At 69.9% G+C, this 55,449-nt stretch carries 59 protein-coding genes (1 of these 59 only partly in view); 40 read left to right on the top strand and 19 right to left on the bottom strand.

Translation table 11 applies throughout. The annotated features are described in order from the left end of the window. From ACFU7D_RS03110 to holA, 4 genes are all read left to right on the top strand, one after another. Positions 1-415: the 3' end of a DegV family protein gene (locus ACFU7D_RS03110; RefSeq protein ID WP_378863166.1), read on the top strand. Its footprint begins 446 nt before the window's first position; only the last 415 of its 861 coding nucleotides appear in the window; its start codon lies beyond the left edge, outside the window; its stop codon occupies positions 413-415. Between the two features lie 115 nt (positions 416-530). Next, positions 531-1,418, top strand: coding sequence for a helix-hairpin-helix domain-containing protein (locus ACFU7D_RS03105; RefSeq protein WP_378863163.1), 888 nt, complete (start codon positions 531-533; stop codon positions 1,416-1,418). Beyond that, positions 1,415-3,703 carry a ComEC/Rec2 family competence protein gene (locus tag ACFU7D_RS03100; RefSeq protein ID WP_378863160.1) on the top strand — a complete coding sequence of 763 codons (2,289 nt, stop codon included), beginning with the start codon at positions 1,415-1,417 and terminating at the stop codon, positions 3,701-3,703. Before ACFU7D_RS03105 ends, ACFU7D_RS03100 begins: the two co-directional genes overlap by 4 nt. A 29-nt stretch (positions 3,704-3,732) precedes the next feature. Further along, positions 3,733-4,716 carry a DNA polymerase III subunit delta gene (gene holA, locus ACFU7D_RS03095; RefSeq protein ID WP_378727732.1) on the top strand — a complete coding sequence of 328 codons (984 nt, stop codon included), beginning with the start codon at positions 3,733-3,735 and terminating at the stop codon, positions 4,714-4,716. Between the two features lie 169 nt (positions 4,717-4,885). On the opposite strand, the gene rpsT is transcribed toward holA, so the two are convergent. Further along, entirely contained in the window at positions 4,886-5,146 is a 261-nt protein-coding gene (gene rpsT, locus ACFU7D_RS03090; RefSeq protein WP_378863157.1) for a 30S ribosomal protein S20, read from the bottom strand. Between the two features lie 309 nt (positions 5,147-5,455). Here rpsT and ACFU7D_RS03085 point away from each other — a divergent pair, with 309 nt between their 5' ends. Continuing rightward, on the top strand, positions 5,456-7,315 hold the full coding sequence (locus tag ACFU7D_RS03085) for an AMP-dependent synthetase/ligase (RefSeq protein ID WP_378863154.1): 1,860 nt from the start codon (positions 5,456-5,458) through the stop codon (positions 7,313-7,315). Here ACFU7D_RS03085 and ACFU7D_RS03080 read toward each other — a convergent pair. From ACFU7D_RS03080 to ACFU7D_RS03045, 8 genes are all read right to left on the bottom strand, one after another. Next, entirely contained in the window at positions 7,300-8,253 is a 954-nt protein-coding gene (locus ACFU7D_RS03080; protein ID WP_378863151.1) for a hypothetical protein, read from the bottom strand. The genes ACFU7D_RS03085 and ACFU7D_RS03080 overlap by 16 nt on opposite strands. Positions 8,254-8,278: 25 nt before the next feature. After that, entirely contained in the window at positions 8,279-9,331 is a 1,053-nt protein-coding gene (locus ACFU7D_RS03075) for a WD40 repeat domain-containing protein (protein ID WP_378863148.1), read from the bottom strand. 15 nt (positions 9,332-9,346) lie between these two features. Then, positions 9,347-9,844 (bottom strand): DUF4919 domain-containing protein, encoded by a 498-nt coding sequence (locus ACFU7D_RS03070; protein WP_378863145.1) that lies wholly within the window; start codon positions 9,842-9,844, stop codon positions 9,347-9,349. Beyond that, positions 9,841-10,911: a hypothetical protein gene (locus tag ACFU7D_RS03065; RefSeq protein WP_378863142.1), complete on the bottom strand. Its 1,071-nt coding sequence runs from the start codon at positions 10,909-10,911 to the stop codon at positions 9,841-9,843. Before ACFU7D_RS03065 ends, ACFU7D_RS03070 begins: the two co-directional genes overlap by 4 nt. Then, complete coding sequence (locus tag ACFU7D_RS03060; RefSeq protein WP_378863139.1) at positions 10,911-11,408, bottom strand: DUF4919 domain-containing protein; 498 nt, start codon at positions 11,406-11,408, stop codon at positions 10,911-10,913. Before ACFU7D_RS03060 ends, ACFU7D_RS03065 begins: the two co-directional genes overlap by 1 nt. Next, positions 11,405-12,454, bottom strand: coding sequence for a hypothetical protein (locus ACFU7D_RS03055; protein WP_378863136.1), 1,050 nt, complete (start codon positions 12,452-12,454; stop codon positions 11,405-11,407). The genes ACFU7D_RS03060 and ACFU7D_RS03055 overlap by 4 nt, the downstream gene beginning before the upstream one ends. Continuing rightward, positions 12,454-12,756, bottom strand: a complete 303-nt coding sequence (locus tag ACFU7D_RS03050; protein ID WP_378863133.1) for a hypothetical protein — start codon at positions 12,754-12,756, stop codon at positions 12,454-12,456. Before ACFU7D_RS03050 ends, ACFU7D_RS03055 begins: the two co-directional genes overlap by 1 nt. A gap of 78 nt (positions 12,757-12,834) precedes the next feature. Then, positions 12,835-14,409, bottom strand: coding sequence for an alkaline phosphatase D family protein (locus ACFU7D_RS03045; protein ID WP_378863130.1), 1,575 nt, complete (start codon positions 14,407-14,409; stop codon positions 12,835-12,837). A 188-nt stretch (positions 14,410-14,597) separates the two neighbouring features. Here ACFU7D_RS03045 and ACFU7D_RS03040 point away from each other — a divergent pair, with 188 nt between their 5' ends. Further along, positions 14,598-15,041, top strand: a complete 444-nt coding sequence (locus tag ACFU7D_RS03040) for a hypothetical protein (RefSeq protein ID WP_378863127.1) — start codon at positions 14,598-14,600, stop codon at positions 15,039-15,041. On the opposite strand, the gene ACFU7D_RS03035 is transcribed toward ACFU7D_RS03040, so the two are convergent. Further along, complete coding sequence (locus ACFU7D_RS03035) at positions 15,014-16,258, bottom strand: RNA polymerase sigma factor (RefSeq protein ID WP_378863124.1); 1,245 nt, start codon at positions 16,256-16,258, stop codon at positions 15,014-15,016. The genes ACFU7D_RS03040 and ACFU7D_RS03035 overlap by 28 nt on opposite strands. Positions 16,259-16,296: 38 nt before the next feature. On the opposite strand from ACFU7D_RS03035, the gene ACFU7D_RS03030 reads away from it, so the two are divergent. The 7 genes from ACFU7D_RS03030 (at position 16,297) to ACFU7D_RS03000 (ending at position 22,035) form a co-directional block, all read left to right on the top strand. Further along, positions 16,297-16,665: a YciI family protein gene (locus ACFU7D_RS03030; protein WP_378863121.1), complete on the top strand. Its 369-nt coding sequence runs from the start codon at positions 16,297-16,299 to the stop codon at positions 16,663-16,665. A gap of 51 nt (positions 16,666-16,716) precedes the next feature. Then, positions 16,717-17,625 carry a hypothetical protein gene (locus ACFU7D_RS03025; RefSeq protein WP_378863118.1) on the top strand — a complete coding sequence of 303 codons (909 nt, stop codon included), beginning with the start codon at positions 16,717-16,719 and terminating at the stop codon, positions 17,623-17,625. Between the two features lie 61 nt (positions 17,626-17,686). Continuing rightward, on the top strand, positions 17,687-19,540 hold the full coding sequence (lepA, locus tag ACFU7D_RS03020) for a translation elongation factor 4 (protein WP_378863115.1): 1,854 nt from the start codon (positions 17,687-17,689) through the stop codon (positions 19,538-19,540). Next, a complete protein-coding gene (locus ACFU7D_RS03015) occupies positions 19,537-20,055 on the top strand; it encodes a GNAT family N-acetyltransferase (RefSeq protein ID WP_378863112.1) in 519 nt (172 codons plus the stop codon). The genes lepA and ACFU7D_RS03015 overlap by 4 nt, the downstream gene beginning before the upstream one ends. 176 nt (positions 20,056-20,231) lie before the next feature. Further along, the gene (locus ACFU7D_RS03010; protein ID WP_378863109.1) at positions 20,232-20,762 is read left to right on the top strand and encodes a SigE family RNA polymerase sigma factor; all 531 of its coding nucleotides are present in this window, start codon (positions 20,232-20,234) and stop codon (positions 20,760-20,762) included. Beyond that, positions 20,759-21,694 (top strand): hypothetical protein, encoded by a 936-nt coding sequence (locus ACFU7D_RS03005; RefSeq protein WP_378863106.1) that lies wholly within the window; start codon positions 20,759-20,761, stop codon positions 21,692-21,694. Before ACFU7D_RS03010 ends, ACFU7D_RS03005 begins: the two co-directional genes overlap by 4 nt. Next, positions 21,691-22,035, top strand: a complete 345-nt coding sequence (locus ACFU7D_RS03000) for a hypothetical protein (protein ID WP_378863103.1) — start codon at positions 21,691-21,693, stop codon at positions 22,033-22,035. Before ACFU7D_RS03005 ends, ACFU7D_RS03000 begins: the two co-directional genes overlap by 4 nt. Here ACFU7D_RS03000 and ACFU7D_RS02995 read toward each other — a convergent pair. Continuing rightward, the gene (locus ACFU7D_RS02995) at positions 22,022-22,531 is read right to left on the bottom strand and encodes a hypothetical protein (RefSeq protein WP_378863100.1); all 510 of its coding nucleotides are present in this window, start codon (positions 22,529-22,531) and stop codon (positions 22,022-22,024) included. The genes ACFU7D_RS03000 and ACFU7D_RS02995 overlap by 14 nt on opposite strands. A gap of 144 nt (positions 22,532-22,675) precedes the next feature. Between ACFU7D_RS02995 and ACFU7D_RS02990 the strand changes: the two genes are divergently transcribed. After that, positions 22,676-23,152, top strand: a complete 477-nt coding sequence (locus ACFU7D_RS02990; protein ID WP_378727716.1) for a pyridoxamine 5'-phosphate oxidase family protein — start codon at positions 22,676-22,678, stop codon at positions 23,150-23,152. A 31-nt stretch (positions 23,153-23,183) separates the two neighbouring features. Next, positions 23,184-23,636: an NUDIX hydrolase gene (locus ACFU7D_RS02985; RefSeq protein WP_378863097.1), complete on the top strand. Its 453-nt coding sequence runs from the start codon at positions 23,184-23,186 to the stop codon at positions 23,634-23,636. Here the strand turns inward: ACFU7D_RS02985 and ACFU7D_RS02980 are convergent. Next, a complete protein-coding gene (locus tag ACFU7D_RS02980) occupies positions 23,621-24,145 on the bottom strand; it encodes a cupin domain-containing protein (RefSeq protein WP_378727714.1) in 525 nt (174 codons plus the stop codon). The genes ACFU7D_RS02985 and ACFU7D_RS02980 overlap by 16 nt on opposite strands. A 69-nt stretch (positions 24,146-24,214) precedes the next feature. Here ACFU7D_RS02980 and ACFU7D_RS02975 point away from each other — a divergent pair, with 69 nt between their 5' ends. Then, positions 24,215-25,102, top strand: coding sequence for an aminoglycoside phosphotransferase family protein (locus ACFU7D_RS02975; protein WP_378863094.1), 888 nt, complete (start codon positions 24,215-24,217; stop codon positions 25,100-25,102). 42 nt (positions 25,103-25,144) lie between these two features. Then, positions 25,145-25,792 (top strand): MOSC domain-containing protein, encoded by a 648-nt coding sequence (locus tag ACFU7D_RS02970; protein WP_378863091.1) that lies wholly within the window; start codon positions 25,145-25,147, stop codon positions 25,790-25,792. Here ACFU7D_RS02970 and ACFU7D_RS02965 read toward each other — a convergent pair. Beyond that, positions 25,789-26,880, bottom strand: coding sequence for a hypothetical protein (locus tag ACFU7D_RS02965; protein ID WP_378863088.1), 1,092 nt, complete (start codon positions 26,878-26,880; stop codon positions 25,789-25,791). The genes ACFU7D_RS02970 and ACFU7D_RS02965 overlap by 4 nt on opposite strands. Then, entirely contained in the window at positions 26,877-27,377 is a 501-nt protein-coding gene (locus tag ACFU7D_RS02960; protein WP_378863085.1) for a sigma-70 family RNA polymerase sigma factor, read from the bottom strand. Before ACFU7D_RS02960 ends, ACFU7D_RS02965 begins: the two co-directional genes overlap by 4 nt. 25 nt (positions 27,378-27,402) lie before the next feature. Here ACFU7D_RS02960 and ACFU7D_RS02955 point away from each other — a divergent pair, with 25 nt between their 5' ends. From ACFU7D_RS02955 to ACFU7D_RS02935, 5 genes are all read left to right on the top strand, one after another. Continuing rightward, positions 27,403-28,707: an MFS transporter gene (locus ACFU7D_RS02955; RefSeq protein ID WP_378863082.1), complete on the top strand. Its 1,305-nt coding sequence runs from the start codon at positions 27,403-27,405 to the stop codon at positions 28,705-28,707. Then, on the top strand, positions 28,704-30,461 hold the full coding sequence (locus tag ACFU7D_RS02950) for a serine hydrolase domain-containing protein (RefSeq protein WP_378863079.1): 1,758 nt from the start codon (positions 28,704-28,706) through the stop codon (positions 30,459-30,461). Before ACFU7D_RS02955 ends, ACFU7D_RS02950 begins: the two co-directional genes overlap by 4 nt. 160 nt (positions 30,462-30,621) lie before the next feature. Continuing rightward, positions 30,622-31,311: a hypothetical protein gene (locus ACFU7D_RS02945; RefSeq protein ID WP_378863075.1), complete on the top strand. Its 690-nt coding sequence runs from the start codon at positions 30,622-30,624 to the stop codon at positions 31,309-31,311. Further along, positions 31,308-32,894 carry a Y-family DNA polymerase gene (locus tag ACFU7D_RS02940; RefSeq protein ID WP_378863072.1) on the top strand — a complete coding sequence of 529 codons (1,587 nt, stop codon included), beginning with the start codon at positions 31,308-31,310 and terminating at the stop codon, positions 32,892-32,894. The genes ACFU7D_RS02945 and ACFU7D_RS02940 overlap by 4 nt, the downstream gene beginning before the upstream one ends. Positions 32,895-32,906: 12 nt before the next feature. Continuing rightward, positions 32,907-36,332, top strand: a complete 3,426-nt coding sequence (locus ACFU7D_RS02935; RefSeq protein WP_378863069.1) for an error-prone DNA polymerase — start codon at positions 32,907-32,909, stop codon at positions 36,330-36,332. A gap of 248 nt (positions 36,333-36,580) precedes the next feature. Here the strand turns inward: ACFU7D_RS02935 and ACFU7D_RS02930 are convergent, their stop codons facing one another. Next, positions 36,581-37,288, bottom strand: a complete 708-nt coding sequence (locus ACFU7D_RS02930) for a GNAT family N-acetyltransferase (RefSeq protein ID WP_378863066.1) — start codon at positions 37,286-37,288, stop codon at positions 36,581-36,583. Between the two features lie 70 nt (positions 37,289-37,358). Between ACFU7D_RS02930 and hemW the strand changes: the two genes are divergently transcribed. After that, positions 37,359-38,570, top strand: a complete 1,212-nt coding sequence (hemW, locus tag ACFU7D_RS02925) for a radical SAM family heme chaperone HemW (protein ID WP_378863063.1) — start codon at positions 37,359-37,361, stop codon at positions 38,568-38,570. A 99-nt stretch (positions 38,571-38,669) separates the two neighbouring features. After that, complete coding sequence (locus ACFU7D_RS02920) at positions 38,670-38,864, top strand: PspC domain-containing protein (RefSeq protein ID WP_378727702.1); 195 nt, start codon at positions 38,670-38,672, stop codon at positions 38,862-38,864. A gap of 8 nt (positions 38,865-38,872) precedes the next feature. Here the strand turns inward: ACFU7D_RS02920 and ACFU7D_RS02915 are convergent, their stop codons facing one another. After that, a complete protein-coding gene (locus ACFU7D_RS02915) occupies positions 38,873-39,748 on the bottom strand; it encodes a DUF3097 domain-containing protein (RefSeq protein WP_378863059.1) in 876 nt (291 codons plus the stop codon). Positions 39,749-39,767: 19 nt separating this feature from the next. After that, positions 39,768-40,040 carry a hypothetical protein gene (locus ACFU7D_RS02910; RefSeq protein ID WP_378863056.1) on the bottom strand — a complete coding sequence of 91 codons (273 nt, stop codon included), beginning with the start codon at positions 40,038-40,040 and terminating at the stop codon, positions 39,768-39,770. A 199-nt stretch (positions 40,041-40,239) separates the two neighbouring features. On the opposite strand from ACFU7D_RS02910, the gene hrcA reads away from it, so the two are divergent. The 9 genes from hrcA (at position 40,240) to ACFU7D_RS02865 (ending at position 48,225) form a co-directional block, all read left to right on the top strand. After that, on the top strand, positions 40,240-41,289 hold the full coding sequence (gene hrcA, locus ACFU7D_RS02905) for a heat-inducible transcriptional repressor HrcA (RefSeq protein ID WP_378863053.1): 1,050 nt from the start codon (positions 40,240-40,242) through the stop codon (positions 41,287-41,289). A 19-nt stretch (positions 41,290-41,308) separates the two neighbouring features. After that, complete coding sequence (gene dnaJ, locus ACFU7D_RS02900; RefSeq protein WP_378727698.1) at positions 41,309-42,502, top strand: molecular chaperone DnaJ; 1,194 nt, start codon at positions 41,309-41,311, stop codon at positions 42,500-42,502. Between the two features lie 18 nt (positions 42,503-42,520). Next, complete coding sequence (locus ACFU7D_RS02895; protein ID WP_378727697.1) at positions 42,521-43,264, top strand: 16S rRNA (uracil(1498)-N(3))-methyltransferase; 744 nt, start codon at positions 42,521-42,523, stop codon at positions 43,262-43,264. Positions 43,265-43,339: 75 nt separating this feature from the next. Then, on the top strand, positions 43,340-43,801 hold the full coding sequence (locus tag ACFU7D_RS02890) for a Gmad2 immunoglobulin-like domain-containing protein (RefSeq protein ID WP_378863049.1): 462 nt from the start codon (positions 43,340-43,342) through the stop codon (positions 43,799-43,801). 15 nt (positions 43,802-43,816) lie between these two features. Then, complete coding sequence (locus ACFU7D_RS02885) at positions 43,817-44,869, top strand: winged helix DNA-binding domain-containing protein (RefSeq protein ID WP_378727695.1); 1,053 nt, start codon at positions 43,817-43,819, stop codon at positions 44,867-44,869. Between the two features lie 97 nt (positions 44,870-44,966). Beyond that, complete coding sequence (locus tag ACFU7D_RS02880) at positions 44,967-46,004, top strand: PhoH family protein (RefSeq protein WP_378863046.1); 1,038 nt, start codon at positions 44,967-44,969, stop codon at positions 46,002-46,004. A 76-nt stretch (positions 46,005-46,080) separates the two neighbouring features. Further along, positions 46,081-46,545, top strand: a complete 465-nt coding sequence (ybeY, locus tag ACFU7D_RS02875; RefSeq protein ID WP_378863043.1) for an rRNA maturation RNase YbeY — start codon at positions 46,081-46,083, stop codon at positions 46,543-46,545. A gap of 17 nt (positions 46,546-46,562) precedes the next feature. Next, entirely contained in the window at positions 46,563-47,906 is a 1,344-nt protein-coding gene (locus ACFU7D_RS02870) for a hemolysin family protein (RefSeq protein ID WP_378863040.1), read from the top strand. Then, positions 47,890-48,225 (top strand): cytidine deaminase, encoded by a 336-nt coding sequence (locus tag ACFU7D_RS02865; protein WP_378863037.1) that lies wholly within the window; start codon positions 47,890-47,892, stop codon positions 48,223-48,225. Before ACFU7D_RS02870 ends, ACFU7D_RS02865 begins: the two co-directional genes overlap by 17 nt. Positions 48,226-48,240: 15 nt before the next feature. On the opposite strand, the gene ACFU7D_RS02860 is transcribed toward ACFU7D_RS02865, so the two are convergent. Beyond that, positions 48,241-48,540: a hypothetical protein gene (locus tag ACFU7D_RS02860; RefSeq protein WP_091048540.1), complete on the bottom strand. Its 300-nt coding sequence runs from the start codon at positions 48,538-48,540 to the stop codon at positions 48,241-48,243. A 122-nt stretch (positions 48,541-48,662) separates the two neighbouring features. Between ACFU7D_RS02860 and ACFU7D_RS02855 the strand changes: the two genes are divergently transcribed. The 4 genes from ACFU7D_RS02855 (at position 48,663) to ACFU7D_RS02840 (ending at position 52,316) form a co-directional block, all read left to right on the top strand. After that, entirely contained in the window at positions 48,663-50,054 is a 1,392-nt protein-coding gene (locus ACFU7D_RS02855; RefSeq protein ID WP_378863034.1) for an FAD-binding oxidoreductase, read from the top strand. Then, positions 50,051-51,355: a class I SAM-dependent methyltransferase gene (locus tag ACFU7D_RS02850; RefSeq protein WP_378863031.1), complete on the top strand. Its 1,305-nt coding sequence runs from the start codon at positions 50,051-50,053 to the stop codon at positions 51,353-51,355. Before ACFU7D_RS02855 ends, ACFU7D_RS02850 begins: the two co-directional genes overlap by 4 nt. A gap of 84 nt (positions 51,356-51,439) precedes the next feature. Further along, on the top strand, positions 51,440-51,976 hold the full coding sequence (locus ACFU7D_RS02845; RefSeq protein WP_378727690.1) for a pyridoxamine 5'-phosphate oxidase family protein: 537 nt from the start codon (positions 51,440-51,442) through the stop codon (positions 51,974-51,976). A gap of 1 nt (position 51,977) precedes the next feature. Further along, positions 51,978-52,316, top strand: coding sequence for a VOC family protein (locus tag ACFU7D_RS02840; RefSeq protein ID WP_378863028.1), 339 nt, complete (start codon positions 51,978-51,980; stop codon positions 52,314-52,316). Positions 52,317-52,326: 10 nt separating this feature from the next. On the opposite strand, the gene ACFU7D_RS02835 is transcribed toward ACFU7D_RS02840, so the two are convergent. Next, positions 52,327-52,734, bottom strand: a complete 408-nt coding sequence (locus ACFU7D_RS02835; protein ID WP_378863025.1) for an isomerase — start codon at positions 52,732-52,734, stop codon at positions 52,327-52,329. A gap of 86 nt (positions 52,735-52,820) precedes the next feature. On the opposite strand from ACFU7D_RS02835, the gene ACFU7D_RS02830 reads away from it, so the two are divergent. The 3 genes from ACFU7D_RS02830 to era are packed head-to-tail and all read left to right on the top strand — an operon-like array spanning position 52,821 to position 55,371. Next, positions 52,821-53,621 (top strand): helix-turn-helix domain-containing protein, encoded by an 801-nt coding sequence (locus ACFU7D_RS02830; RefSeq protein WP_378863022.1) that lies wholly within the window; start codon positions 52,821-52,823, stop codon positions 53,619-53,621. Positions 53,622-53,671: 50 nt separating this feature from the next. Further along, a complete protein-coding gene (locus ACFU7D_RS02825) occupies positions 53,672-54,451 on the top strand; it encodes a siderophore-interacting protein (protein WP_378863019.1) in 780 nt (259 codons plus the stop codon). Next, positions 54,448-55,371, top strand: coding sequence for a GTPase Era (gene era, locus ACFU7D_RS02820; protein ID WP_378863016.1), 924 nt, complete (start codon positions 54,448-54,450; stop codon positions 55,369-55,371). Before ACFU7D_RS02825 ends, era begins: the two co-directional genes overlap by 4 nt. Positions 55,372-55,449: the final 78 nt, after the last annotated feature.

Here is a 55,449-nt window from a genome sequence, read left to right as displayed (position 1 = left end):
GCTGTCACGGGTTGCCGCGACACGCTCCTACTTCTACGTCGACACGCTCGAGTATCTGCGCCGAGGTGGGCGGATCGGTGCTGCTGCCGCGCTGCTCGGGACGGCGCTGGCGGTCAAACCGCTGCTCACGATCGAGGAGGGGCGGGTCGTGCCGCACGAGCGCGTGCGTACCGCTGAGCGGGCGATCGCGCGGCTGCAGGCGCTCGGGGTCGAGGCCGGTGAGGACGCTGACGGGGTCGAGGTCGTCGTCGCTCATCTGGGCAGCCCGGACCGGGCCGGTGCGATGGCCTCGGGGCTGTGTGACGAGCTGAACGGCAAGGTCAACGGCGACGTACGTGTCGGGGAGCTGGGTGCGGTGCTCGGTGCGCACGTGGGGCCTGGTTGTGTGGCGGTCGTTGTGGGGCCCAAGCTCTGATTCTGGCCCCTTTCTTGGGCCGGTCACTGTCCACAGGGGCCGTTGAGGATCGGGTTGTCCACAGGCGCTGAGAACGCGCTCGGAAGTGTCGGCGCGGGCGCATAGCTTCGGCGTCATGCGGACCCGACCGACCTCTGATCACGCCGATGCCGTCGCCCGACGGCTGGAGCAGCTGCGCGCCGAGATCGACCCGCCGGGGGAGGAGGACGAGGGCGAGGAGGACTGGCAGCCGCCCTGGTGGGACGGGCCGAGAGCGACCGACACCGCGGAGCTGGATCCGTTGGTGCCGGTCCCGGGGCGCCACGCGTCTCGGCGTCAGGTCGTGATCTCGCCCGACGCGGTGCTGCCGGAGCCGCTGCGCGGGCGGGTGAGCCTCGGCCCCTGGCATCTCGTCGTCGTCGCGCTGGTGCTGGTCGTCGGTCTGGCGGTGGCGTGCTGGTGGATGATCCGCGCCGACCCGGAGGTGATGCCGGCCGCTCGCGCCTCACCCTCGGCCTCCCCGCTGGTCGTGCTGCCGACCGGCTCGGCCGCGCCCGGGAGCGTGGCCGCGGTGCCGTCGGGCGGAGCATCGGCGGGGACGGTGACGGTCGACGTGGAGGGCAAGGTGCCCAAGCCCGGCATCGTCGTGCTGCCGGTGGGCTCGCGGGTGGTGGATGCCGTCGAGGCTGCCGGCGGGGCTTCCCACAAGCAGCTCGCCGGGCTCAACCTCGCTGCCCTGCTCAGCGACGGTCAGCAGATCGTGGTGGGATCGCCGAACGGGCCAGTAGGCGGGCAGCCCGGCTCCGGTGCCCCGGCGGCCGGAGCGCCCGGGGCGGGGGTGAGCCTCAACACCGCCTCCATGGAGGAGCTGGAGACGTTGCCCGGGGTGGGGCCGGTGACGGCGCAGGCGATCATCGACTGGCGCACCACCAACGGCGCGTTCACCTCCGTCGACGAGCTGCTCGAGGTCGACGGGATCGGGCCGAAGACCTACGACTCGTTGGCGCCGCTGGTGACGTTGTGAAGGACCTGCGACTGCCGTTTCTCGGGGCCGGTGCGTGGGCGGGGGCATTGGCCGGGCCGGTGGTGGTGGCCGGCGGACGGTGGGGCGCGGCTCTGCTGGTGGTGCTCGCTGTCGTCGTCGGCATCGGCGGTGGATGGGCCGTTCGGAAGCGCCGTCCGACGGCGCTGGGCCTGGTGCTGATGATCGCCGGGACCGCGGTCGTCGCGGGCCTGTACGCCGCCCGGGTCAGCGACAACCCGGTGGCGGACCTGGCCGAGCGCAAGGCGCAGGTGCGGGTGATCGCCACGGTCACGACCGACCCGAAGGAGGTGCGCGGTCAGCACGCGACATACCAGCTCCGGCGCGCCAGCGTGCGGGAGATCAGGGGCCGTGGGGTGGTCTACCGGCTGCGTACGCCGGTGGTCGTGCTCGGCGACGACGCCTGGGCGGACATCCCGCTGGGAGCGACGGTGTCGACGAATGGACGCCTGGCGAGGAGTGACTCGCACGAGGAGTCAGCTCTTCTGATCGCCGGCGAGCCGCGGGTCGTCTCCGGTCCGGGGGTCTGGTGGCGAGCCTCCGAGACGCTGCGTGGCTCGATCCGGGACGCAGTGGCACACCGGCCACCCGACCAGGCAGCGCTGGTCCCGGCGCTGGTCGACGGCGACGACACCGGCCTCTCCGACGACCTGGCGGACGACTTCCGCACGACCGGACTCACCCACCTGCTCGCGGTCTCGGGCACCAACCTGACCCTGGTCGTGGGGTTTCTGCTCATTGTGGCCCGCTGGGCCGGGGTGCGGGGGAGAGGGCTGTACGCCGTCGGCGTGCTCGGCATCCTCGGGTTCATCGTGCTCGCCCGCACCGAGCCGAGCGTGGTGCGGGCCGCCGCGATGGGTGCGGTCGGGCTTCTCGCGATGACGCACAACGGACGCCAGCGAGCGTTGCGCGGGCTCGGTGCGGCGGTGATCGGGCTGCTGCTGATCGACCCGGGGCTGGCGATCTCGATCGGGTTCACCCTCTCGGTCCTGGCCACGGCCGGCATCCTGCTCTTCGGGCCACCGTGGCGCGACGCCCTGAGGCGTTGGATGCCGCAGTGGTGCGCGGAGGCGATCGCGGTCCCGGCAGCGGCGCAGCTGGCCTGCACCCCGGTGGTCGCCGCCATCTCTGGCCAGGTCAGCCTGGTCGCGGTGCTCGCCAACCTGCTCGTCGAGCCCGCCGTGGCGCCGGCGACGGTGCTCGGTCTCCTGGGAGGTCTGCTCGGTCTGGTGTGGGGCCCGCTCGGGATGGTCGCGGGCACGATCGCGACCTGGTGCGTGGCCTGGATCATCGCGGTGGCTCGCTTCGGCGCTGGGCTGCCCACGGCGGAGGTCGGCTGGGCGACCGGGCCGCTCGCCCTGGTCGGACTGGTGGTCGTCTGCGCGGCGATCGCCTTCCTGGCGCCGCGGATCCTGCGACATCCGGTGACCGGCGTGGCCGGATGCCTCGTGCTGCTCGCGGTCGCGCTGGTGCGACTGCCGAGCCCGGGCTGGCCGCCGCCGGGGTGGGTGCTCGTGATGTGCGACGTGGGGCAAGGAGACGCCCTGGTGGTGCGCACCGGGCCGGGCAGCGCCGCCGTCGTGGACGCCGGGCCCGATCCGGACCTCGTCGACGACTGTCTCGACCACCTCGAGATCGAGGAGGTTCCGCTCGCCGTGATCACCCACTTCCACGCCGACCACGTCAACGGCATCGAAGGCGTCTTCGCCGGGCGGCAGGTCGGTGAGCTGTGGACCTCGAGGCTCCAGGACCCGCCCGAGGGCGTGCGGGTTCTCGGGGAGGCCGCCGGTGCGGCCGGGGTGGTGCCGGTTCCGGCGCCCTACGCGGCCACGACCACTATCGGCGAGGTGCGGATCCAGGTGCTCTGGCCGACAGGCGAGTCCGACACCCGCGGCCCCGGGGACGGCTCCACCGCCAACGACGCGAGCGTGGTCCTCCTCGTCGAGTCCCGCGGCCTGCGTCTGCTGCTGACCGGCGACATCGAGCCGGAGGGACAGGACCAGCTCGCCGACGACCTGACCGAGCTCGACATCGACGTCCTCAAGGTGCCCCACCACGGCTCTCGCTACCAGGACCTCGACTGGCTGCGTACGCTGCGGGCTCAGGTCGCGCTCACATCGGTCGGTGCCGGCAACGACTACGGCCATCCCGCCACGGCCACCGTCCAGGGGCTCGAGGAGAGCGGCACCGAGGTCTACCGCACCGACCGTGACGGCTCGGTCGCGGTCCTCGAGTCGGGAGGTGAGGTGGCCGTGGTGACGCAGTAAGTGTCGGTGCTGTGTGGGAGGGTTTGAGCATGGCACGCACCGCCTCCGCACCGAGCCCTACGGGCAACCTGTCTGCCTCCGACGTCCTGGGTCGGGTGACGCTGGTGACCGGCAAGGAGGAGTTCCTGGGGGAACGTACGGTCGCGTCGGCGAAGGCCGCGGTCAAGGCCTATGACGCCGAGGCGGAGGTCTCCGAGGCGACCGCCGCCGACTTGACGCTGGCGACGCTCGGCGAGCTGAGCGCACCTTCGCTCTTCTCGAGCATCCGCTGCGTGGTGGTCCGCAACCTGGAGAACCTGCCCGACGAGTCGGTCGCGGGCCTGGTGGACTATGCCGGGATGCCCTCGGAGGACGTCGCGCTCGTCCTCGTCCACGGTGGTGGGCAGAAGGGCAGCGGCACCCTCGCCAAGCTCCGCAAGCTCCCGAAGGTGACCGAGCACAAGTCCGTCGAGCTGAAGGCGCGTGAGTTCGGCAGCTTCGTGAAGGCCGAGCTGCGGCTGCACGGCGCGACCCTCGACGAGGAGGGCGCCGAGTTCCTGATCCAGGCGGTCGGCCAGGATCTCCGTGCCCTGTCCGCCGCGGCGAGCCAGCTCGCCAACGACAACGAGGCGAAGCGACTCGGCCTGGAGCACGTGAAGCAGTACTTCGGCGGCCGGGCCGAGGTGAAGAACTACGTGATCGCCGACGCGATCATCTCCGGAGACCGGGTCAAGGCCCTCGAGGAGATCCGCTGGGCCCTCGACACCGGCTCCTCCCCGGTCTACGTCCTCTCGGCCGTGGCCGGTCAGCTGCGCACCGTCGCCAACCACGTCGCCGGCATCCGCGACAGCAGCACCCCTCCCTGGAAGCAGAAGTCCGTCGCCGGCCTCGCCCGCGGCTGGTCCCGTGAAGGCATCGGCGAGGCCCTCCGCTCGGTCGCCCGAGCCGACGCCGACCTCAAGGGCGCCGCCAGCGACCCGGCGTACACGCTCGAGCGTCTCGTCCTCACCATCGCCGCCCTCCGCCAGCGCTGACCCTGCCGAGGCGTCACCCCCGTCGACCGAGGCGTCACCCCCGTCGGCCGAGGCGGCAGCACGGTGCCCACTCGGCCGACGCACGTGCCCACTCGGCCGACGGGGGCGACTTCTCGGCAAATGAACAAAGCCCCCGTCGCGGAGGACGGGGGCTTCGGTGGGGCTTACCTCAGAGGGAGGAAGCCTTCTTGGCGATCGCCGACTTGCGGTTGGCGGCCTGGTTCTTGTGGATGACGCCCTTGGAGACGGCCTTGTCGAGCTTCTTGGTGGCGACCTTGGCGGTCTCGACCGCAGCGTCCTTCTCGCCGGACTCAGCGGCGGCGTGGAACTTGCGGATGACGGTCTTGAGCTCGCTCTTGACGGCCTTGTTGCGCTCGTGCGCCTTCTCGTTCTGCTTGTTGCGCTTGATCTGCGACTTGATGTTCGCCATGGGTGAATGATCTCCAGTGCTTCGACGTGTGGTGGTGCGAGCTCTCAATCCGGCCCCTCGGGGAAATGAGAGGGGAGAGGCCTACGCGAACACGCTTGCGGTCAAGATTACAGACTCGCGTGGTTTGGCCTCAAATCGCCGTACGTCACCTAGCTACTCCGGGGTAGGCTGTGGTGATCTCGGTCACGAGATTTCCGGCGGAACCCCCTGTTGCGGCTCGGCTCCAGCGTCTAGGGTCCCCCGCGCGGTCCCTCTCGTGCTAACCGCCCACCGTTCACCCCCACGCACACACTGCAGGCCAGGAGAATCATGCCGACCCAGTCCGCGATCGATCTCGCATTCCTCGACGAGATGCCGGCGAACTTCGCCCTTCACTTCCTCAACCGGGTCAAGGCGACCCCGAATGCGGAGGCGTTCCGCTATCCCGTTGTCGGCTCGACGACCGAGGCCGGCGGAGAGGAGTGGAAGTCGCTGACCTGGAAGGAGGCCAGCGACCTGGCCAGCCGCCTCGCCGCGGGCCTGATCTCGCTCGGCCTCGAGCACGAGCAGCGGGTCGGCATCGCCTCGACCACCCGTTACGAGTGGATCATCGCCGACCTCGCGGTGATGCTCGCCGGCGGCGCGACCACGACGGTCTACCCGACGACCAACGTCGAGGACACCGCCTACATCCTCGGCGACGCCGGGTGCCGCTTCGTCTTCGCGGAGGACGACGGCCAGCTCGCCAAGATCGCCGAGAAGGCCGCCGACCTGCCCGAGATCGTCAAGGTCATCACCTTCGACGGGGCCACCGACGGTGAGCGGGTCATCGGCCTGGAGGACCTGGCCGCGATCGGCGACAAGTACCTCGCCGACCACCCGGACGTGATCGAGGAGACCGCCGCCACGATCACCCCGGACCACCTGGCAACGCTGGTCTACACCTCGGGCACCACCGGCCGGCCGAAGGGCGTGCGCCTGCTCCACCGTGCGTGGGTCTACGAAGGCGAGGCCGTCCGGGTCCAGGGCGACGTGCTCGGCCCCGACGACCTGCAGTTCCTGTGGCTGCCGATGTCCCACGTGTTCGGCAAGGTGCTGCTCTCGATCCAGATCGCCTGCGGCTTCCCGACCGCGATCGACGGCCGGATGGACAAGATCGTCGACAACCTGGCGATCGTGAAGCCGACCTTCATGGGTGCGGCCCCGCGCATCTTCGAGAAGGTCCACGCCAAGATCACGATGATGGTCGAGAACGACGGTGGCGTGAAGAAGAAGCTCTTCGACGCCGCCTTCGCCAACGGCATCGCCCGCGACCGGCTGCAGCGCGAGGGCAAGTCCGTGCCGACCAGCATCGCCCTCAAGCACGCGGTGCTCGACAAGGTCGTGCTCAGCAAGGTCCGCGACCGGTTCGGTGGCCGCGTACGTTTCTTCATCTCCGGCTCTGCTCCGCTCAACCGCGACATCGCCGAGTGGTTCCGCGCCGCCGGGATCCTGATCATGGAGGGTTACGGCTCGACGGAGAACGCCGCGGGCGCGTCCGTCGGCACCCTGACGGAGAACAAGCTCGGCACCGTCGGCAAGGCGTTCCCGGGCAGCGAGGTGAAGATCGGCGAGAACGACGAGCTGCTCATCCGCGGCCCGCACGTGATGCCGGGCTACCACAACCTGCCCGAGGAGACGGCCAAGGCGCTCGACGCCGAGGGCTGGTACCACACCGGTGACAAGGCCTCGATCGACGACGAGGGTTACATCACCATCACCGGCCGGATCAAGGAGCTCTTCAAGACCTCGGGCGGCAAGTACGTCGCGCCGCCGGCGATCGAGTCGAAGTTCGCCGCGCTGTGCCCCTACACCAGCCAGTTCCTCGTCTTCGGTGCCAACCGCAATTTCGTCAGCGCGCTGATCGCGCTCGACCCCGAGGCGATCGGCGCCTGGGGCGCGGCCAACGGGCTGGAGGGGAAGTCCTACGAGGAGATCGTCACCTCGCCGCAGGTGCGCGAGCTGATCGGCGGCTACGTCGACGAGCTCAACGCGAGCCTCAACCGCTGGGAGACCATCAAGAAGTGGGAGATCCTCGAGCACGACCTGACCGTCGAGAGCGGTGAGCTGACCCCGTCGCTGAAGGTGAAGCGCAACGTCGTCGAGGCCAAGGAGCAGGCGCGGATCGACGCGTTCTACGCCGGTTCCTGACCCCACCCCTGGCGCTCCGCCAGCCAGTCCAGACACACCTCGCCCTGCCACCGCTGCATCCTGCGGAGGTGGGGCGAGGTCGTCTTGACCGGCTGGTCGGCGGCGGCCAGGAAGTAGCCGGCGAAGAGGGCCAGCACGGAGTCGATGGCCTCCGGTGCGGCCTGCGATAGCAGCGGGTGCGTGGCCAGGAACGACTCGGTGTCGAGGCCGTCGCCGCGCGGCCCGACCAGTAGGAGGAGCGAGTCGATCCAGTCGGCGCCGAGGACCGGCCAGGTCCACTCGACCAGCAGGACGCCACCGTCGGGGCGGATGAGGATGGTGTCGTCGCGTACGTCCAGGTGGACCAGCGTCTCGCCGGCGGTGTGCTCCGCGAAGCCCGCTGCCAGGGAGGCCGCCCGGTCGGCGTGCGGGTAGCCGGCGACCCGGTCCCACAGCCCCGGATGGGCGGCGTGCTCCTCGGCGAAGGTCGGCCAGCCCATGCCCGGGGCCGGGGTGAGCGCGGCGGCGGTCTCGACCAGCGCCTGCGAGACGAGCTCGAGATCCGGTGCGGTCCATGGCCGCGAGGGCAGCCGCGCCTCGACATGCTCGAAGGCCAGGACGACCCACTCGCCGTCGTCGAACCACTTCAGCTTCGGGGCGGGGACCCAGCCGGCGAGCTTCTTCAGCTTCGCCGCCTCCTCGCGATAAAGCGCCGCGGAGTCACGCTGCGCCTTGGCGGAGGCCGCCTTCACGAAGTGCTGGGAGCCGTCCTGGCAGGTCAGCACCGAGGCGAAACCCGGCGTGAACCCGGCCCCCCACGACTCCGCCGAGACCACCGGCCCGCCGCCGAGCCGCTTCTCGATCGCGGCCCGCAGGAACGGGGGCAGGTGGGGCCACTCCAGGCGGCGGGCGGTCTGCCCGTGCGGGATGTTCGTCGGGATCGCGGTCACGACGAACATCCTTGTGTACGCCGCCCCGGATGCGCTACTGCGGCATCGGCGGCTGGTCGAACTGCCCGACGGCCTTGCCGGTGGCGACGTCCCAGGCGGCCACGCCGTCCTCGGCCGAGGCGGTGTAGAGGGTCTTGCCGTCGGAGCTGAAGACCAGCTTCGATCCCGCCACCGCCGCCGGCGTGATCGCGCGAGAACCCGCCGAACCGCCCAGTGCCGTGGGCGTCCACAGGGTCAGCGGCGCCTGGCCGGAGGCGTCGGCGGTAGCCAGGGAGCGCCCGTCCGGCGAGAAGGTGAGCGCGCTGGCTTCGATGCCGGGGAGCGACTCGGCAGCATCGAACGTCTCGGCGTCCCACAGCGTCGGGTAGCCCTCGGTGGTGGCACCGGCGATCCAGCGCCCGTCGGGGCTCCAGACCGGGTCGGCCCCGTTCGCGGCGGCGACGGTGCCGACCTCGTCGCCCGAGTCGGCCTCGAGGATCGAGACGCTGTCGCCGGAGGCAACCGCCACCAGGTCACCGTCGGGGCTGAACGAGATCGCTCCGATCCCGTTGCCGAGATCGGTGCTCGCCACCTCGTCGCCGTCCTCGACCGACCAGATGATCAGGTCGCCCTCGAGCCCGGCGCCGGCCACGAGCCGACCGTCGGGGCTGAACGCGATCTCGCCGACCGGGCTCGCGTCGGTGACCTTCGGGTTCGGCAGACCCTCGAGCCGCTGGACCTCCTCGTCGCCGTCGACCTCGACCAGCGCGATGTCCGAGCAGCCGACCTTCCGCGCCACCAGGGTCAGGTCCGGGCTGATGGCGCGGTAGCCGGTCTCGGAGATCGTCTCGTACGCACCGCCGGCGGCGTTCCAGCGACAAGTGCCGTCGGTGCAGCTGGCGACGACGTACGTCCCGTCGGCGGCCAGAGAGCCGGCGTCGACCCGCGACGGCATGACCGCGGCGGCCAGGCTGATCGAGCCGCCGGACGTCCCCAGCGAGGAGATGTCACAGCCGTCCTGGTCGGGGTCGCTTGCACAGCCGGCCAGGAGCGCAGCGGCGAGCACGCCGACGATCGGGAGGCTGAGGACGTACGTTCGGGGTTTCATCGGTCCTTCTGGGGATCAGGCGAACGAGCTGACGTCGAAGTGGACGACGGTGCCGTCGGTGCAGGTGAGGCGGTCGAGGCGACGCCCTCCGGTCTCGACGAGATCCTGGCGGTCGCGGATCTTGTCGAGGGATCGGAGCATGTCGTACTCGTCGTTGATACGCAGCACCGACCACGGATGTTGCTCGCTGCCGTCGCCGGTGGAGCGGATGCTGCGCAGTGCGGCCCGGGCGACCTGGCGCTCGCGCGCCGCGGCCCGCTCATCCCCGGATCCCGCCAGCGCGGTGGCCATCCGCAGATGCGCCGAGGGGCTGAAGATCGCCCCCGGCATGACCCGCTTCAGCTCGGCGGCGGCCGCGGCGTACGACCCCTCGGCGAGCAGCCTGTCCACGGAGTCGAGGTCGAGGTCGGGGGTGAAACCGGCCGAGCCGCGGACCGCGCGGCGAAGCGGCCCGAGAGTCTCGGGACCGGGGTCGTCGAGGTAGGCGGCGACCAGATCGGCGTACGTCGTCATCGCGACTCCTCCAGGATCCGGTTGAACTCCTCCTCGGTGAGGTTGTTCAGGTAGTCGCGGCCGGCGTTGCGGGCGTCCTTCTCGACGGGCTGGTTGTAGTACTCGTCGAACGTGGCGCCGTTGTCGGTGCTCTTGTAGTCGTCGAAGTTCTCCTCCCACTCCTCGGCCTGCTCCTCGCTGATCCCGTCCGCCTTGTGCTCGTCGAACGGGTCGTCCTCCCACCAGAACTGCCAGTCGTTCTTGTCGTCGATGGCCTCGTGCTGGCGACCGTGCCGGACCTCGTGGGCCACGGTGTTGATCAGCTGGCCGGGGTCGTCGAGCACGTTGGGGTTGAGCGCCATCGTGGGCTCTTCGTCGCTCCAGTAGCCGTAGGTGATGCTGCCGTCGTCCCAGGTGTCGTTGCCCAGATCGCTCCAGTCGATGGTGGGCATGTCGACGCCGCTCTCCGCGGCGATCTTCTTGACCATCTCCTCGAGCACCGCCTTGCGCTCCTCGATGGTGAGGGTCTCCCACTTCTCCGCGATGGCCGGGTCGATGTTGCCGTACTCATCGCCCTGCTCGTCGATTCCGGTCGGCAGGCCGCGCGCGAGGATGGCGTCGACGCCGACCGCCTTGGCGAGGGCCTTCTCGATCTCGTCGGCGAGCTCCTGGGCGATGGTCTGGCGGCTGTTGCCCCACTCCTCGGCCTCGAAGCGGCTCTTGAACGTCGGAGGGGTGGCGGTGCTGGTGACCGAGCCGTCGTCGCCGACGGTGAACTCCTGGGTCTTGGCGCGGTCGAGGACGCCCTGGACGAGACGCTCGATGGCCTCGACCTCGGGCTCAGCGGTGTAGAGGGCTTTCTGCATGCCCTGTTTGGCGGTGATGTGGGTGCTGAGGTCAGTGACGAGCTTGTCGCGGTGGCCTCGGGCGGCGTCCGCGGCGGCGCCGGTCCAGGACTTGGCCACGCCGTTGGCCTCGAGCTCGTCACGGCTGGTCTCCAGGTTGCGGAGGTCGGCCTTGAGCCCGTCGCCGGCATCACCCAAGGGCGCTGCCTTCCAGGTCTTGACCTGGCCGAATGTGATCGCCATCAGACGAGGGCGGTCGCGTCGAAGTGAGCGAATGTCCCGTCGGTGCAGGTGTGGCGGTCGATACGCCGCCCGTCGGCCTCGAGGAGATCCTGTCGCCCGGGCACCTTGTTGAGGGCGCGGAGCAGGTCGTACTCGTCGTTGATCCGCAGCACCGTCCAGGGGTGCTCCTCGGTGCCGTCTCCGCTCGCCCGGATGCTCCGCAGCGCGGCGCTGGCGACCTGGCGCTCGCGGGCGGCGGAGCGCTCCTCACCGGAGCGCTCCAGCGCGGTCGCCAGACGCAGGTGGGCCGACGGGCTGAAGATCGCCCCGGGCATGAGGGCGCGCAGCGCGGTCGCGGCCTCGGCGTAGGCTCCCTCGGCGAGCAGCTTGTCGATCGCACCCAGGTCGAGGTCGATGGTGAAGTTGGCCGAGTTGCGGACCGCGCGGCGCAGCGGCGCCAGCGTCTCGGGGCCGGGGTCGTCGAGGTAGGCGGTGACCAGGTCGGCGTACGTCGTCATTTCGACTCCTTCAGGAGGCGGTCGAGCTCAGCGGGCGTCAGGTTGTCGAGATATTCGCGGCCGGACTTGCGGGCATCGGCCTCGACGGGCTGGTTGTAGTAGGCGTCGTAGTCCTTGTCGGGGCTCTTGTAGTCGTCGAAGTTGTCCTCCCACTCCTCGGCCTGCTCCTCGGTGATGCCGTCCTTCTCGTGCATCTCGAAGGGGTCGTCCTCCCACCAGAACTGGAAGTCGTTGTTGTCGTCGATCGCCTCGTACTGCCGGGCATGGCGCATCTCGTGAGCCACGGTGTGCAGGATGTCGGGATTGTCGACGTTGCCCGGATTGAGGTGCACGGTGTGGTCGTCCTCGCTCCAGTAGCCGTTGGTGCTGCCCTGTGCGTCCCAGACGATGTCCTCGACATCGACGCCGTACTCCTTGGCGAGCTCCTCGATCTTCTGGTCGATGATCGCCTTGCGCTCGGCGTCGGTGAGCTGGGCCCACCGCTCGGTGGTCTCGGGGGAGGCCATCCCGCGCTGGTCGCGGGTCTGGTCGAGACCCTGGTCGGTGCCGGTCGGGATGCCGTCGGTGAGGATCTGGTCGACGCCGGCCGCCTTGGCGAGGGCGTCGGTGATGTCGTCGGCGAGCTCTTGGGCCACGGTCTGGCGGCTGGTGCCCCATTCCTCGGCTTCGTAGCGGTTGTGGAAGGTGGGTGGGGTGGCGGTGCTGGTGACCGAGCCGTCGTCGCCGACGGTGAACTCCTGGGTCTTGGCGCGGTCGAGGATGCCTTGGACGATGCGTTCGATGGCTTCGACCTGGGTCTCGGCGGAGTAGAGGGCTTTCTGCATGCCCTGCTTGCCGGTGATGTGGTTGCTGAGGTCTGTGACGAGCTTGTCGCGGTGGCCGCGGGCGGCGTCGGCGGCGGCGCCGGTCCAGGACTTCGCGACGCCGTTGGCCTCGAGCTCGTCACGGCTGGTCTCCAGGTTGCGGAGGTCGGCCTTGAGCCCGTCGCCGGCGTCACCCAGGGGCGCTGCCTTCCAGGTCTTGACCTGCCCGAACGTGATCGCCATCAGTTCGGGCCCATGACCTTTCCGCCCTTTTCGCCGGCGGCCTTGTCAGCGGCCTCGAACTCGTTGAGCGCCTTCTGCATCTCCGCGGCGAGCTTCTGCGAGCTGTCGGCCGCGGCCTTGGTCTCATCGGTCCACCGGGTGCCGAGATCGGACATGTAGCCGACCGACTCCGCCCCCGGGACCGCAGCGCCTGCCTTGGTCAGATGGCCGGCGGAATCGGCTTTGCGTACGGCACTATCGGCGTCCGTGGCGATGCCGATGGATGCCTTCATGTCCTTGGGGACGACATGAATCTCACTCATGGTCTGCTGGTCCTCCTGGGCCCGAACGGGAGACGGCTAGGGCGTGTCTTCGTAGAGACACGCCCTAGCCCGCAGACCCTAACGGAAACTCGGGTCCAGCGTCTTCGTAAAAAGAGCACCGCCGTCGATGTCCCGGAGGGTAACCGTGAGCTGCTGCGTACGCCCGTCGATCTCGACCTCGCCGAAGAACTGGAAGCCGTCGGCGGGCGAGGTGTTGGCGGCCGGGGGAGCGGCCACGAACTCGGCGGCCGGACCGAAGGTCGCGTCCAGCTTGTTGGGGCCGAAGGCGCCGGCGTTGAGCGGACCGGAGACGAACTCCCAGAACGGGTCGAAGTCCTGGTAGGCGGCGCGGTCGGGGTGGTAGGAGTGCGCCGCCGTGTAGTGGACGTCGGCGGTGAGCCAGACGTGGTTGCGGATGCCGAGGCGCTTGAGCCCGTTCAGGACCTTGGCGATGTCGAGCTCGCGGCCGAGCGGGGCGCCGCCGTCGCCCTGGGAGATGCCCTCCTGCAGGGTGCCGTCAGGGACGACCAGGCCGATCGGCAGGTCGGCCGCGATGACCTTCCAGGTGGCGCGGGAGGCGGCCAGCTCGCGCAGCAGCCAGCGGGTCTGGCGCTCGCCGAGGACACCGCCGTCGGCGCTCGTCTCGGCGTTGGTCGTGTTGGCGTCCTTGTGGGTGCGCATGTCGAGGACGAAGAGGTCCATCAGCGGGCCGTAGGAGAGCTTGCGGTAGATCCGGCCGTCCGGGTCGGGGGAGGCGTCGCCGACGGGGATGTACTCGTGGAAGGCCTGCTTGGCGCGGGCCGCGAGGACGTCCACGCGGCGCTCGGTGTAGCGGCCGTCGTCGGGGAGGATCTCGCCCGGGTACCAGTTGTTGGTGACCTCGTGGTCGTCCCACTGCGCCACGATCGGCGTCTGGGCGAGGAAGGCGCGCCAGTTGTCGGCGAGCAGGTTGTAGGCGTACTGCCCGCGGAACTCGGTCAGCGTCTCGGCGACCTTGTCCTTCTCCTCGGTGACGATGTTGTTCCAGACCCGACCGTCGGGAAGCGTCACGGTCGAGGTGAGCGGGCCGTCGGCGTAGACGTTGTCACCCGAGCTCAGGAAGAAGTCGGCCTCGCGCGCCGCCATCGCCGGCGCGATCCGGAAGCCACCGAAGTCGGGGTTGGCGCCCCAGCCCTGGCCGGCGATGTCGCCGGACCACAGGAACCGGATGTCCTGACGCTTGTTCGGCGCCGTGCGGAGACGGCCCAGCTCCCAGGCGCTGCCGCGGCGCGGGTCGTCGGCGTCGACGGCACGGATCCGGTAGAAGTAGTCGCGCCCCGCCTCGAGGCCGTTGACCTTCAGCTCCCCGGTGAAGTCGCTCCTCGCGGTCACGACGGGACCGTTGACCGGACGGGCGCGGCGGAAGGACTCGTCGGCCGAGATCTCCGCGACCAGGCGCGAGGTCTTGTCCGCACGGCTCCACAGGACGCCGCCTCGGGCGCCGACGTCGCCGGACTGGACGCCATGGGTGAGGTTCGGGCGGTTGCCGCGGACGAACGCGGGGGCGGAGGTGGGGACGGCGGCGTGGGCGGTCGCTGCGGTCGTGGGGATGACGAGTCCGACACCGGCGGCGGCACCGAGGCCGAGGACGGAGCGGCGGTTGAGTGGGGTCATGACCCAAACCTGCCGATCCCGGCGGAACGACCGGTGAGTTCCGCGGGTCGTGTCGGTGAACACGTACGCGATGGATGCCGGCTCCGGGTGAAAGAAGAGTTTCTTTCACCCGGATGTCGAGATCGCCAGGCGGGCTCCGAGAGAGGGGTGAAGGCCGGAGACGCCGGCCGCACACGAGGAGCGAGATCATGAACGACGAGTACGCCATGCCCGCACTGCCCGCACCGAGCCCCGGCGTTCGAGCCCTGGACCGGCTCATCGGCACTTGGAAGGTGACCGGCGGCGCGGACGGCGAGGTGACCTACCGCTGGATGGAAGGCGGCTACTTCCTGCTGCAGGACGTACGCCTGGAGCAGTACGGCCAGGTCACGACCGGGATCGAGGTGATCGGCAACCTGCGCCCGTTCGGTGAGGAGCCCAGCGCCGACGTGCACTCGCGCTACTACGACAACACCGGCGCCACCCTCGACTACGTCTACGAGCTCGACGGCGACACCCTCATCATCTGGGGAGGGGAGAAGGGCTCGCCGGTCAAGTTCGTCGGCACCTTCGACGAGACCGGTGACGTCATGACCGGCGAGTGGGACTACGCCGGCCAGGGCGGCTACGAGTCGACGATGACGCGGGCCTGATCCGCGCGCCGGAGCAGGTAGTCGCGCTCGGCCTCGTTGGCGGTCAGCTCCGCAGCGGCCCGGAACTGGGCGGCTGCGGAGGGATCGCGCCGCTGGTCCAGCAGGTGCGCACGCACTGCCAGGACGCGCTGCGCGGTCAGTGGATCGCCGGCGAGGCCGTGCTCGGCGTCGAGCTCGTCCAGCAGTTGCAGGCCGACCACCGGACCGAACGCGTGAGCCGCCGCGACCACGCGGCCCAGGCGGACCGGTGCGGTCGGCTGCGTACGTTCCAGCAGCAGATAGAGGCCGAGGATCTCGCGCCAGTCGGTGTCCGCGGCGGACTCCGCGTGGGCATGGACGGCAGCGATCGCAGCCTGAAGGAGGAACGGCCCCGGATCCCTCCGGCCCCACACCTCCTCCAGCACGGCCAGCCCCTCCTCGATCAGCGCGCGATCCCAGCGGGAGCGGTCCTGCACGGCCAGCGGCACCAGGCCGAGATCCGGGTCGGTGCGCGCCGGCCGGCGTGCCTCGGTGAGCAGCATCAGCGCGAGCAGACCGGCGACCTCGGGCTCGCCGGGAGCGATCCGGGCGAGCATCCGGGTCAGCCGGATCGACTCGTGCGCCAGGTCGACCCGGCCCAGCTCGGAGCCGGCAGTGGCGATGTAGCCCTCGTTGAAAACGAGGTAGAGAACGTCGAGCGCGGCATCTATCCGATCGGCGCGCTCGGCCTCCCCAGGCGGCGTGAACCGGGCGCCTGTCTTCCGCAGCGTCTGCTTCGCCCGGCTGATCCGGGTGCCCATGGTGTTCTCCGGAACGCCGTGCGCATGGGCGATCTCGGCCGTCGTCAGCCCGCCCACGGCGCGCAGCGTGAGCGCCACCTGCCCAGTCCGCGACAGCGCCGGATGACAGCACAGCAGCAACAGCGTCAGGCTGTCGTCGGTCCCCGCCGCCGGGCCCGCCGGCGTGACCGCCTCGGCGATCCCCACCTGGAGCTCGCGGCGATGGGCCGCCTGCTCGGAGCGGAGCAGATCCACCATCCGCCGGTAGCCGATCCTGGTCAGCCACGAGCGCGGGTTCTCCGGAACGCCGTCGCGCGCCCACTGGGCGCTGGCGTCCAGCAGCGCCTCCTGGACCGCGTCCTCGGCGGCCTCGAACCGGCCGAAGCGGCGGACCAGGGCGCTCAGGACGTACGGCGCCTCGGTCCGCAGGAGGTCCTCGAGCGCCGCTGGTCCGGTCATCCCCACAGAGCCTAGTTTCGGGGACTAGTTTTCGAGGCATGAAATACCTGATGCTGGGCTACACGCCCGCCGACGCGTGGGATCCGTCCGAGACCGCCTCCGAGGAGGCGTTCGCGGCGTTCGCGGAGTACCAGAAGTTCGAGCAGGAGCTGGTGGCCAGCGGCGAGCTGGTCAGCACCGAGGGGCTGGGGCACCCGGCGGTCTCGGTCACGGTCCGGCCGGGCGAGAACGGTCCGGTAGCGACCGACGGCCCGTTCGCCGAGCTGAAGGAGGTGCTGGCGAGCTTCGCGGTCATCGACGTGACCAGCCAGGAGCGCGCCATCGACATCGTGTCGCGGATCGTCGCGGTCCTCGGCGAACCGATCGAGATCCGGCCGGTGATGGGCGACGATTTCGCGCAGGTGTGACCCGCTGGGATGCGGGTGGCAGTATCTGCGGTGATGTGGGCAAGAAGGAACGTGTACGCCGCTGTGCTGCTCCTGGTAGCGCCGGTGCTGTTCGGCTGCGCCACCGAGCCCCCGGCCGACGCGGGGTCCGCCTCGCCGTCGATGCTCGCGAGTCCGGAGACCGAGACGTCGCCGAGCCCGCCACCACGCGCGCCGGAGTCGCTCGAGATCCCATCCGTCCCACCCGCTGATGATCGCGGGATCGTCGAGGGTGGTGACATGAGCTGGCCGCAGTGTCCCGAGGGGATGGGCATCAAGGAGCGTCGGACGCTGGGGCTGCCGATGCCGCTCGACTCGGCGGAGTACGTGGTCATCGGCCTCACCAACGGGCCGGCGTTCACCCCCAACCCGTGCCTGGCCACGCAGGTCGAGTGGGCGAAGAAGAACAAGGTGATGACCTCGGCCTATGCGGTCACCTCCTATCCCCGTGCCGCCACGATCCGTCAGTACGGCGGCGAAGGGCCGGGCGACCCGGACACGAAGATCGGCCGACTGACCAACGTCGGCTATCAGCAGGCGGTGTGGAATCTCGAGGAGATGAAGCGCGCCGGTCTGGAGTCGCCCTCGGTCTGGGTCGACGTCGAGCCGGTCGCGGTCTGGGAGTGGTCCGACGACATCGAGGCCAACCAGGCGGTGGTCAAGGGCGCCCTGGCCGGCTATCAGGACGCCGGGAAGCGGGTCGGGGTCTACTCGATCGAGGGCCTGTGGACGCCGATCGTCGGCGACCTGCAGCTGCAGCTGCCCGAGTGGCGCCCGGCGGGCGAGGCATCGCGGGCCGCGGCCCTGGAGCGGTGCGGTGGCGAGTGGATGTTCCAGGGCGGTGCGGCGGTGATGGTGCAGTGGCTCGAGGACGGCCGCGATCGCAACGTGACCTGCCCGGGCGAGTCGGTTCAGCTGCCGCTTTGGTTCCATCAGTACTGAGCGTGGGACAATAGGCGGTGACGTACCCGCCCCCGTTCTTGAGCATCTACGAAAGCAGCCTGTGACTCACTCCGCGCCACAGCCCGGCTCCACTGATCCGGCGATCATCCGCAACTTCTGCATCATCGCCCACATCGACCACGGCAAGTCGACGTTGGCCGACCGGATGCTGCAGCTGACCGGCGTGGTCGACGAGCGTGCCGCGCGGGCGCAGTACCTCGACCGGATGGACATCGAGCGCGAGCGCGGGATCACGATCAAGTCCCAGGCCGTGCGGATGCCGTGGACGGTCACCGAGGGCGACGATGCCGACAAGACGTTCGTGCTGAACATGATCGACACCCCCGGTCACGTCGACTTCACCTACGAGGTGTCTCGGTCGCTGCAGGCGTGCGAGGCGGCGATCCTGCTCGTCGACGCGGCGCAGGGCATCGAGGCGCAGACCCTCGCCAACCTATACCTGGCGATGGGTGCCGACCTGCACATCATCCCGGTGCTCAACAAGATCGACCTGCCCTCGGCCAACGTCGAGAAGTACGCCCTGGAGCTGGCCAACCTGGTCGGCTGCGAGCCGGAGGACGTGCTCAAGGTCTCGGCCAAGACCGGGCTCGGCGTCGAGGACCTGCTCAACCACATCGTCTCCGAGACCCCGCCGCCGGTGGGCGACCCGGACGCCCCGGCGCGGGCGCTGATCTTCGACTCCGTCTACGACACCTACCGCGGCGTGGTGACCTACGTCCGGGTCTTCGACGGCAAGCTGACCCACCGCGACAAGATCAAGATGATGTCGACCGGCGCGGTCCACGAGATGCTCGAGCTCGGCGTGATCAGCCCGGAGCCGGTCAAGGCCGACCACATCGGCGTCGGCGAGACCGGTTACCTGATCACCGGCGTGAAGGACGTACGCCAGTCGCGGGTGGGTGACACCGTCACCGGCAACAACCGCCCGGCCAAGGAGATGCTCGGCGGCTACTCCCACCCCAACCCGATGGTCTTCGCGGGGCTCTACCCGATCGACGGCGACCAGTACCCGGTGCTGCGCGAGGCGCTCGACAAGCTTCAGCTCAACGACGCTGCCCTGACCTACGAGCCGGAGACGTCGGGCGCGCTCGGCTTCGGCTTCCGCGTCGGGTTCCTCGGCCTGCTGCACATGGAGATCACCCGCGACCGTCTCGAGCGCGAGTTCAACCTCGACCTCATCTCGACGGCTCCCAACGTGGTCTACGACGTGATCATGGAGGACGGCTCCGAGCACATCGTCACCAACCCCTCGGAGTTCCCCGAGGGCAAGATCCGCGAGGTGCGCGAGCCGGTCGTCAATGCCACGATCCTCTCGCCGTCCGACTACATCGGCACGATCATGGAGCTGTGCCAGAGGAAGCGCGGCACGCTCGGCGGCATGGACTACCTCTCCGAGGACCGCGTCGAGATGCGCTACGTCCTCCCCATGGGCGAGATCGCCTTCGACTTCTTCGACCAGCTCAAGTCCTCGACGAAGGGGTACGCCTCGCTGAACTACGAGTTCAGCGGCGATCAGGCGGCCGACCTGGTCAAGGTCGACATCCTGCTCCAGGGCGAGCCCGTCGACGCGTTCTCCGCGATCGTCCACCGCGACGCCGCGTACAACTACGGCGTGATGATGGCCGGCAAGCTCAAGGAGCTCATCCCGCGCCAGCAGTTCGAAGTGCCGATCCAGGCCGCGATCGGCGCCCGCGTGATCGCGCGCGAGACCATCCGCGCCATCCGCAAGGACGTCCTCGCCAAGTGCTACGGCGGCGACATCTCGCGTAAGCGCAAGCTGCTGGAGAAGCAGAAGGAGGGCAAGAAGCGGATGAAGATGGTCGGTCGCGTCGAGGTCCCCCAGGAAGCCTTCGTCGCCGCTCTCTCCACCACTCAGGCCTCCGACAAGAAGTGACGTACGAGGTTCTGCCCGTCGGCGACGACCAGTGGTCGATCGTCGCGTGGCTGTGGCAGGACTTCCGTCACGATCTCGGGACGGTCGTCAACGGGTTCCCGCTGCCCGACGGCCGCTACCGCCACGAATGGCTAGACGCCTACCCGGCGCCGGATCGCAGCGGCTATCTGGCGTGGGCGCCCCACCCGAACACCGGTGAACCCGCGCCGATCGGGTTCGCGCTGGTCCGGGGCCTGCTCCCCGACCCGGAGCTGAGCCGCGACGAGCGGTTGATGCAGGCGTTCTTCGTCGTGCCCGCTGCCCGCCGTGACGGTCTTGGCCGTTCATTCGCGCTCGACGTCATCAGCCGGCACCCTGGGCTGTGGGCCATCCCGTTCCAGCACGACAACACCGCCGCCAGGTCGTTCTGGCCGCGGGTCGCTACCGAGGCGTGGGGGGCGGAATGGACCGAGACCACCGAGGCGGTCCCCGGGCGGGTGGATGTGCCGCCTGATCATTGGATCAGGAGTCGTTGAAGGGTCGCCGCCGACCCTTGCTTCGACTGCCACCCCGATCGGCCGTACTCCCCGATCACACACTCGCGGCCTGACCCCGCCACGTTCTACGCTCGGTGGTGGACAACCTTTCCCGGGGGCGACCTGGTCGTCCTTGATAGAGGCACCTCGTCGGAGGCGCCGAGCGGGGAGGGGACGTGGATGCCATCCAGGTCTCGGGCAAGGAGAGCAAGGCCGGGGCTGCTCGGGAGTTCGACGACTTCGTGGCGTCCTGCTCCACGCGGCTGCTGCGGACCGCCTACCTGCTGACCCACGACCGCGGGCGCGCCGAGGACCTGCTGCAGACGGCGCTGGTCAAGGCGTGGCTGTCCTGGTCGCGGATCGAGAGCGACCCGGTCGCGTACGTGAACAAGATCCTCGTCAACACCTACGCCACCTGGTGGCGGCGCCGGTGGAACGGCGAGCGCCCGACGCCTGAGCTGCCGGAGGCCGGGTACGACGAGGACCGTGCGGAGACCCACGACCTGTGGGCGGCGCTGGGGAGGCTTCCGGCGAAGCAGCGGGCGGTGATCGTGCTGCGATACATGGAGGATCTCAGCGAGGCGGAGACGGCCCGCCTGCTCGGCTGCTCGGTCGGCACCGTGAAGAGCCAGCGGGTGAAGGGGTTGGCCAAGCTGCGCCTCGACGGCGCGCTGGCCGAGGAGACGCACGGGGAGGTGGCCCGATGAGCATCGAACAGCTTCAGGAGACGCTGCGGGAACATGCCGCGGCGATCGAGGACGACACGGTCCTCGGTCGTGGTCCGGCTGTCCGTCGCAGGGCCGCGACGATCCGGCTCCGTCGGGCGCTGGTCGTGGCTGCGGTCGCGGTGATCGTGGTTCCGGTGGCGGTGATGGCCTCGCTCGGCGCGAACCCGTTCGACCGGACGGCACCGGTCGTGAGGCCGGTGCCCTCGAACGGGCCGTTCGTGGGGACGTACGCGGGCCGGACCTTGATCGACTCCGAGATCGCCACCGGGAGGAGCGAGCTCTCGTTCACCGCCGAGGCCTCCCGCAACACCGAGTGGAGGGCGGTCTGCCGTGGAGTCGGCAGTGGCTACACGCTGCACCTGTCGCTGGACGACGGCGAGCCCGGCCAGCTGCCCTGCGACGTGGAGCTCCTCTCGGGCCGCTGGATCTCCTACCAGCTCGGGCCGGAGTATCCGCAGGAGGGCACGCACACGCTTCGGCTCTGGCTGACCAGCACGTCCGGGAGAGCGAAGGCGCCACCCGCGGACGGACAGATCGGCGCTGCCGTCTACCGGCTTCCCGAGCCCGCGGCCACGGTTGCCGGCCACCAGGTTCAGGCACTCGAGATGGATGGCGGAAGCGAGTTCCGCCTGGTCAGGCGGGAGGAGTCCATGCCGGGCACTCGGGTCCTCTCCTCGACCTACTCCTCCCGGGCTCTCCCTGTCGAGGTGGACTGGTACACATCGGGTTCGGGCAGCCAGGAGGTGCAGGTCTACGTCGACGGCCGGCCCGAGACGGGGCTGATCCTCGGTGACGGCGGGCCAGGACTCGTCCTGACGCCCGAGGAGGCGCACACGGTGAGCCTGCGGATCGTCGGGGACGTGCCGGCTGATGCTCTGCTCGGAATCGTGTGGCGCGAGGAGGCCCGATGATGAAGCGGCGCGGCTGGATCTGGTGGTACGGGTTGTTCCTCGGCTGTCTGCTCCTCGCGGCGGGAGCGGCGGAGACCGTTCGAGTCGTACGCAGCGGCGACGGCGGTCTCCTGTTCTGGTTCGGCACCCTCGTCGGAGGTGGGTCGCTGGTCCTGGCCGGGACGCTCCTGCTGCCTCGACGGCCGAGGCCAGGATTCGTGCTGACGACGATCGGGTGCGCAGCCGGGTTGCTCCCCACCTCGTGGACGGTGATCGTGCCCGTGATGCTCGTGGTGCTGATCATCGCGAGCGGCAGGCGAGCCGCTGCGGCGCCGGTCGAGAGCCGGGTCAGGAGTGGATGAGCTCGATGCTGTCGAGGACGACGTCGAGGTCGTCGAGCCGCTGGTCGATGTCGTCGGGGTTCTGCCAGAACACGCGGATGCCGTCGGCCTGGACGTGGACGCAGTCGGCCGGCATGCCGTCGGAGTAGGACCACCAGCTGAGCCGCTCGCCCGCCAGGTCGCCGAAGGCGTCGGCCGGTGAGTCGTAGGTGACGTCCTTGACCTCGTCGTCACCGCCGATGTCCTCGTACTCCTTCAGTTCGTCGTTCAGGTCCGCGAGCGACTCCTTCTCGCCGATCTCGACGCTGAAGAAGCGGTCCTCGGAGGTGTGCCAGGTGCACTGGCCGTCGGGGGTCTGGTCGCTGGGAGCGGTGGACTCCGACTCGAACTCCTCCGGCACGTCCAGCTTCAGGATCACCCGCCTGTCGCCGACCATCCCCGGACACTCGGCCGCGGTGAACCCGTCCGGTGTCGAGGTGGCCGACGCCGAGAACGGCGTCGGCGCGTCCGTGGTCACCGGCCCCGAACCAGCCCCGCAGGCCGACGTGGCAGCGATCAGGACGATCAAGGGTGCAGCCCGAAATTGCATGCCGGCCAGTTCATCACAGCTGCGCAAGAACGGTCGGGTCGGCCGGGGGCGGGCGGTGGTTGAGTGAGGCACATGCGTACAGAACAGATCCGGTTTCCGGAGGGATACGGCACGCCGAGCGAGCTGCTGGCGTGGGAGGACGTACGTCAGCGCCTGGTCGAGGCGAAGCAGTTCTGGTTCGCGTTCGAGAGGCCGGGGCGGAGTCCGCACGTGACGCCGCTGGACGGGATCTGGTTCGAGGACGAGCTGGTCTACGGCGGCAGCCCCGAGACGCTGCACCGGCGGCTCGCGGCCGAGCATCCGAAGGTGACGGTGAACCTGCCGGATCCGTGGAAGCTGGTCGTCGTCGAGGGCGAGGTGAGGGAGTCGAGGTTCGCGCCGGAGGTCGCCGAGGAGATCGCGAGGCTGCTGAACGCGAAGTATCCCGAGTACGGCGAGAACGTCTTCGAGGCCAAGCACTACATCGAGGGCGCGCCGGCGGTGCATCCACGGCGCATCCGGGCCTGGACCTCGTTCCCGAAGGACGCGACCGCCTTCGTCTTCGACTGACTTTCGGCTGGACCGCGCTAGTCTCGCGGTGATGCACTTCACCGACTACGACACTCGGGTGGCGGCGTACGCCGTCATCGTCGACGACGCGGGGCGGATCCTGCTGAGCTGGTTCAACGGAAACCACCGCAACGACCCGGGCTGGACGCTGCCGGGCGGCGGCGTCGACTACGGCGAGCAGATGCCCGCCGCGGTCGTGCGCGAGGTCAAGGAGGAGACCGGCTACGACGTCGAGGTCGGGGCTCCGCTGACGACCGACGTGTTCGTGGTGCCGTTCGACCCCGGTCGCCGGCCCTACCAGTCCACCCGGGTGGTCTTCGAGGCACGGATCGTCGGGGGCGAGCTGGGGACGCTGGAGGTCGACGGAACCACCGACTTCGCCGCCTGGGTCGCGCTGGACGACCCCGCGATCGGAGCCGACTCCACCAGCCCGATCGTCCGGATGGGGATCGAGGCCCTGAAGGTCGCTCAGTCGACCCAGTAGTTGTCGTGGAGCTTGTAGAACTCGGCCATCTCGTCCGGACCGAGCTCGGTGCCTTCGGCCAGCTCGCGCAGCCCCTCGAAGTAGCCCTCCCGCGGCGCGCCCGGGGTGAAGTGGAGCAGCATCGAGGCGGGCTCGTCGGTGGTGTTGCGGAAGCCGTGCAGCCCGCCGACCGGCACGTGCACGAAGTCGCCGGCACCGGCCGGGATCCACTCCTCGCCGTTGTAGATCCGCACGGTCCCGGTCAGCACGTAGAACGACTCGGCCACGGCACGGTGGAAGTGGGGCCCGGGGCCGGTCTCGTTGGGGCCGAAGTGCCAGCGGTAGAGCCCGTAGTCGCCCGCGGTCGTCGCGCCGGTGGCGAGATAGTCGACCTTCACCCCGTTGGGATACTCGAGGTCGGGAGCGGTCTTGTCGGGACGGTGGAACGCCGAGACCTCACCGGCCTCGCCGTCGTAGCGCTCGGGCGGGTAGGGAACACCTCGGGTCCCCATCGACTCTGGAAGTGACATGGCCTCAACCTGCCCGATCCGCTCGGCGTTGGGAAGCCCATTAGAAGTCGCGTCAGTAGGGTTGCGGCCGTGACCCTCGTCCCGGACTCCTTCCTGGCCCTGGCCGCCAACGGGCCGTCGTGGGCGGCGTGGCTCGACGACCTCCCGGGGCTGTTGCGCGACCTGGTCGAGGAGTGGGCGCTGACCGTCGACGGACCGTCGGTCCATGGCAGCTGCGCGGTCGTGCTTCCGGTCCGCACCGCCGAGGGCGAGATCGCGGTGCTGAAGGTCGGCTGGCCGCACTGGGAGGCCGAGCACGAGGCGCTGGCGCTGCAGGTGTGGGGCGGTCAGGGTGCCGTACGCCTGCTGCGGGCGGACCCGAAGCGGTTCGCGCTGCTGCTCGAACGGCTGCATCCTTCGGACCTCACGGAGATGTGGGACGTGCAGGCGTGCGAGATCGTGGGCGGGTTCTACCGGCAGCTGCACCTCCCGGCTCCGCCGCAGCTGCGTACGTTGTCGGCGCAGGCCGCGCGCTGGGCGAGCGAGCTCGGCGAGCGTCGGCTGCCGGTGCCCCCGCGGATGGTCGAGCAGGCCCGGTCGATCGCTCGCGACTTCGCTGCCGACGAGGCGACCGACGGGACGCTGATCCACACCGATCTCCACTACGAGAACGTCCTGCGTGGCGATCGTGAGGAGTGGCTGGTCATCGACCCGAAGCCTCTCTCCGGCGACCCGCACTACGAGCTCGCGCCGATGCTCTGGAATCGCTTCGAGGAGTATGCAGGGCGGATCCGGGACGGCGTACGCGACCGGTTCTTCGCCCTCGTCGACGCCGCCGAGCTCGACGAGGACCGGGCCCGCGCCTGGACGGTGCTGCGCTTGATGGTCAACGTCAAGGACGAGGTCGAGGACAACCAGGCGCCTGACAAGGAGTGGATCACCGCGATGGTCTCGGTGACCAAGGCGGTCCAGGACTGAAACCCGTTCGACCGCCGTCGCGTGCCGGGGGAGAATCGCTCCGTGCCCATCGTGCGAAGCGTGAACATCGGTCAGTCCAAGCCCGCGGAGTGGGCGGAGGTGGGCGCCACCTCGATGGAGAAGCTGGCGACGCCTGGGCCGGTGACGGTCGGCAGGGAGGGCATCGTCACCGACACCCAGACCGACCGCCGCCACCACGGCGGCGAGGAGCAGGCCGTCTACGCCTTCGCCCGCGAGGACCTCGATGCGTGGGGCACCCGCCTGGGCGTGACGCTGCGCGACGGCCAGTTCGCCGAGAACCTCACCACCGAGGGGATCGACATCAACGAGGCCCTGGTGGGGGAGCAATGGCGGATCGGGACGGTGCTGCTGCAGGTCTGCAGCGTGCGTACGCCGTGCAACGACTTCAAGAACTGGATGGGTGTCTCGGGGTACGACGACGGCCGTTGGGTCAAGCGGTTCACCGCTGAGGGGCGCCCCGGGCCCTACCTGCGGGTCCTCGAGGAGGGCGAGCTGCAGGCCGGTGACGAGATCGTCGTCGTCCACCGCCCCGACCACGACATCACCGTCTCGACCCTGTTCCGGGCCCTCACCACCGACCGCAGCCTGCTCCCGAGCCTCATCGGGATCGAGGGGCTCGGGGACAAGCCGCGGGGCAAGGCGGAGACGTACGTCGCCGCCAGGTCCTAAGGACCGCAGGGCTTTCCGCGGCAGCCCCTCAGATAGAGGCCGTCGGCGGAGCGGCCCTGGATCTGGAGCTTGTCCAGCTGATCCGTGGTGAGCCTCCCGGTCGGGATCAGCGCGACTGCGACGTTGTCCTCGGTGATGGTCGCGTCGAACCGCTGCTTGCCGACCCAGAACCAGGCGGACTCCACCGTCTCGTTGCCGAGCGATCGGGTCACCCGGACTCCCTCAGCGGTCTCGGTCCATTCGGTCACCGGCGGTTCCCGCACCGCGTCACCCCGCCCGGGGTAGACCAGATCGCCGTCGGCGTCATAGGCGCGGAAGCTCGCCGACGCGACGGCAACCTCGTGGTCGGTCCAGGCGACCGCCACGCCGTTGACGATGGTGGCCGGGATCTCCTCCCCGCTCGAGATGAAGACCACCTTGGCGACGTCCATCCCCGCAGGGAGGGGAAGACGGAACTCCGTGCCATCGCCGGCGCCACCACGGTAGAAGTCCTCCCACGGCCCGGTCTGCGCGAAGGCGCCCCAGATCTCGGGTATGCCGGAGGCCCCCGCGAGGTCTGGTCCGCTGTCAGCGCTCCGGTCGGGGTCGTACGTCGTCGAGCAGGTCACCTCGTAGTCGCGGCCGTCGAAGATCGCCATCGCCGTCGCGCCACGCTTCTCGGCGAGGAAGGGCCAGGTGCCTGCAGGGATCTCCTCGATCTCATCGGGGTCGATGGCATTGTTCGCGTCGGGCGCGTAGGCGTAGCGAAAGTCCATGTCGTCCCAGGCGGTCTTCAGGCATCGCTTGCTCAGCTCGTCGAGTTCCTCGGGCGTGAGGTTGGTCGGCTCGCCGGACCAGCCGATCGGAGTCTTCTGCTGAGGTGCAGCCGACCTCGACGGCTCGGGAGTGGCGATGTCGGAGTCGATCAGCCGATCGGGGATCGCGACATACGCCATGACGCCGGCGATCGAGAAGGCGGCGACCGCGGTGGCCGCCTTCGCCACGCGACGGCGGCGGCGCATCCGATCCCCCCGGCGCAGGATCTCGTCGGCAGGTACGTCCAGGGTCTGGCGACCGCTGTTGCGCAGCAAGGTCTCGATGTCGTTCATGACAGCATCCCTTCGGTGTCGGACAGCTGCAGCCGCAGGGCCTTGAGGGCGTGGTGGAGCGTGGCGGAGACGGTGCCGCGAGCGATCCCGAGCTCGTGGGCGGTCGTCTCGGCATCGAGGTCGAGGAAGTAGCGCAGCGCAATCACCTGGCGTTGACGCGGTGGCAGCCGGCGTATGGCATCCAACAGGTCGTGGCCGTTGTCGTCGGATCCGTGGCGGGGGAGCTCTTCGGGAGTTTCGGGAACGATCAGCTCGCGGCGGCGCTTGCGCCACCAGGAGATGTCGACGTTGATCGCGGTGCGCACCACCCATGCCGCCGGAGAACTGGCCAGTCTGACCGTCGGCCAGCGCGACCAGGCGCGCGCGAAGGCCTCGGCGATCGCTTCCTCGGCTCGCCCTGGGTCCATGCCGGTCGCGATCGCCGCACGCAGGCAGCGGTCCTTGGCACCGACGTAGAAGTCGGAGAACTCTTTTCGGCTCACGCCTGAGTGACGCACGGGCGCCATTATCGGTTTAGTCGCGATGCGAACCGCATCCGAAAACCCGTTGGACGTCGACGCGGTCGAGCGACAGACTGCGCCGGTGAGCATCCGGGAGAGCCTCTTCGTCCTCAAGGATCGCGACTTCGGATGGTTCTTCGCCTCGCGGTTCGTGAACCTCGCCGGGTCCTCGATGTCGCACGTGGCGCTCGCGTTCGCGGTGCTGGAGGTGACCGACTCGGCCTCGGCGCTGGGCTACGTGGTCGCCGCGCACACCATCCCGATGGTCGTGTTCCTGCTGGTCGGAGGGGTGATCGCCGACCGGTTCCCGCGGCGGCTGGTGCTGCAGCTGAGCAACGTGGCCTCGGCCTTGACCCAGGCGGCCGCGGCAGCGCTGGTCATCACCGGGCACGCGGAGATCTGGCATCTGGTCGTCCTGCAGGCGATGAACGGCACCACGATGGCGATGGCCTTCCCGGCGATGCAGGGGATGGTGCCGCAGCTCGTGGCGAAGAAGGACCTGCAACCGGCCAACCTGCTGCTCTCGATGTCGCGCGGCACGCTGACGGTCCTGGGCCCGTCGGTCGCGGCCGCTCTCGTGGTCGGCGTCGGTGCCGGCTGGGCGCTGGCGGTCGACGCTCTGACCTGGCTGCTCGCGGCGCTCTTCCTGCTCCCGGTGCGGATCCCGCCGCGCCCGGCAGACGAGGAGAAGACCTCGGCTCTCGAGGATCTGCGGGCGGGGTGGACGTACTTCCGCAGCACCACCTGGCTGTGGGTCGTGGTGGTCGCCTTCATGGTCCTCAACGCGATCCAGTCCGGCGGTCTGAACGTGCTGGGCCCCGCGTACGCCAAGTCCTCATCGCTCGGCGTCGAGGGCTGGGGCCTGGCCAACTCGGCGCTCGCGGCGGGGATGCTCATCATGACCATCGTGCTGATGCGCGCCACGATCCGGCGCCCGTTGCGAGCGGGGATGTTCGGGATCATGGCGTTCTCGCTGCCCTTCTTCGCGCTCGCGCTGTGGCCGGAGACGCTGCCGCTCATCGTGGCGATGGCCGTCGCCGGCGCCGGGATCGAGATCTTCAGTCTCGGCTGGAGCCTCGCGATGCAGGAGAACGTTCCCGGCGAGATGCTCTCGCGTGCCTACTCCTACGACGCGCTCGGCTCGTTCCTCGCGATGCCGGTCGGACAGCTGCTCTACGGGCCGTTGGCGGGCTGGTTCGGGGAGCGCCCGGTCTTCCTGGTCAGCGGCGTGCTCTACGCCGCGGTCTGCCTTGCCGCGCTCTCGGTGCCGTCGGTGGTTAGGCTGCAACGCGTCGAGCAACCTGCCACCGAAGGAACGCGCGTATGAACCTCTCTGTCGTCGACGAGCTCTTCCAGCAGCGCTTCGAGGAGAACCTGACTCCGGGGCTGGCCTATGGGGTCGTACGCGGCTCCGAGCTGCTCCACTCCGGAGCCTTCGGTGCGGTCCGGGACGGTGGCCCGGCGCCGACCGCGGAGAGCGTCTTCCGGATCGCGTCGATGTCGAAGTCGTTCACGGCGGCCGCGGTGCTGCTGCTGCGCGACCGCGGGCTGGTCGACCTGGACGAGGCGATCGCGCAGTACGTACCCGAGCTCGTCGACCAAGCGCCCTACTCCGCCGACTCGCCGGCGGTGACGCTGCGGCTGCTGCTCTCGATGTCGGCCGGGCTGCCGACCGACGACCCGTGGGGCGACCGGCAGGAGTCGTTGTCGTACGACGACTTCGGGACGTTCCTCGACGGAGGCTTCTCGACCGGACAGGAGCCGGGGGTCGGGTTCGAATACTCCAACCTCGGCTATGCGCTGCTCGGGCGCGCGATCGAGAACGTCGTCGGTGGTTCCTCTCCCGAGGGAGCCAACCGGGACTTCATCGAGCACGAGCTGCTGGCGCCGCTGGGGATGACCTCCTCGGCCTACTCGCCGTCCGCCGTTCCGAATCGGGTGCCTGGTCATGTGCCGCCGCTGCACCCGGCGTGGGCGGGGGACCGGTTGTCGGGCCCGCCGACCTGGACGGAGGTGCCGCCGGTGGCGTCGGGGTCGTTCGCGGCGATGGGCGGCATGCACTCCTCGGTCGCCGACCTGGCGCGCTGGGTCGGTGGGTTCGTGTCGGCCTTCTCCGCTGAGGTCGACGGGCACCCGCTGTCGAAGGCGTCGCGGCGGGAGATGCAGCAGCTGAACCGGTTCGGCGGGGTGTCCTCGTCGGTGGAGCTCTCCGGGCCTGAGGCCGGGATCAGGGCGGTCGCCGTGGGCTACGGCTACGGCCTCATGGTCGACCACGACAGCCGGCTCGGGCAGTTCGTCCACCACTCCGGCGGCTACCCCGGCTACGGCTCGCGGATGGTCTGGCACCCCGCGTCCGGTCTCGGTGTGATCACGCTGTCCAACAGCACCTACGCCGGTGCCGGGGTGACCGCGATGACCGCGCTGCGTTCGCTGGTGTCGGACGAGCTCGCCGACGGTGGTCCGCACCGGTTCTCGACGGTGGTCAAGGGCCTGCGTCCGCGGCTCGACTCGGCGCTGGAGGTCGCGGTCGAGCGGCTGCGTACGTTCGACCCGGCGGGTCCGGAGGTCTTCGCGCTGCCGTCGCTGTTCGCCGACAACGTCGAGCTCGACGCCCCCGACGCCGCCCGGCGCGTCCAGATCACCCAGGCGCGCGCGAAGGTCGGGCTGCCGCTCGGCGGCGCGCCCTACGGCTACTTCGGGCGCGCGATGGGCGTCGCGCTGGCCGTGGTGCCGGCGGAGAAGGGCCGTTACGACATCGAGGTCATGCTCTCCCCGGAGGCCGAGCCACGCATCCAGACCCTGCGGGTGGTGGCGATCCCGGATGCGCACGAGGGCCTCGTCGCCGCAGCCCGCGCGGCCCTCGAGGAGGACTCCCCGGTCATCGCCGCCCTCCGCGCCTTCGGCGTGCCCGAGCTGATCACTACGCCCTTGTCTGGCGATGGCTCGTCCAAGGCCGACTTCCTCGTCGTCGCCGGCGCGACGTACTGGAAGGTCGCGGTGGGCGCGAAGGCCGTCGTCTCGGCCTTCCCCACTTCCGACCACCCCCGCCTCACCTACCTCGCCTCCGCTCTCCGCGGCTGACCCTCCTGCCGAGGCGTCACTCGCGTCGGCCGAGGCGTCGCCCGCGTCGGCCCAGTAGGCAATCGACTGCCCACTCGGCCGACGCAGCTGACGGCTCGGCCTGCGGGAGTGACGCCTCGGCGGCCTTGCTCTGTTCGAACAAATGTTCGATACTCATTGAGTGGGAGTGGTAGCGGGGATTGAGCAACACCAGAAGCTGGCTCAGATCGAGCAGCTCCGGTCGAAGGTGCGCCGGCTGGAGCAGAAGCCGGGCATGGGCGCGGAGCTGGCGACGCACGAGGCGCTGGGTGGGGTGGTGCAGCTCCGGGCCGGAGGGACGTACGCGGCCGACTCGCTGGCGCTGGCGATGCTGCTGCTCGCGGGGCCGTCGGGAGCGGGGGAGTGGACCGCCGTCGTCGGGGTCGAGGACTTCGGCGCCGAGGCGGCGGCCGAGACCGGGGTCGACCTGGAGCGGACCATCCTGGTGCCACGGCCCAAGGACTCCTGGCTGGAGGCGACCGCGGCGCTGGTCGATGTGACCACGCTGGTGCTGGTCCGGCCGACAGGACGGGTGACCCCGAGCGTCGCCGAGAAGATCGGCGCCCGGCTGCGCACCCGCGGCGCCGCGCTGGTCGCGCTGGGGGAGTGGCCGAGAGTGGACGTACGCCTGCGGGCGACCGAGCCGCGCTGGGTCGGGCTGGGCAACGGCGACGGCCATCTCCGGGCGAGAAGGATGGTGGTCGAGGCGGTGCGCGGGACGGCTCCGCCGCGGCGTACGGCGCTCTGGTTCCCGGCCGAGGACGGCACCCTCGGGCGTGTCCTCGAGCCTGTCGCGGACCTCGCTGACCTGCGGAAACAGGAGTCGGCATGACCATCCAGAAGAGCCGCACGCTGGTGGTCTGGTGCGCCGACTGGCCGGTCGCCGCGGCGCTGGGCGATGCCGGCCTGCCGCGCCATCTGCCCGCGGCGGTCTTTGCGCAGAACCGGGTCCAGGCCTACAACCAGGCGGCGCGCGAGTTCGGGATCAAGCGCGGGATGCGGCGCCGGGACGCCCAGTCGCGCTGCCCGGAGGTGCAGGTGCTCGCCGCCGACGAGGCCCGTGATGCGCGGGTCTTCGAGGAGGTGCTGGTGCGCCTGGAGGAGCTGCGCCCGGGTGTCATGCCGCTGCGTCCGGGGCTGGTCGCGCTGCGCTCGCCCGCACGCTTCTACGGCGGCGAGGCCGAGGCCGGTGCGGCGATCGCCGAGTGTGTGGTCGGGCTCGGGATCTGGGACGTCCGGATCGGCATCGCCGATGAGCTCTTCACCGCCGAGCAGGCCGCGCGGAGCGCCGGGCTGCAGGAGACGTACGCCGTCCCGGCAGACGGTGGCTCCACCGCGTTCCTGCGCGCCCTGCCGGTCCATGTCCTCGAGGACGCGAACGCGGTCAGCCTGCTGCAGCGGCTCGGCCTGACCACGCTCGGCGGCCTCGCCGACCTGCCCGGCGCCGACGTCAAGGCGCGCTTCGGCGCGCAGGCCGCCTGGGTCCGCCAGGTGATCCACGGTGAGGGAGCGCGGCCGGTGACCGGGCGTACGCCACCGCCCGAGCTCGCCACCGAGGTCGCCTTCGAGCCGCCGCTCGACTCCGCCGAGGCGGTCTGCTTCTCGGCCCGGCAGAGCGCGGAAGGCCTTGTGAAAGGGCTGGCAGCGCGCCAAGAGGTGTGTGTCGAGGTGCGGATCGAGGTGGAGACAGAGGTTGTGAACCTGAGCGTGGCCCCTGGGTCACTCTCAGGTTCACAACCCACCAGAGTCTGGGCGCACCCGCGATGGTTCTCAGCGGCAGACCTGATCGACCGGCTTCACTGGCAGCTGGTCGGGACGCTGAGGGTCGGGGACATCAGGTCGGCGGTGACCGGGGTCAGGTTCGTGCCGGAGGTGGTGGTGCCCGAATCGGTGCACGCCGACGGCCTGTGGGGCGGCACCGATGAGCGCGTGGAACGGGGGGTCGCCCGGGTGCAGGGGCTGATCGGGCACGAAGGGGTGGTCCGGCCGGTGCTCCAGGGCGGCCGTTCGCCGCGCGATCGGCAGGCGCAGGTGCCGTGGGGAGATCGTCCGACCACGCTGCGTGACCGCGCGCTGCCCTGGCCGGGGTCGATCCCGTCCCCGGCCCCTGCCCGCGTACTGGCGGACCCCTGGCCGGCTGAGGTCTGTGACCAGGCCGGCCGGCCGGTAGTGGTTCTCCCGCGGGGAGGTCTCTCCGGCGACCCGGCCCGTTATCGGCCCTCGGCCGGCCAGGGATCTACAGAGCCCTGGCAGCGGGTGGCCTCCTGGGCCGGCCCCTGGCCGGTGACCGAGGGGTGGTGGGAGCCCGACGGCGGGCGCCGGATCGCCCGCTTCCAGCTCGTCGGGGTCGACGGCCGCGCCTGGCTGGCCACCTTCGACACCGACCACTGGCTCACCGAAGCCAGCTACGACTGATGGGGCAGACCGATGGGCTGGAACAACCCCGAGATCCCCTGGAAGGAGCTGGAGCGACGGCTGTCCGGCCGCCCGCCGAAGGATCCCTACGGCGACGCGCCGATCTCGCGCCGCAAGAAGCGGCTGACCGATGAGGAGGTACGCGGGCCGGAGGGCCCGGTGGTGCCGTACGCCGAGCTCCACGCACACTCCGACTTCTCCTTCCTCGACGGAGCGAGCTCGCCGTCGGCGCTGGTCGCCGAGGCGATCCGGCAGGGGCTGCACGGGATCGCGATCACCGACCACGACGGGTTCTACGGGGCGCCGGCCTTCGCCGAGGCGGCGCAGAAGCTGGGCCCGGCCGGCGAGAGCGACCGGTTGCGGACCATCTACGGCGCCGAGCTGTCCCTGGGTCTGACCAAGCCGCAGAACGGGATCGCCGACCCCGAGGGCAGCCACCTCCTCGTGCTCGCCCGGGGTGTCGAGGGCTACCGGCAGCTGGCCGGCGCGATCACCGAGGCGCAGCTGCGCGGCGACGAGAAGGGGCGGCCGGCCTACGACCTCGACGAGCTCGCCGACCGGGCCCGCGCCGGCAACTGGCTGTTCCTGACCGGCTGCCGCAAGGGCGCCGTACGCCAGGTGCTCACCGACACCGGCCCGATCGCCGCGGCCCGGGCGCTGCGCGAGCTCACCGATCGTTTCGGGCACGAGAACGTCGTCGTCGAGCTGACCGACCGCGGCCATCCGACCGACTCCTACGACAACGACCTGCTCGCCGGCATCGCCCGCGAGGCCGGCCTGCCCACGGTCGCCACCAACAACGTCCACTACGCCACGCCCGACCGGCACCGGGTGGCCGATGCGCTCGCGGCGGTCCGCGCGCGGCGCACCCTGAGCGACATCGCCGGCTGGCTCCCGGCCGGCCCGGTGGCGTACGTCAGGTCGGGGGAGGAGATGGAGCAGCTCTTCCGGCGTTACCCCGGCGCGGTGGCACGCAGCGTCGAGATCGCCGAGGAGTGCGCCTTCGACCTGCGCAAGGCCACCCCCAAGCTGCCCAAGCGCGGGATCCCCGAGGGCGAGACCGCCGCGAGCCGGCTGCGCTATCTGACCGAGGAGGGTTTCCGGGAGCGCTACGAGGAGGCGTACGCCGACAACCCCGAGCACGTCGCGAAGGCGCGCAAGCGTGTGGACCATGAGCTCGAGGTCATCGAGCGCAAGGACTTCCCGGGCTACTTCGTGATCGTGCACGACATCGTCGAGTTCGCCCGGAGCAAGGACATCCTCTGCCAGGGGCGAGGGTCGGCGGCGGCGTCCGCGGTCTGCTACGCGCTCGGGATCACCGCGATCGACCCGGTCTTCTACGAGCTGCCGTTCGAGCGGTTCATCTCCGTGCATCGGGAGGAGGAGCCCGACATCGACGTCGACTTCGATTCCGACAAGCGCGAGCAGGTGATCCAGTGGGTCTATGACACCTACGGCCGGCGCAACGCCGCCCAGGTCGCGAACATCGTCGGCTACCGGCCGAAGATGGCGGTCAGGGACGCGGCCAAGGCGCTCGGCCACAGCCCCGGCCAGCAGGACGCCTGGTCCAAACACCTCGGCTACTCCCGCGTCGAGGCGCCGGACGACGTCGGCATCCCCGCTCCTGTCCTCGCGCTGGCCGAGGAGATCCACGGAGCCCCGCGCCATCTCGGCATCCACTCCGGCGGCATGGTGCTGACCGAGGAGCCGATCGGCGAGGTCGTACCCATCGAGCGCGCCCGCATGGAGAAACGCACCGTGATCCAGTGGGACAAGGACGCCGCCGAATACATGGGGCTGGTGAAGTTCGACCTGCTCGGGCTCGGGATGCTGGCGGCGCTCGATCACATGATGCATCTGGCTCTCGAGCATCTGGGCGAGGGGTGGACCCTGGCAACCATCCCCAAGGAGGAGCCGGCGGTCTACGACATGCTCTGCCGGGCCGACTCGATCGGGGTCTTCCAGGTCGAGTCGCGCGCGCAGATCGGCACCCTGCCGCGTCTGCAGCCGCGCTGCTTCTACGACCTGGCCATCGAGATCGCGCTCATCCGGCCCGGGCCGGTGCAGGGCGGGGCGGTCCATCCCTACGTACGCCGGGCCACCGGGCGCGAGGAGGTCAGCTACGCGCATCCACTGCTCGAGCCGGTGCTGGAGCGCACTCGCGGGGTGCCGCTGTTCCAGGAGCAGCTCATGGAGATGGGCAGGGTCCTGGGCGACTTCGACCACGACGACGCCGACCTGCTGCGCCGGGCGATGGGCTCGAAACGTGGCCTCGAGCGCATCGACTCGCTCAAGGAGCAGCTCTACCAGGGCATGCGCGCCAAGGGCATGAGCGAGCAGACGGCGGAGGCGGTCTACACCCAGATCCTCTCGTTCGCGAACTTCGGTTTCGCCGAGTCCCACGCGCTGAGCTTCGCCAAGCTCGTCTACGCCTCGTCGTGGTTCAAGCTCCACTACCCGGCCGCGTTCCTGGCCGGCCTGCTCCGCGCGCAGCCGATGGGCTTCTACTCGCCGCAGTCGCTGACCCAGGACGCCCGCCGCCATGGAGTGGAGGTACGCCGCCCCGACCTCGTCCTCAGCCAGGCCGCCGCAGACCTGGAGTCGCTCGATGTCGACGTGTCGGCGACGGGGAAGGAGGACTGCCGGCTGGACGGGGAGAAGACCCCGTGGGTGCCCGGCACTCCCGACCCGACCCCGGAGCACCGGCGTGACGGCAACTTCGCGGTGCGGCTGGGCCTGGACTCCGTACGCGGCATCGGCAAGGACATCGCCGAGCGGATCGTGAAGGCCCGCGAGGAGGCGCCGTTCAAGGACTCCCTCGATCTCTCCCGTCGCGCCGGGCTGGAACGCGCCCAGCTCGAGGCACTGGCGACCGCTGGATGTTTGGAGGTGTTCACATCGAGCCGTCGCCAGGCGTTGTGGCAGGCGGGGTGGACCGAGACCCAGGACCAGCTCGAAGGGGTGAGGTTCACCGCCGAGACCCCCGCGCTGCCCGGCCTCGACCCGGTCGAGGAGACCCTGGCCGACCTGTGGGCGACCGGCGTGACCCCCGGCAGCCATCCCTTCGCCCATCTCCGTGCCGGCCTGACCGCGGCGGGACTCCCGAAGATCAGCGACCTCCCCACCTCGGACCCCGGCCGACGCATCACCGTCGCCGGCCTGGTCACCCACCGTCAGCGTCCCGGGACCGCAGGCGGCGTCACCTTCATCAACCTCGAGGACGAGACCGGCATGCTCAACGTCGTCTGCTCCGCCGGCCTGTGGAGGAAGCACCGCAAGATCGCCGTCTCCACCTCCGTCATGCTCATTCGCGGCATCCTCGAGCGCAACGACGGAGTGACGAACCTGGTCGCCGACCGCCTCGCCCCGCTCGAGGAGATCCACCCCGAGGCCGCCAGGGCCATCGCCGCCCGCCACCGCTCCCGCGACTTCCACTGACCCTCGCCGAGGCGTCAGCTAGGTCGGCCGAGGCGTCATCCTGGTCGGGCGAGGCGTCAGGTAGGTCGGCCGAGACGTCACGTACGTCGGCCGAGGCGTCAGCTAGGTCGGGCGAGGCGTCAGGTAGGTCGGGCGAGTGGGCAATGGGTGACGTTTCGGTCGACCGGGGTGACGCTTCGGTCGACGTACGTGACGCTTCGGCCGACCGGGGTGACGCTTCGGCCGACGGGGGTGACGCCTCGGCAGGGTCAGGCGGGCGCGCGGAAGAGCTCGAAGGTGGTACGCCGTCGCTGCTCGAAGCCGAGGCCGAGGTAGACCGAGATGGCGCCGGTGTTGGCGACCGAGGCGTGCATCAGGGCACGGGAGCCGCGGGCGTGGATGTCGGCGGTGACCGCGCGGACGAGGCGGCCGGCGAGGCCGCGGCCACGGGCCTCGGGCGCGGTGCAGACGGCGCTGATCTCGATCCATCCGCCTGGGTGCATCCGCTGGCCGGCCATCGCGACGAGGCGGCCCTCGTGGCGCAGCCCGAGATACGTACCCATCGTGTGGGTCGACTTCTCGAACGGCCCCGGTTCGGTGCGGGCGACGAGGTCGAGCATCTCGGGCACGTCGGCGGCACCGAGCACGACCGCCTCGGGGTCAGGTGCGGCCGTGACCCGTGACGTCTCGACGAGCTGTACCCCTTCACCGCCGCCGTCCATCTCCCAGCCCTCGCCGCAGACACCGGCGGCTCCGGTGATCAACGCGGTGCCACCGGGTCCGACCGCTGCGGCCAGGTCGCGCCATGCCTGAGCCGAACCCGGGTCGGAGACGGCAGCGAAGGGCGAGACGTCGGGACGGTAGCGACGAGCGAGCCCCGAGCCCTCGGCGAGCGGGGCGTGCGCACCGGTCAGCGAGTGCCAGACCGGGTTGTCGAGAACATCGTCGAGAAGAAGATCAGGCTGCGAGACGGACACCCCGGAATTTTCTCACCACGGTCCCAGTCACGGTTAACCCTTTTCGACAGGTGGATCCGATAATGGAGTGGTGCCTTCCGCTCTGCCTCCCGGCGACCCCGCCCCCACCGACGGGTCGCTGCCGGCCGAATCGCTGAGCACGCTGGGGGAGAAGGGCCTGGGCTTCTACGTCCACGTCCCGTTCTGCACGGTCAGATGCGGCTACTGCGACTTCAACACCTACACCGCGATCGAGCTGGGCCCCGGGGTGAGCCGGCAGACGTACGCCGACCAGGCCATCGAGGAGGTCAGGCTGGCGCGTCGGGTGCTGGGTGAGCGTGACAAAGAGGTCGACACCGTCTTCTTCGGCGGCGGCACCCCGACGCTCCTCCCGGCCCAGGACCTGACCGGCATCCTGACAACGATCAAGGACGAGTTCGGCCTCGCCGACGACGTCGAGGTGACGACCGAGGCCAACCCCGACTCCGTCGACCTGGACTACCTGAGCACCCTGCGCGAGGGCGGCTTCACCCGGCTCAGCTTCGGCATGCAGTCGGCCGTTCCCCACGTGCTCGAGACCCTCGACCGCACCCACGACCCCGAGCGGGTCCCGATGGTCGTGGAATGGGCCCGCGAGGCGGGCTTCGAGCAGGTCTCCCTCGACCTCATCTACGGCACCCCGGGTGAGTCGGTCGACGACTGGCGGGCCAGCCTGGAGGCCGCGCTGGCCAGCGACCCCGATCACATCTCGGCCTACTCCCTCATTGTCGAGGACGGCACCGCGCTGGCCCGACGAGTCCGAAGGGGCGAGCTCGAGATGCCCGACGAGGACGACCTCGCCGACAAGTACGAGCTGGCCGATGCCACCCTTCGAAAGCACGGTCTGACCTGGTATGAGGTCTCCAACTGGGCCACCGACGAGTCCCAGCGATGCCGTCACAACATGCTCTACTGGCAGGGCGGCGACTGGTGGGGCGTCGGCCCCGGCGCCCACAGCCACGTCGGCGGCACCCGGTGGTGGAACGTCAAGCACCCCAAGGCGTACGCGGACCGCATCAACAGCAACCTGAGCCCCGCGCACGCCCGCGAGATCCTGGCCGAGGAGGACCGGCGGGTCGAGCGTGTCCTTCTCGAGCTGAGACTCGCCGACGGCCTCCCGGCAGACGCCCTCGACGACGAGGGCCGCGCCGCTCTTCCGGAGCAGGTGCGCCGCGGTCTGGTCACCGTCGCCGACGACACGATCCTCCTCACCGAGACCGGCAGACTCCTCGCCGACGCCGTGGTCCGAGACCTGCTCCCCTGAGGAGCACTGAGCATCCCTGAGTCCGGGACCTAGGTCCTGACCGAAGGATCAGGGGTGATCCTGATTGGTAAAGAGCGCCCGACAGGGGAGAGTGGAGCTATGGCAACCACAACTCTTTCCCGTCCCAGCAACGACAAATGGATCGCCGGCGTCTGCGGCGGTCTCGGCGCCCGTTTCGGTATCAACTCGAACCTGATCCGGCTGGCGTTCGTCATCTCCTGCCTGCTCCCCGGACCGCAGTTCATCGTCTACATCGTGCTGTGGATCATCATGCCGAAGCGGTCGGCCTACTGACGACAGGCTCAGACGGGCTCGGTCACGAAGTCGATCAGCTCCTCGACCCGCCCGAGCAGGGCGGGCTCCAGGTCGCCGAAGGAGGTCACCCGTCCGAGGATGTGCTTCCAGGCCCGAGCGATGTCGGCCTGATCGCGGTGGGGCCAGCCCATGTGCTGGCAGATGCCCTTCTTCCACTCGATCGAGCGCGGCACGTTCGGCCAGGCCTCGAGCCCGAGCCTGGCCGGCTTGACCGCCTGCCACACGTCGATGAACGGGTGACCGACGATCAGCACGTGCTCGCCGACCTTGGAGCGCCGGATCGACTCCGCGATCCGGGCCTCCTTGGAACCTTTGACCAGGTGGTCGACGAGCACCCCGACCCGCCGCTCGCGGCTGGGACGGAAGTCGACCAGGTGGTCGGCGAGGTCGTCGACACCGCCCAGGTATTCGACGACGACGCCCTCGATCCGCAGGTCGTCGCCCCAGATCTTCTCGACCAGCTCGGCGTCGTGACGCCCCTCGACGAAGATCCGCGACTCGCGCGCGACCCGGGCCTTGACGTTGTCCACGGCCACCGAGCCCGACGCGGTGCGGGTCGGCTTCGCCGGTGCCGTGCGGGTCACCGGGGGAGTGAGGATGACCGGCTTGCCCTCAAGCCAGAAGCCCGGCCCGAGCGGGAACGTACGCCGCTTGCCCTTCCGGTCCTCCAGGGTCAGCGTGTGCAGGTCACGGTCGATCCGGACGATCTCGCCGACGAAGCGATGTCCTGAGCTTGTCGAAGGGTCGGTCGTCAATAATGCTTCCACCACCGCACCCAGCTCCGCCGGGGTCTCGACGGCACGCCCGTGCTTGGGCTTCTTCCAGTCGCCGGCCAGGACGTCGGAGCCGTAGCGATCGCTCATCCGGAGAACGGTAGTGGAGTCAGCAGCGAGAACCGGTGAGCACGCGCCCGAGCTGCTCGAGAACCTCGTCCGGCGTCGCTGCCGTCTCCGGGAACCGGAAGGTCACGTGGTGGCCGCCGTCGAGCGTGATCCAGGAGACGGCGACGCTCTCGGCGGTGAGGTCGGAGAGACGTACGCCCACGATGTGGCGCGGTCGCAGCCCGAGCCGTGCCGAGAGCGAGCGGCACAGGTCCGCCTGGTGCTCGTCGTTGGCGTGGGCCGTGATGCGGACCAGCAGATCGTCGGCGATCATAGGACTCTCCAGTGGGGCGGAAGCAGTGCAGCGAATGACTCTAAGGTCAGCCTAACCTAAGGCTATCTCGATGGCGAGAGAAGTAACCCGTTCCACAGAGTGGAGCGGCCACCGGAAACTGGTTCCTGTGACCCGAACCGGTAGGATTGGCACTCGCACGGAATGAGTGCCAGGCAGCCAGGACGACAGGAGGGCGCAGATGCAGAACGAACGCAGGCTCTCCGTCCTCCGGGCGATCGTCGAGGACTACGTGAAGACCGAGGAGCCGGTCGGCTCCAAGGCGCTCGTGGAGCGTCACGGTCTGGGTGTCTCCCCGGCGACGGTACGCAACGACATGGCCGCGCTGGAGGAGGAGGGCTACATCACCGCCCCCCACACCAGCGCCGGCCGGGTGCCCACCGACAAGGGCTACCGGCTCTTCGTCGACCGGCTGACCACTGTCAAGCCGATGACCGCGGCCGAGAAGCGGGCGATCGCCGGCTTCCTCGACGGCGCGGTCGACCTCGACGACGTCGTCAGCCGCTCCACCCGGTTGCTCTCCCAGCTGACCCGCCAGGTCGCGGTCGTGCAGTACCCGACCCTGAGCCGCTCGACCGTCCGCCACGTCGAGCTGGTCGCACTGGCCCCGACCAGGCTCCTCCTCGTGCTCATCCTCAGCACCGGCCGGGTCGAGCAGCGACTGCTCGAGGTCGCCGAAGAGGTCTCCGAGGAAACCCTGGCCATGCTGCGCGCGCGGATCAACACCGCGGTCGTCGGTGCCGTCATCGCCGAGGCCGGGGAGGCGCTGCGCACGATCGCCCGGCCGGCCGATGCGCCCGTCGACGCCCCGCAGACGGATACATTGAAGGATGGGCTCGCGGCCGCCGTGGCAGAGGCTCTGATCGAGGCGATGAACGACCACCGCTCCGACGAGCGGATCTCGATCGGCGGCACCAGCAACCTGGCCCGCTTCGGCGACAGCTTCGACACTGCCGTACGCCCGCTCCTGGAGGCCCTGGAGGAGCACGTCGTCCTGCTCAAGCTGATGGGCGAGGCGACCGCGGGCGGGCTGGTCACGGTGCGGATCGGCGCCGAGGGCCCCTACCAGGAGCTGTCGCAGACCAGCGTGGTCGCGACCGGCTACGGACCCGGCGACGAGGCGCTGGCCACGCTCGGCGTGGTCGGGCCGACCCGGATGGACTACCCCGGATCCATGGCGGCGGTGCGCGCGGTGGCGCGCTACCTCTCCCGGATCCTCGACGAGGCTTAAGAAAGAGCAACGAACTTCGATGGCAGGAAGACCGACGTTGGACCCCTATGAGCTCCTCGGTGTCGACAAGGACGCCGACGACGCAACGATCAAGAAGGCCTACCGGAAGCTGGCGCGCCAGTACCACCCGGACGTCAACCCCGACGCCGAGTCGCAGGAGAAGTTCAAGGAGATCTCCCACGCCTACGAGGTGCTGAGCGACCCGCAGAAGCGGGCTGCGTACGACCGCGGTGGCGACCCGTTCGCGGGCGGGTTCGGCGCACAGGGCGCGGGCTTCTCGTTCACCGACATCATGGACGCCTTCTTCGGCGGCGCCGGTGCCGGCACCGGCGGCGCGGGGCGTGGGCCCCGTCCGCGCGTACGTCGCGGGCAGGACGCCCTGATCCGTCTCGACATCGACCTGGCCGAGGCGGCCTTCGGCGTCACCCGCGACCTCAAGGTCGACACCGCGGTCGTCTGTGACACCTGTGGCGGCGAGGGGGCCGCGGAAGGCTCCCACCCGGTCCCGTGCGAGACCTGCCACGGCCAGGGCGAGGTCGCGGTCGTGCAGCGCTCCTTCCTGGGTGAGATCCGTACGCTGCGTCCGTGCTCCGCCTGCAACGGCTTCGGCACCGTCATCCCCGACCCGTGCCGCGACTGCAGCGGCGAGGGCCGGGTGCGCTCCCACCGCACCCTGACGGTCAAGATCCCGCCGGGCGTCGACGACGGCACCCGGGTGCAGCTCGCCGAGCAGGGCGAGATCGGCCCCGGCGGCGGCCCCGCCGGCGACCTCTACGTCGAGATCCACGTCGCCAAGCACGCCACCTTCACGCGCCGGGGCAACGACCTGCACTGCACCGCGAAGGTGCCGATGACCGCGGCCGCGCTCGGCACCACGCTCAACCTGCCGACGCTGGAGGCCGACCTCGTCGGCGAGGGCGTCGACCAGATCGACCCCGAGGACGCCTCGATCCACATCGACCTCAAGGCCGGCACCCAGTCCGGCACCGACCACGTCCTGCGCGGCCGCGGTGTGCCCGGTCTGCGGGGCGGTCGTGGCGACCTGATCGTGACCATCAACGTGGAGACCCCCACCAAGCTCGACCTCGAGCAGGAGGCGCTGCTGCGCCAGCTCGCCGAGCTGCGCGGTGAGGAGTCCGTCCAGGGCCAGCTCAAGGCGGCCCACAAGGGCGGCGTCTTCTCCTGGTTCAAGGACACCCTCAACGGGCACTGAGACAGGCGCGGAGCTGACATGACCCTTCCCGTTCACCTCGTCGAGTCGCTCGTCGGCACCCGCGTCGGCGACGACATCGAGGTGAGCGGCGACGAGGGCCACCACGCGGTCGTCGTACGCCGCCTCCGGGTGGGCGAGGAGGTCGTGCTCACCGACGGCGCGGGCGAGGGCGTCACCGGCACGATCACGCAGACCACCAAGAAGTCGATGACCGTACGCGTCGAGGACGTCATCCTCGGCGACGCGCCGCCCGAGCCCGCGCTGACGGTCGTCCAGGCGCTCCCCAAGGGCGACCGCGGCGAGCTCGCCGTCGAGATGCTCACCGAGATCGGGGCCGCCAGCATCGTCCCGTGGGCAGCGACCCGCTCGGTCGCCGTCTGGAAGGGCGAGCGCGCGGTCAAGTCCCTCGCCCGCTGGCGAGCCACCGCTCGGGAGGCCGCCAAGCAGTCCCGCCGGCTGTGGCACCCCGAGGTCGAGCCGCTGGCCACCACCGACGCCGTCGTGGCCAAGATCGAGGCGGCCGACGTCGCCGTCGTGCTCCACGAGGAGGGCACCCTCCCGCTCGGGGCCGTCCCCGTCGTCGACGAGGGCACCATCCTCGTCGTGGTCGGCCCCGAGGGCGGCCTCACGGAGGACGAGATCGCCCAGTTCGAGAAGGCCGGCGCCACCACCATCCGCCTCGGCGCCGAGGTTCTGCGCACCTCCACCGCCGGCGTCGCCGCCGCTGCCGCCCTGCTGGCCCGCACCCGCCGCTGGGACTGACCGGCCGGCCGACTGACCGCCGACTGCTCGGCGTGGTGGGTTCGTCCTTTGGTGGCGCCGGGTGAGTATGGAGGCATGAGGAGCACACGTACGCGTCCGGCGGGCGCCATCATCGCTCTTGCTCTCTGCGGTGTACTGGCCGGCGGGTGCGGCAGCGACGATGCCGTCGCCGAGGACCCCGAGGTCTCGACCCAGCCGTCCGAGCAGCCGTCGACGCTGCCACGGACCTCCGCTCTGATCACGCTGGCGGCGCCGGCCGAGGGGGCGACGGTCTCCGACAGCTTCGAGGCGTCGGGCAAGGCCAACTCGAACGAGGCGAACGTGCCGTGGGAGGTCCGCGACACCACCGGCGAGACGGTGCTGGACGGGTTCGCGACCGCCGAGGGGTGGATGGACAAGCTCTATCCGTGGACGACGACGGTCGACGTCTCCGAGCTCGAGCCCGGGACGTACCTCTTCATCGCCCGCACCGACGACACCTCCGACGGCGAGGGGAAGCCTTCTGAAGAAGTCGGCGCCCGGATCACCGTCGAGTAGGAGATCATCGCTACCGTGATCCTCACCGAACGGCAGCTCAACCGGACCCTCCTGCTCCGCCAGCACCTGCTGTCGCGGGCCTCTCTCACCCCGGCCGAGATGATCGAGCATCTGGTCGGCCTGCAGGCGCAGGAGACGTCGCCGCCGTTCTTCGCGCTGGCCGCCCGGCTGGAGTCGTTCGACCCCTACGCGCTCAGCGCACAGCTCGAGTCGAGCGCGTTGGTCCGGCTCTCCTCGCTACGGTCCACGATCCACATGCACACCGCCGCCGATGCGGCGCTGATCAGGGCCTGGACCCAGCCGGTCCATGACTTCTACACCCAGCGGGTCGAGATCGTCCGCCCGGCGGCGCAGCTGGAGGGTTTCGTGGAGGCGGCCGAGGACGTACTCGCTCTCGGGGCGCTGCCCAACGCGGCCCTCGAGGCCGGTCTGGTCGAGCACTTCCCCGGCGTCCCGGCCAAGGCGCTCGGCCTGCGGGCGCGCAACGAGCTGCCGCTGGTCCAGCTGCCGCCACGGGGGCTGTGGAAGGGCTCGGGCGGGCTCGTCTACGACCTGCTCCCGCGCTGGACGGGTGTGCCCCCGGTGACCGTGGACGATGTCGTCCCGACGCTGGCGCCGGAGATTGTACGTCGCTACCTGCTCGCCTTCGGGCCGGCCACCGCCGCAGACATCACCACCTGGTCGTCGTTGACCCGACTGGGCCCGGTGATCAAGCGGATCGAGGGGCTGGCGACCTACCGCGACGAGGCCGGCAAGACCCTCTACGACGTCCCCGACGCTCCGCTCGCCACGGGCGAGGAGCACGCCCCGGTGCGCCTGCTGGGGCGGTTCGACAACGTCTGGCTCTCGCACGCCGACCGAGAGCGGATCACCGCCAAGGGGACCCGGAAGGAATGGGGCATCGGGGGTGGCGGCGCGGTCATCATCGCCGGCGGCCACCTCGTCGGCCTCTGGAAGCCGGTCGACGGCAAGGTCGAGGTCGTCAAGCTGCTCCGTGATCTCTCTCCCGACGAGCGCGACGAGCTCGCTGAGGAGACCTCCCGCGTCGAGATCCTGCTGAACAGCTGACGCGGGCGAGCCGAACTATCCAGTAGGAGCCAAGGCCGCGGCCCGCGTACCATGGGAGCATCAGCCTCGTGACCAGAAAGGGCCCTGCCGGGCATCCATGACCGATCGACACCCAAGTCCGCTCCCGACCGCCGCTCCGACGGCGACCTCGACCTCGACCAAGCACACGGTGGTCGTTCCGAACAGCGTCGACATGGTGACCGTCCTCGGCCCGGCCGATGAGCACCTCGGGATCATCGAGGCCCACTTCGACGCCGACGTGCACGTGCGTGGCAACCGGATCACCCTCCACGGCGAGCCGAGCGAGATCGCGATGATCGAGCGGGTCCTGGAGGAGCTGGTCCAGATCATCCGCACCGGCCAGGGCGTGAGCGGTGAGACGGTCGAGCGGGTGATCGGCATGCTCCAGGCCGACACGACGGAGAAGCCGGCCGACGTGCTCAGCCTCAACATCCTCTCCAACCGCGGCCGGAGCATCCGTCCCAAGACGCTCAACCAGAAGCGCTATGTCGACGCGATCGACAAGCACACGATCACCTTCGGCATCGGCCCGGCAGGCACCGGCAAGACCTATCTTGCGGTCGCCAAGGCGGTCCAGGCGCTGCAGTCCAAGCAGGTCAACCGGATCATCCTGAGCCGCCCCGCGGTCGAGGCCGGCGAGAAGCTGGGCTTCCTGCCCGGCACGCTGACCGAGAAGATCGACCCCTACCTGCGCCCGCTCTACGACGCGCTGCACGACATGATGGACCCGGAGATGATCCCCAAGCTGATGGCGTCGGGGACCATCGAGGTGGCGCCGCTCGCGTTCCTCCGCGGACGCAGCCTCAACGACTCCTTCATCATTCTCGACGAGGCGCAGAACACCACGCCCGAGCAGATGAAGATGTTCCTGACCCGCCTCGGCTTCGGCTCCAAGATCGTGGTCACCGGTGACGTCACCCAGACCGACCTCCCCTCCGGGCAGAAGTCGGGTCTGCGGGTCGTCGAGGGCATCCTCGACGACGTCAAGGACATCAGCTTCAACAACCTGACCAGCCACGACGTCGTCCGCCACCGACTGGTCGCCAAGATCGTCGCCGCCTACGAGGAGCACGACGTACGGAGTCAGACCCGGGCCTCGGGGGAGACGAGATGAGCGAGCGCCAGCGAGCGACCATAAGCCTCAGGCCGCCGCGTCCGTATGATTGCGCCTGCGCTACGGAGGCGGCGGCATGAGCACGGAGATCATCAACGAGTCCGAGCAGGAGATCGACGTCGAGCACGTCGCCAAGCTCGCTCGTTTCCTGCTCGAGCAGCTGCGCGTGCACCCGCAGGCCGACCTGCGGATCAAGTTCGGCGACGAGGCCACGATCACCGAGCTCAACGAGCGCTACTTCGACACCGAGGGTCCGACCGACGTGCTGTCCTTCCCCGGCGACGAGCTCCTTCCCGGCCGTCTCGACGAGGAGCCGGAGGAGGGCGACCTCGGCGACATCATCATCGCGCCGACGATCGCGGCCAAGCAGGGAGAGGCGGCCGGCCACGGCACCGTGGCGGAGATCGAGCTGCTGACCACCCACGGTATTCTCCACCTGCTCGGCTACGACCACGTGGACCCCGACGAGCACGCCGAGATGTTCGGGCTGCAGGCCAAGCTGCTCACGGCCTGGGGCTCTTCGGCCACCGCACCCGAGTAGGAGCACCACCACCACCCATGGACGATGCGAGGCTGCTGATCGCAGCCGCAGTTCTGGTCCTGATCGCCGGCATCTTCTCCGCCGCCGACGCGGCGCTCAGCGCCTTCTCCCGCGCTCGCGCCGCCGAGCTGGTCTCCGAGGGCCGTGCCGGCGCCAAGCGCCTGGTCGCGGTGGTCGGCGACCCCGCCCGCTACGTCAACACGGTCCTGCTGCTCAGGATGCTGTGCGAGATCGGCGCCACCGTCCTGGTCACGCTGTGGGCCTATGACCTCTACCAGGGACGCTGGTGGCCGACGGTGCTCACCGCGACCACGACGATGACAGTGGTCTCCTTCGTCGTGATCGGCGTCGCTCCCCGCACGCTGGGGCGTCAGCACCACGAGGGCATCGCCCTCGCGGTCGCCGGCCCGATCGGCGCGATCACGGCCATCCTCGGCCCGATCCCGAGCCTGCTGATCATGCTCGGTAACGCGCTCACTCCCGGCAAGGGCTTCCGCAAGGGCCCGTTCTCGACGGAGACCGAGCTGCGCGAGCTCGTCGACATCGCCGAGGCCTCCGACCTGATCGAGGCCGACGAGCGCCGGATGATCCACTCGGTCTTCGAGCTCGGCGACACCCGCGCCCGCGAGGTGATGGTGCCCCGAGGCGACATCGTCTTCCTGGAGCGGCGCAAGACCCTGCGCCAGGCGCTGTCGCTGTTCCTGCGCTCGGGCTACTCCCGGATGCCGGTGATCGACGACAGCCTCGACGACATCATCGGCATGGTCTACCTCAAGGACGTCGTCGCACGCGACTTCGAGGCGCCGGAGGTCGAGACCACCCAGCGGGTCGAGTCGCTGATGCGCAAGCCGACCTGGGTCCCCGACTCCAAACCGGTCGACGAGCTGCTGGCCGAGATGCAGCAGCACCGCCAGCACATCGCGGTCGTCGTCGACGAATACGGCGGCACCGCCGGCCTGATCACCATCGAGGACATCCTCGAGGAGATCGTCGGCGAGATCACCGACGAGTACGACATCGAGGACCGCGAGCCCCTCCACCTCGGCGACGGCTCCTGGCGGGTGCCCTCCCGCTTCCTGGTCAGCGACCTCGAGGAGCTCATCGGCGTCGCCGTCGAGGAGGACGACGTCGACTCCGTACGCGGTCTGATGGCCAAGCATCTCGGCCTCGTGCCGATCCCCGGGTCCGAGGTCGAGGCCCACGGCCTCTGCTTCGTGGCCGAGGAGGTCGCCGGCAGGCGGAACAAGATCGGTACCGTACGCATCAGCGTCATCGTCCCGGCCGAGACCGACGCCGATGACGAGGACGAGCAGAGCGAGAAGACGGACAGGAAGAAAGAGGCCCATGCCCGAGCAGAGTGAGCCCTCCGCGGAGGACCGCAAGCTGGTCACCCTGGCCCGCGCGACGCGCGCCCGCACCGGCGCGACCGAAGGAGCAGCCGTACGCGACCTCGACGGCCGCACCTACGCGGCCGCGACCGTGGACCTGCCCTCGCTCCAGGTCTCCGCGATCGGTGTCTGTGTGGCGATGGCGGTGGCGTCCGGCTCCAAGGGCCTCGAGGCCGTGGTCGTGCTCGGCGAGGCCGGGGAGGCCTCGGCGAACGACCTCTCGATCGTCAAGGAGTTCGCGGGCGAGGACGTCCCTGTCCTCGTCGGCGATCCGCGCGGCAACCTCCGCTGAGCTGCTGCGGGCCGCTCAGCGAGCGGCTCGGTGGCCGCCGGTCCCACCGGCCCCGCCGGACTCGGCGAGGAGCGGGAGGGTGCCGAGCTCGATCGTGACGTGGATCCCGTCCTCGTCCCGGTAGGCGGTGAGGCCGTTCATGGTCGCCATGTCGACGCCCTTCTCACGCATGTGCACGACGATCTGGTCGATCGCCAGCGCGAGCCGGGCCTGGGACACGGACTTGTTGCGCCACTTGACCTGGTTCTCGGTGAAGTAGGGGGTTGCCTTCTCGGCGAGCGTGGAGACAGCGTCACGATGGGCAGCACTGGACATGGGGACCCTCCAGGGTGCACGAGATGGGGGCGCTCGACGGGAGCAGTCGGCGCTGGTGACTGTAAGCGACCGAACGTGAAAATCGAAACCCGAGATCCCAGGGCGAGAGTAAAGTGCGTGGAGTGACGGGTGAGACTGGTTGGCAACGACACACCGAGGCCGTCGAGCGGCTGACGGCTTCCTACGCGAGGATCCCTGACGGCGCTCCCGTCAGACTGGCCAAACGCACCACCAACCTCTTCCGGGCCCGGGCGGCGTCCGATGCCCCGGGTCTCGACGTCTCCGGCCTGGGCGGCGTGATCGAGGTCGATGCCGAGGCGGGCACTGCCGACGTCCAGGGGATGTGCACCTACGAGGACCTCGTCGACGTCACCTTGGCGTACGGGATGATCCCGTACGTCGTCCCGCAGCTGCGCACGATCACGCTCGGTGGCGCGGTGACCGGGATGGGTATCGAGTCCACCTCGTTCCGCAACGGGATGCCGCACGAGTCGGTGCTGGAGATGGACATCCTGACCGGGTCGGGCGAGATCGTCACCACGACGCCGGGGGAGGACCTGTTCGACACCTTCCCCAACTCCTACGGCTCGCTCGGCTACGCCACCCGGCTCAAGATCAAGCTGGAGAAGGTGCCGGGATACGTCGCGCTGCGGCACGTGCGCTTCGACGACCTCGGCCTGCTCACCAAGACGATCGCGCAGATCACCGAGACCAGGACGTACGAGGGGGAGCGGGTCGACGGCCTCGACGGCGTCGCGTTCGAGCCGGGGGAGTACTACCTGACCCTCGCGACCTGGACCGAGAAGGCCACGCGGCCCCCCAGCGACTACGGCGGCCAGCAGATCTACTACCGCTCGATCCAGCAGCTCTCCCAAGAAAACGGCGGAGTCGACCTCCTGACGACCTACGACTACCTGTGGCGCTGGGACACCGACTGGTTCTGGTGCTCGGGCGCCTTCGGCGCGCAGAACAAGTACCTCCGCAGGGTGTGGCCGCGCCGGCTGCGGCGCTCGGACGTCTACATGAAGCTTGTCGGCCTGGACCGCAGGTTCGGCATCGCCGACAAGCTCGACGCCCGTGCCGGACGGCTCCTGCGGGAACGGGTGATCCAGGACATCGAGGTCCCGGTCGAGAACCTTCCGGCGTTCCTGGAGTGGTTCGACGCCGAGATCGGGATGCGGCCGGTGTGGCTGTGCCCGCTGGTGTCCCGGGGGACGAACACAGGAGAGAAATGGCCGACCTACCCGCTCGAGGCAGGCCGGACGTACGTCAACGTCGGTTTCTGGGGGACGGTCCACGTCGGCCCCGGGGCCGTCAACGCCCCCAAGAACCGTGCGATCGAGGATCAGGTCCACGAGCTCGGCGGGCATAAATCGCTCTACTCCGAGGCGTTCTACGACAAGGATGTCTTCGACGCTCTCTATGACGGGGACAACCTCGCTGCCGTGAAGGCGAGGTATGACCCCGGCAACCGGTTGACCGATCTGTACAGCAAGGCGGTGAAGAGACTGTGAACCATATTGCAGAGACCATCAACGAACTCTTCGACGGTGGGCTGCCGATCAAGCTCACCGCGTACGACGGCAGTGTCGCCGGCGACACGGACTCTCCCTTCGGGATGGAGATCCTCAACCCGCGCGGGCTCGCGTTCCTGCTGACCGCGCCGGGCGATCTGGGGCTGGCACGTGCCTATGTCAGCGGTGACATGGCCCTGCACGGCATCCACCCGGGCGACCCCTATCCGCTCCTGGACCTGATCCTGGACAAGACCGACTTCAAGCGGCCCAGCCCTCGGGAGACGGTCGACATGGTGCGCGCCCTGGGGGTGAAGAACTTCGTCCCGCCCAAGCCACCGCCGCAGGAGCACCTGCCGGCGTGGCGGCAGCGGGCCGAGAACGTACGTCACCTCTCCGGTCGCGCCATCAGCGCGCTGCCGTGGACGCGGCACTCGCACGAGCGCGACGCCGACGCGATCCACCATCACTACGACGTCTCCAACACCTTCTACGAGTACGTCCTCGGCCCGTCGATGACCTACACCTGTGCCCTCTACCCGACCGATGACGCCACGCTCGAGGAGGCGCAGGCGGCCAAGTACGACCTGATCTGCCGCAAGCTCGGGCTCGAGCCCGGGATGCGGCTGCTCGACATCGGCTGCGGCTGGGGCGGGATGGTGCGTCACGCGGCCAAGCACTACGGGGTCAAGGCGCTCGGCGTCACGCTCTCGCGCGAGCAGGCCAGCTGGGCGCAGAAGGCGATCAAGGCCGATCGTCTCGACGACGTCGCCGAGGTGCGCTTCTCCGACTACCGCGACGTGGTCGAGGGGGACTTCGACGCGGTCAGCTCGATCGGGCTCACCGAGCACATCGGCGTGGCCAACTACCCGGCCTACTTCGGCTTCATCAGGTCCAAGCTGCGCGACGGGGGCCGGCTGCTCAACCACTGCATCACCCGTCCCGACAACGTCTCGCGGGCGAACGCGGGGGCCTTCATCGACCGCTACGTGTTCCCCGACGGGGAGCTGATCGGGTCGGGCACCATCGTGTCCGCGATCGAGAACGCCGACCTCGAGGTGCAGCACCACGAGAACATCCGGGTCCACTACGCCAAGACGCTCACGGCGTGGAACGACAACCTGCGCGACAACTGGGACGCCTGCGTCAACGAGGTCGGCCTCGGCACGGCGAAGGTCTGGGGCATCTACATGGCCGGTTCCCGGATCGGTTTCGAGCGCGACAACATCCAGCTCCACCACGTGCTCGCCACCAAGACGGTGGACGGGAGCTCGGGCTACCCGCTGCGGCACGCCTTTTAGCTAGAGATCGTGGCACTGTCGAAATGGCGGTGACTCCTTCGTGGAACAGGTGAAGAGTCTGAACCAGTCGAAGGAGACACCGCCATGGAGACCCACAACCTCGCTGAGATGTACGCCGCCCCGCCGATGTCCTGGGAGGAGGTGACCGCTCGCCTCGACCAGGGCTTCAACCAGGGCCCCGGGTCGCAGGAGGGCGAGCCCGGGCGCTACACGACCTGGGTGAGCACGATCAACGCCGACGGCGGTCCGCACGTGAACGCGGTCGGCGCGGTCTGGCTCGACGGCAGCTTCTACCTGGTCACCGGCCCGGGGACGCGGCGTGGCCGCAACCTCGCCCGCGATCCCCGCTGTGCGCTGTCGCTCACGGTGCGTGAGTTCGACCTGGTCGTGGAGGGCCGCGTGACGCGGGTCCTCGGCGACGAGCTCGAGCGCGTGGCCAAGCACTACCACGACGACGAGGGCTGGCCGGCCGAGGTCGACGACTCCGGCGAGGCCGTCACGGCGCCGTTCAACGCGCAGAGCGCCGGTCCGGCGCCCTGGCACGTCTTCCGCATCGACGCGAGCTCCGCCCACGCGGTCGCGACCGTCGAGCCCTACGGTGCGACCCGCTGGAGGTTCTGAGATGACCGACCTGTTCGCCGGACTTCCGGTCGCGGACCTGGCGCGAGCGGCCCGCTGGTACGAGGCGCTGCTCGGTGGCCCGCCGGCCTTCTACCCCAACGACGTCGAGGCCGTCTTCGAGGTGGTCGAGCACGGCTACCTCTACGTCGAGGTGAAGCCGGAGCACGCCGGGCGTGGCTTCCTCACCCTCTTCGTCGAGGACCTGGACGCCCGCCTCGCCGCGATCGCCGACCGCGGCCTGCGGCCGGAGTCGCAGGAGACGTACGGCAACGGGGTCCGTAAGACGATCTTCCGCGACCCCGACGGCAACGAGATCGGTCTGGGTGGTGGCCCCGCCTGATCAGGAAACGTCAGCCCTCCTCGTGGTGGGCGTCGGGATCGAAGCCCTCGGGGGCGCGATCGATGAACGCCGTGATCGCGGCGATCCGTCCGGACCGGTCCAGACCGAGGACGTCGGTGCCTTCGGCGAACGAGCCCTCCTCCTTGAGGATCTCCCAGCGCACCCGGACGTGCCCGTGGTGTGAATCGGGCTCGGCGCGCGCCACGAACGTGTAGGCACCGACGCCCTCGGTGAACTGGCGGGTGAAGTCGATCAGCGCCTCGAGACCGGTGGACTCGCCGATCGGGGTGGAGCGAGCGACGTCGGAGGCGAACAGGGTGGCGCCGAGGGTGCGCTGCTCGTCGGCGACGAGGTTCCAGAACGAGACGTACGCCTCGGCGGTGGCGGCAGGTGAGCGGGGTGTGGTTTCAGTCGTCATGGCCACGACGATCCGCCTTCGGGCGCACTGTGTCGATTACCTCGCGGGTAGTTGCCGCGCCGCGCTCGGCCCGGCAGCCTGGGCGCATGACAACGGCCCAGCTGAGCGTCGGAGAGCTGCTTCGCGACTGGCGCGAGCGGCGCCGTCGCTCCCAGCTGGAGGTGGCGATCGCGGCCGACGTGTCGGCTCGCCATCTCAGCTTCATCGAGACCGGCCGGTCGGGTCCGAGCCGGACGATGATCGAGCGGCTCTGCGAGGAGCTCGAGGTGCCGCTGCGCGAGCGCAACCGGCTCTATCTGGCGGCCGGGTTCGCGCCCGTCCACCAGGAGCGGCCGCTCGACGACCTCGGGGTCGCCAGGTCCGCCGTCGAGGCGGTGCTCACCGCCCACGAGCCCTATCCGGCCTGCGCGGTCGACGTCCGCTGGGACATGGTGGCGACCAACCGGCCCATGGACCTCTTCCTGGCTCCGCTGCCGGACGCGCTGCGGCTGCCGCGGCTCAACATGCTGCGCGCGACGTTGCATCCCGACGGTCTGGCGTCGCAGGTGCGCAACTACACCCAGTGGCGGGCCCACGTCGTACGCCGGATCCGTCGGCAGCTCGACCGCACCGCGGCCGACGGGCTGGCCGAGCTCCTCGAGGACGTCGAGGGCTATCCGGCGCCGGCCGGCGCCGGCGTGGAGGCGCCGGCGATCACCGCGAGGGACGGTGCCTTGCCGGTGCTGCCGCTGCTGCTGCGTACGAGCCTCGGCGACCTGTCCTTCCTCTACGTCCTCTCCGTGATCGGCGCGCCTCGCGACGTGACGGTCGACGAGATCGCGGTCGAGGCGATGTTCCCGGCCGACGACGCGACTCGGGAGGCTCTGCTCGCCATCAGCCACGAGTGAGTGCGCCGCTGATGCGGGCGGGCCGCGTCTGCGCGGATAACCTTGAGGCGATGAGTGTCAAGGCCCAGCAGTACGCCGCGGAGGTGCTGCGGCGCGAGCAGATCACGCCCCACCTCGTACGCCTGGTGCTCGGCGGTCCCGGCCTGGCCGGGTTCGAGTCCACCGGGATCCCCGACGAATGGGTCGGCCTGATCGTGCCGGGGCAGTTCCAGTCGCGCTACTACACCGTGCGGTCCTGGCGGGACGGCGAGCTGACCCTCGACGTCGTCGTCCACGACGTCGGGCTGGTGACCGAGTGGGCCACCCGTCTCGACCCGGTGGGGCAGACGGTCACGATCACCGAGCCCAAGGGCTCCTACGCGGCGCCCGAGGGTGCCCGGTGGCTGCTGCTGGTCGGCGACCTGACCGCGATGCCGGCCATGGCGCGGATCGCCGAGACCACCACGCTGCCGACGCGGATCTGGGCGGAGACCCCCGACGACCTGCCTGGATATCTCCCGGAGACCGCCGAGGTCACCTGGTCCGCGCCGCCCTCGGAGACCTCCTCCGACCTGGCGGCGGCCGTGGAGAAGATCGACTGGCCCGAAGGCGACGGCTACTTCTGGATGGCCGGTGAGTCCAGCCAGATGCGGGCGATCCGCAAGCATCTGATGCGCGAGCGGAAGCTCGACTCCCACGCCTACGACGTGATGGGCTACTGGCGCGGTGGCGGCCAGAAGCGGCAGCCGCGCTCGGTCGATCCCGGACCGGTATGGCGTGAGGGCAAGGCCCAGGGGCTCACCGACGAGCAGATCTGGCAGCGATACGACGAGCAGCAGGAGCAGCAGTGACCGAGGCATTTCGGAGCGGCTTCGTGTCGTTCGTCGGACGACCCAACGCGGGCAAGTCGACCCTGACCAACGCGCTGGTCGGCACCAAGGTGGCGATCACCTCCGACAAGCCGCAGACGACCCGCACCGTGGTCAAGGGCATCGTCCACCGACCCGACGGCCAGCTGATCCTCGTCGACACCCCGGGCATCCACCGGCCGCGCACGCTACTCGGCGAGCGCCTCAACGACCTCGTCGAGGCCACCTGGACCGAGGTCGACGTGGTCGCGATCTGCTTCCCGTGCAACGAGAAGATCGGCCCCGGTGACCGCCGGATCGCGGAGAACGCCAACAAGCTCAAGAAGGGCATCAAGCGGGTCGCGGTCGCCACCAAGACCGACCTCGCCACCCCCGAGCAGATCGGCGAGCACCTGATGTCGATCCAGACCCTCGGGGTCGAGCTCGGCATCGAGTGGGCCGAGATCGTCCCCGTCTCCAGCGTCGGCGGCGACCAGATCGACCTGCTCTCCGAGCTCCTCATCAAGCTCCTCCCCGAGGGCCCGCCGCTCTACCCGGACGGGGAGCTCACCGACTCTCCCGAGGAGATCATCATCGCCGAGCTCATCCGCGAGGCGGCCCTGGAAGGCGTACGCGACGAGCTCCCGCACTCCATCGCGGTCGTCGTCGAGGAGATGCGCCTGCGTGAGGACCGCCCGGAGGACAAGCCGCTGATGGACATCCACGCCTTCCTGTACGTCGAGCGCGACTCCCAGAAGGGCATCGTGATCGGCCACAAGGGCTCACGGCTCAAAGACGTCGGGCAGCGCGCGCGCCTGCAGATCAAGGAGCTGCTCGGCATGCCGGTCTACCTCGACCTGCACGTCAAGATCGCCAAGGACTGGCAGCGCGACCCGCGCCAGCTGCGCAAGCTGGGTTTCTGAAAACCTGCCGAGTCGGCTCATCCTGACCGGTGTCTCGCGAAGCGAAGCGAGCGAGCCGCGTCGTAACCCTGCCGAGTC

This window comes from Nocardioides sp. NPDC057577 (assembly GCF_042801335.1).
Taxonomy (GTDB): domain Bacteria; phylum Actinomycetota; class Actinomycetes; order Propionibacteriales; family Nocardioidaceae; genus Nocardioides.
This window is presented reverse-complemented; position numbering and strand designations above follow the sequence as displayed.

Coding starts and splice junctions, on each gene's coding strand:
- ACFU7D_RS02835 (WP_378863025.1), bottom strand. CDS start 52,734: ATGACGACTGAAACCACACCCCGCTCACCTGCCGCCACCGCCGAGGCG.
- ACFU7D_RS03035 (WP_378863124.1), bottom strand. CDS start 16,258: ATGACCGGACCAGCGGCGCTCGAGGACCTCCTGCGGACCGAGGCGCCG.
- ACFU7D_RS02935 (WP_378863069.1), top strand. CDS start 32,907: ATGGGCTGGAACAACCCCGAGATCCCCTGGAAGGAGCTGGAGCGACGG.
- ACFU7D_RS03050 (WP_378863133.1), bottom strand. CDS start 12,756: ATGAGTGAGATTCATGTCGTCCCCAAGGACATGAAGGCATCCATCGGC.
- ACFU7D_RS02865 (WP_378863037.1), top strand. CDS start 47,890: ATGCCCGAGCAGAGTGAGCCCTCCGCGGAGGACCGCAAGCTGGTCACC.
- ACFU7D_RS02825 (WP_378863019.1), top strand. CDS start 53,672: ATGAGTGTCAAGGCCCAGCAGTACGCCGCGGAGGTGCTGCGGCGCGAG.
- ACFU7D_RS03070 (WP_378863145.1), bottom strand. CDS start 9,844: ATGACGACGTACGCCGATCTGGTCGCCGCCTACCTCGACGACCCCGGT.
- ACFU7D_RS03065 (WP_378863142.1), bottom strand. CDS start 10,911: ATGGCGATCACATTCGGCCAGGTCAAGACCTGGAAGGCAGCGCCCTTG.
- ACFU7D_RS03060 (WP_378863139.1), bottom strand. CDS start 11,408: ATGACGACGTACGCCGACCTGGTCACCGCCTACCTCGACGACCCCGGC.
- ACFU7D_RS02980 (WP_378727714.1), bottom strand. CDS start 24,145: ATGTCACTTCCAGAGTCGATGGGGACCCGAGGTGTTCCCTACCCGCCC.
- ACFU7D_RS02950 (WP_378863079.1), top strand. CDS start 28,704: ATGAACCTCTCTGTCGTCGACGAGCTCTTCCAGCAGCGCTTCGAGGAG.
- ACFU7D_RS03040 (WP_378863127.1), top strand. CDS start 14,598: ATGAACGACGAGTACGCCATGCCCGCACTGCCCGCACCGAGCCCCGGC.
- ACFU7D_RS02840 (WP_378863028.1), top strand. CDS start 51,978: ATGACCGACCTGTTCGCCGGACTTCCGGTCGCGGACCTGGCGCGAGCG.
- holA (WP_378727732.1), top strand. CDS start 3,733: ATGGCACGCACCGCCTCCGCACCGAGCCCTACGGGCAACCTGTCTGCC.
- ACFU7D_RS02895 (WP_378727697.1), top strand. CDS start 42,521: ATGACCCTTCCCGTTCACCTCGTCGAGTCGCTCGTCGGCACCCGCGTC.
- ACFU7D_RS02965 (WP_378863088.1), bottom strand. CDS start 26,880: ATGAACGACATCGAGACCTTGCTGCGCAACAGCGGTCGCCAGACCCTG.
- ACFU7D_RS02890 (WP_378863049.1), top strand. CDS start 43,340: ATGAGGAGCACACGTACGCGTCCGGCGGGCGCCATCATCGCTCTTGCT.
- rpsT (WP_378863157.1), bottom strand. CDS start 5,146: ATGGCGAACATCAAGTCGCAGATCAAGCGCAACAAGCAGAACGAGAAG.
- ACFU7D_RS02940 (WP_378863072.1), top strand. CDS start 31,308: ATGACCATCCAGAAGAGCCGCACGCTGGTGGTCTGGTGCGCCGACTGG.
- ACFU7D_RS02910 (WP_378863056.1), bottom strand. CDS start 40,040: ATGATCGCCGACGATCTGCTGGTCCGCATCACGGCCCACGCCAACGAC.
- ACFU7D_RS03075 (WP_378863148.1), bottom strand. CDS start 9,331: ATGAAACCCCGAACGTACGTCCTCAGCCTCCCGATCGTCGGCGTGCTC.
- ACFU7D_RS02880 (WP_378863046.1), top strand. CDS start 44,967: ATGACCGATCGACACCCAAGTCCGCTCCCGACCGCCGCTCCGACGGCG.
- ACFU7D_RS02830 (WP_378863022.1), top strand. CDS start 52,821: ATGACAACGGCCCAGCTGAGCGTCGGAGAGCTGCTTCGCGACTGGCGC.
- ACFU7D_RS02985 (WP_378863097.1), top strand. CDS start 23,184: ATGCACTTCACCGACTACGACACTCGGGTGGCGGCGTACGCCGTCATC.
- ACFU7D_RS03005 (WP_378863106.1), top strand. CDS start 20,759: ATGAGCATCGAACAGCTTCAGGAGACGCTGCGGGAACATGCCGCGGCG.
- ACFU7D_RS02915 (WP_378863059.1), bottom strand. CDS start 39,748: ATGAGCGATCGCTACGGCTCCGACGTCCTGGCCGGCGACTGGAAGAAG.
- ACFU7D_RS03000 (WP_378863103.1), top strand. CDS start 21,691: ATGATGAAGCGGCGCGGCTGGATCTGGTGGTACGGGTTGTTCCTCGGC.
- ACFU7D_RS02860 (WP_091048540.1), bottom strand. CDS start 48,540: ATGTCCAGTGCTGCCCATCGTGACGCTGTCTCCACGCTCGCCGAGAAG.
- ACFU7D_RS03105 (WP_378863163.1), top strand. CDS start 531: ATGCGGACCCGACCGACCTCTGATCACGCCGATGCCGTCGCCCGACGG.
- ACFU7D_RS03080 (WP_378863151.1), bottom strand. CDS start 8,253: ATGTTCGTCGTGACCGCGATCCCGACGAACATCCCGCACGGGCAGACC.
- ACFU7D_RS02955 (WP_378863082.1), top strand. CDS start 27,403: ATGCGAACCGCATCCGAAAACCCGTTGGACGTCGACGCGGTCGAGCGA.
- hrcA (WP_378863053.1), top strand. CDS start 40,240: ATGCAGAACGAACGCAGGCTCTCCGTCCTCCGGGCGATCGTCGAGGAC.
- ACFU7D_RS02870 (WP_378863040.1), top strand. CDS start 46,563: ATGGACGATGCGAGGCTGCTGATCGCAGCCGCAGTTCTGGTCCTGATC.
- ACFU7D_RS03055 (WP_378863136.1), bottom strand. CDS start 12,454: ATGGCGATCACGTTCGGGCAGGTCAAGACCTGGAAGGCAGCGCCCCTG.
- ACFU7D_RS03045 (WP_378863130.1), bottom strand. CDS start 14,409: ATGACCCCACTCAACCGCCGCTCCGTCCTCGGCCTCGGTGCCGCCGCC.
- dnaJ (WP_378727698.1), top strand. CDS start 41,309: ATGGCAGGAAGACCGACGTTGGACCCCTATGAGCTCCTCGGTGTCGAC.
- ACFU7D_RS03085 (WP_378863154.1), top strand. CDS start 5,456: ATGCCGACCCAGTCCGCGATCGATCTCGCATTCCTCGACGAGATGCCG.
- ACFU7D_RS02845 (WP_378727690.1), top strand. CDS start 51,440: ATGGAGACCCACAACCTCGCTGAGATGTACGCCGCCCCGCCGATGTCC.
- ybeY (WP_378863043.1), top strand. CDS start 46,081: ATGAGCACGGAGATCATCAACGAGTCCGAGCAGGAGATCGACGTCGAG.
- ACFU7D_RS03030 (WP_378863121.1), top strand. CDS start 16,297: ATGAAATACCTGATGCTGGGCTACACGCCCGCCGACGCGTGGGATCCG.
- ACFU7D_RS02920 (WP_378727702.1), top strand. CDS start 38,670: ATGGCAACCACAACTCTTTCCCGTCCCAGCAACGACAAATGGATCGCC.
- ACFU7D_RS02990 (WP_378727716.1), top strand. CDS start 22,676: ATGCGTACAGAACAGATCCGGTTTCCGGAGGGATACGGCACGCCGAGC.